Here is a 53122-nt window from a genome sequence, read left to right as displayed (position 1 = left end):
GCGATATCTCGCGCATGGAGGCGGCGATCTGCTGGCCCGCCCAGTACCTGGGGCGGCTCGTGCATCTCGTCCTGGCTGTGAATGCCGTGGCGCTGGCGCACGCCCTGGAGCGCGACGCTGGATGGGTCGCGGCCAAGCGCGGTGGCTATGCCGACACTTGGCGGCAGCGCCACGACCATGGCTGCGAGATAATCGCTCGCGCATTGCGCAACGAGCTGGTGCCAGTGTTCTGAGAGTGCGCGAATGGAATTTGAAATCCCGCACGGCGCGGCGCGCGAATATCTGATCATCTTCGGCGTGGCGGCGGTCTACATCGGCACCAGCCCGATTGGCGAGCCGTGCATCGTCGGCGCAACCCGCGATCTCAATCTGACTTTGCGCGGAATGCAGCGGAAATGGGTTCGGTCGGAAATCTCGTGCGCCTACTGGGTGAAGGACCGCGATATAGCCGACGCAATCGCTGCCGAGGTCAGCGACGCGCTACCGCACGACCAGGAAGATCGGCTCGCGGTGCGGGCCGAGACAGCCGCGCGGCAGATCGAGGCGGTCGCTCGCGACTGGCATATCTCGCTGACAAATCACGATGCAGCGATGGCGCGCGTGAAGTCGGCCGTCAGGCACGTCCAGGAGGTGATCGATGCGGCGAATGCGACCGGCGAGCTTGCCTGGTTCAACAGTGCCTATCGGGCCTGGCGTCTCGACGCGAAAAAGATTGGCACGGGGATGAGCTACGCTGAAGCGCGAGCGCGGCTGCGCAAGGCCGTCACCAAACGGCTGATTACGTTAGACGTTCTCGATTGCAGCGAAGCCCTGCTGCCTGATGTTTTCCCGCTGCTGAAGGAAAACGCTTGAATAAAATTTACGTTGACGCTGCGAAAAATCGGGTCCATTCATCGCGCGACGGCGAGCGGGCCTATCGGTTGCCCGAATGACAATCAACCAGCAGCAGAGGCGCAGAGAGTTGGAGAAGCAGGCGACTGCGCTCCTTCGCGGAGAGCGGCTTGCACCCGCTGGACCAATTGGATTGATCGGAAAGCTGAAGCGCCGCGAGGCGGATAGCAATCTCGTCAAGCGTAACCGTCGCGAGACCGTGGTCGAGCTTCGCTTCCTCTACCAGAAGCTCTCGAAAGCAGCGCGCCATAACCTGGCCAGTCGCTTCAAACAGCAGCGCATCCTCGATCCGACGCTCGACTGGAATGAATGGCTCGCCAGAAATTTACGTTGACGGCTGAGTCCGGGCCTGCGTTTGATCGCAGCACAGCTCGATGCCAGAGCCCAGCGCTCTCGGGTCGAGTCCGTGGTTTCATCTAGCACAGAGACTTGGATCAACCGGCTCCGGTTAAGGACGCCGGTTGTTTTTTCATACCGAGGATTCGACTCCCCCTGGTACTAGAGGCCGTAATGGGCCCTGCTCCGAAAGCGAGGGGCGATGATAGTGGCTGTCCCGGCTAGATGATGAAACAGGGTCACGACGTTGAGTCGGCGCGCACTCGTAAATCTTCGTCAAGGTCCGCTTCGTTCCGATACGGACCGTTTTTGTGACGAGCAGCAAATTACGCGGAGGGCCAAGGGTGGCTCTCGCCGACGTGTCCTGCGACAGGGGACGAGCGGGTCGGAACCACCGCCATTGCCTTAGCTAATGGGGGGGCTCTAACCTTGGTGCTAGAAATTTGACGCGTTCAAATCGACCTCTGAAAATCGTCTGAGCATCTCTCTTTACCTCGAACTCAAGCGTCTCTTTCTGAACTTGAAGAGCTTGAGCACGAGACTTCCACTCCGTCGCTTCGCTGGCGATGTATTTCCTGGCTTCGGCATCTGTTTTGATTGATTGACCGCCTTTTGGAGCGCCACTTCCGAGATAATCCAACGCGTCTGCTATCTTTGATCCTGCTGATGTTGCAATCTGAAGCCCATCTAGAATCATCAAAGCCTCTTGTGCACGGTTAGCGCGACTAAGTGCTGCATCTCTTTCCTCATTTATCTTGTTCATTCGCTCGAGAGCGTTCGACGCGGAGATCTGAAGCTGCCGTGCGGCGCTCCGAAGCTCATGAGTATTCGCCCGGGCCTCTGCCTCCTTAGCGAAATCCCGCAAGGCGGAGTAGTGCGTTATCTGCGCGAGCGCTGAATCCCGCATCAATTGAGCTTTGATGGCAATTCCAGTATTTACAGTCTCCAGGTAATCAACCTTTCGCTTGAACAACTCTAGCTTCTTTGCCTTTGCGAAATTGATAGATTGCTTGGGCCAGCCCCCACGTCCGGGCGAAATCCACCATAATGCGCTTTCACTGTTTGAAACTGAAACTGGTTTTCCCCAAGGTGCGACGCTGGGGTTACCCAAGGCCCACGCCTCCCCGGGCGTGCGTCCAGCTCCGACGATTCTCACACTATGAACTTCGTGTGTTGGAATGAACGAAGGCTGTTGGGCGGGTGAGGCAAGCACTAGAAGCTCAATTAACAAGCCGCGAGTTCCGAGCAATGGATAAGCTGCCTCAACGTCTGGCCAGAGCTCTTGCAGCTTCTGACTCGCGGAGGCATCGATGTTCCTGCGCATTAGTTCGATTTGTTGGGAGGTGACGCCTTCTTGGATACCTGCACCGATAGTTGATCCTCCGGCTTGTGCGTGCGCGTAGGAAACGAAGCCGAAACCAGCTTCCAAGAGGATGGCCGCTATGAGTGGTCCTGATTTCATACAGGTAATGCCGCCATCATCTTTTTCGCTTCGTTTTGTGTGGTTGCGATTAGCTCGTACACCTGCTGTAGATAGTAAATTCGAGCTGATAGATCGTTCAGACGGGCAATAAGACCCTCAGACCGAACGTCGCCGAACAGCATGGAATTGCTCTTATCAATTCGAGCTTTCATCCATGCTTTTGCCCTGACCAAGGCATCACTACCGTAGGCGTAGGGCAGAACATGGTCAATTGGTGGCTGTCCGTCCTGCTGTACCTCGGGCATTCCATCTATATTGAGGGGGTGTGAACGTACCCAGCCTACGTCGCTCCCAGGACAGCCGTCAGGCGCGGATACACCAAACCAGTCTGGTATGTTCACTGATGGAGTGGGTTTTGCGAACCCGGTCGGTTCTGCCGGCGACGCCGATTGCAGTAGATCGGCTCTCAGTCCAAGGATCGGAAACCCACCCGAGCGCAAATAGGTGAACTTCCCAATGACGGTCGACTGCACAGTTTGCTTGAAGCCGACATAGGGCGAACGTTTTGTGAAAGACCCATCAACGAAATAGCGACAGTCACTGGCTCGGAATGTCAATTCGCGCTGATCAAAGAAGGAGCTTCGCGTAAAGCCTGCGAGTTTCGGAAACTCAGCTTTCTCTATCTCGCCGAGGAGTTCTTGTCGTTCTGAAATAAGTTTCGGGATCCACCAAGCAACAGAATTTCTCTTCTCATTTGAGAGAATGGTGCTGTGCCACTCGATATGTGATTGCAGAACATCCCTAAGCTGCTCGGGCGACACGATGGCTAACATGTTCACATGCGATCCCAAAACCACTGGCGCCATCAAAGCGATTTCTGGGTTCGCAGGGTGACTGTTCAGGAAGAGTGTGTAGATATTCGCCGTTGTTTGATGCGAAATTAATTTCACCCAATCCTTGCTGGCAAGCTGGAGAAATTTCTGCCGCGTATCGATCTTGTGCTTTGACCAAGCTTCGAAATCTCCCCTGATCACGCTAAGATCGTGCCTGGCGAATGCTTCATCCATTATTTCTGGAAGCTTATATTGTATCTGAACGATCGCTTCGGCGAGCTTAGAAAGGGCATTCTCAACGTTTGCAAGTTGTTGAACTATTATGTCCAGCTTTGCATCCATTGCATTCAGCATAGTGCCAAGTCCGTTCGGTCTAGCAACAAAGAACGAAATCACTTGCAGGCTGCCCGAAGCTGCATTCAGGGCTGCAATAAAACCAGCATTCGCCTCGGATACTAGGAAAAGGGGACCCAAAGCCGCACCAATGGCAGCGGAAGCAGCAGATCCAAGTGCCCCCCTTAGCAATGATCGACGGGAAGGTGCGCCAACTGAGCTGTACTTCAAATCTTTTGCCATTGTCATGATCGCGTCGATAGCGGCACGTCATAATTCCGCGTGGCTTGTGAATGCATAATTATATCAAGTCCCGCCGGAGCTTTGAATATCCCCAAGGTCATTCGCGACTGGGGCGGGCCGCCAGCAAGCCCGGCCATGTCCGCTGTGCCCGGATGGCGACCAAATTCCGCATCGCAGCGAAATGACGGGATGGGCCAAATTGCGTCCTCCCGGTATCGGCGATCTCGAGCTTAACGAAGAGCCGGGCACGACTCTAGTTTCAAACCACTCGCGACTTCTGTGAACAGGTCGGCGCACGCATTATCCAAAGCCTTCTGCGTTAAGCCCAAGGCGCCGATAAGTTTGGCGCCACGCAGGTCGGCACCGCGCAGACTAGTCTCAGGTCCCTCCAAGTTAGCGCCTCGCAGCTTGGCGTACTGCAGGTTTGCGCCTCGCAAATTTACGCTCCACATAAAAGCGTCCGTCAGGTCGGCGCCGCTCAAGTCGGCGCCGCTCAGGTTAGCACCGCTCAAGTTGACTCCCGTCAGATTCGCGCCGCTAAGATTGGCGCCGCGCAGATCCGCACCGCTCAAGTTGCTGACGGGGAGGTAGGCGTCGCGCAGATTAGCGTATGCCAGGTTGGCTTTTCGGAGGTTTTCTTTAGCTAGCCAACGACCTGACAGATCTGCACGAACCAGATCGAAATGACGCTCCGGGCTCACGAAAAGAGTTATGACACCTACCGACACTGCCGCGCTTGCACTCAGCAAACCCTTTGATCGCCAAGAGAGCCGAGGGAACGGTAGCGCCGCATGGCTGACGATAACCGCCACGGCTACGCTCAGCAGAACCGAGCCCCAAGCAGCGAACACTGCGGCCTTCCAGGCGAAGAGCAAGATGGTCACTGGAAGCAATAAGTAAAAGATTAGACAGGCGAAGAGCCGTATCAACGGGTTCTGGAGCGGTAGCAAGGTCGGTGGACGCGCCCCCGGCAGTGGCCGCGCTAGTCGATCGAGCCTTTCGCTGTGCTCGACGTACATCTGAAGATAAATCCTGAGCATAATCAGGATCGCCGGGCCCAGCAGCATAAACCCGAAGAACGACACCGGGCCAGCAAAGGGAACTTTTATCTGTTCGTTGCCGCCCAAGAGGGCGCTGTCCGGGGTCAATAAGGAGAGAAGACAAAACGCGGTCGTACCAAGGAATGTCAGCCCAACTCGACTGACTTGCGCGGCGGTCTCGTCCATTGCTTTGCTGATGAAGTCAGGTGAAAGCTTGCGAAGACCTCTAGCGCGACTTGTCGAGCGGGGTTTGATCGAATTATTGAAAATGCGCGCCGCTACTGATCTCAGTTTGGCGCCCCTCGATAGAATGAAGTTGGGTACGCGTCGCGAGTCCATCGGTTTCGTTCCATTCGCGACGTCAGAACGGCTTGTGATCACCTAATAGGAGTTGTATCTCGCGGCTGCGAGCACAGCCCCTTCGCCCATTCGGTCAACAACGCGCTCGAACCGTATCACTTTGTTCGCACCGTGTACGAGTTTTCACGACCTTTGCCGTATTGGGAGAAAGGGAGCGCGTGACAGCGCCGCTCGTGAGAAAATCCGACATGGTCAGACAGCTCGCCAACAACGTCGTTGAGAGCCTGCGCGGCCAGCCGCTCGCCCTAGTGCTTGTCCTGGTCAACGTCATCGTGCTGGCGGGCTTCGCTTTCACGCTGCACGAGGTTGGCAAATCAATCGCACGCAAGGACGCGATGCTGCAAAGCTGCATCGAGAAGCGCTGAACAGAGAAAGGCCCCGGCTTGCACCAGGGCCTTTCGAGAACTAGGACAAGCATGAACTTGGACTGATTGGGCGCCAGAACGCCGTCGATGAATTTAATCCGAACCGAGGCGGAGGAGCTGTAGATCTCGGCTTAGCCGGCCAATGATCAAATAGATGACTGTTTCTTCATGTGCAGGTAGTCGGGGTTGAAGTCAGCTAACTCCTGCAATTCTCGCCATTTCAGAACCACCAGTTCGCCATCGCGAAAATCCATAGTCCCCGAGGCACGCAACTGTTGAAGCGTCCGATTGACCGTGGCGATTGCCATGGCGAGCGTCTCCCCGAGTTGGACCAGGGTTAGCGGGATCGAGCACCTATTTCCCTGGTTCAGCCGGGAGACGCGGGCGCGATAGAACAGTTCGCAAAAGAGGTGGGCCATTCGGGCCTGCATTGGTCGCGCGCTGTTGTTTGTGATGGCTTCCCGGAAGATCGCTGCATCCAGCAGCGTTTCCCTCCAGATCGCGATGCCTAGAGAGGGACGTCGTTGGAAGGCCCGCAATATCTGCCTGTGCGGTATAAAGGCGACGGTCGCAGGGCCGAGCGCGCAGAGCCCGTGGTCCATTCTTTCGATGAAGAGTCCCTGTGCGTCAGGAAGATCGCCGGACATATGGAACGAAAGGTATTGTCGGCGCCCGCCTTGCAGCAGGTGATAGCGGCCCACCATCCCGGATACGACCAAAACCGCAACTTCCGGACGGTCTCCCTGACGAATGAAATCCTCATCAGGCGCAAGATCTCGGGTGCTAATCGAAAACTTGCCAATTTCCGCGACGTCTTCATCCGGAAGGCGGGAGTGCTCCTTCAGATTACGTATTAGAGTTTCGTGGGGCCGGTCCAAAGGGGCTATCCGAAAAATTTCGAGGCAGCATCATTTGATACGCCGGCGAAGCTTTGCCCGAGTAAACTCGATTTGTTGCCCAAGGTTTCCAACGAGGATTGAGGCACTTCCGGGCAGAACTTGGAACATTCTAGTGGAGCGCGAGCGATCCGCTCGCACATCTGCGCCGGGAGATGATCTAAATGAAAAACACTTCTGCCCTTGCGCAAGTGCTAGATCGACTGCATTTCACGCGAAACCGTAATCGGCCGAACCCTCCAACAACAGGAGCGATGTCGGATCGCGAGTTAGGTCTTGCAATCCGTGAGGTGAAGCGCAGGGCGTTCGCTGAACGGGCAGAGTGGATGCGAGCATTAGCTGATGAGGAACTTCGGCAAATTCGGCACTCCCTGAATAAGGAAGAGGCATGCATTGCCGAACAACTCGAAATGGCAGGCAAGGCTATCAAACTGCTGCACGATCCTTTGCCGGACACATTCCTGGGCCGCAAGACCCAAGAACCCTTTTCCAGCGAGGACAAAGATTGATGCCGTCTCTGTTTGCAGATGCCAGCTCCACGAAAGGCATTTCGGTACATTTTTGCACGAGTTGCACGAGCACTGGCGAGGAACGCGCGATAAACATCCTCCGCGAATTGCATGCAGCCGAGAACGAGTTGGTCGGCAGGGCCGTTGTCATGAGCGATGGCAAGGCAGGCACAATCGATCGCATCCACCTCGACGACCTACACGGACTTCGTATATCGATCAGCGGTCATGACGGCCGATGGCCGATTTCTACCGTGAAGTCTATTCAGAGCTGATCGCCAGGCTCGCTTGATCAGTTCACGGCGCGACCATTAGAGCAGACTGACATCAAACGCTCTGTTCTGCGCGAGCGCGGCTGCCGCCTCCGGCGCGTGCCTCGTCAAATTCGAGAAGCTCGATCGTGAGCGCTGCGTCGCGATAGCCGAGGGACATCAGCGCATTATGGGCATCGGCCCGCGAGATAGTGCCCGCGACGAATTGCGCCACAGTGTTTCGATAGTGGGCGCGCCAGTGCGCGAGATACTAATCGAGCCGGTTGACCGCCTTTTCGCGCGCAATGCGCTGGATCAGCACGAGGCTAAATGACAGGCATATCGTTGCGCCAGTGTGAGTTCCTCGCAAATTTCAGAAATTGTTTCGACGCGCAGCAGAAAAGTTATCGTGCCGTGCCGCCACCGCGGCGTTGTCGTAGACCATGACTATACACAGGCTGTTAAAAAAAGCTGCGTTCGGGCCGGAGGAAATTGAACGTCTAGTGACGGCTTACGAAGAGACTTTACGGGCACTGCGTTTAAAAGATCGCAGCGACCCCATTACGCAGCTTGTCGCCGAGAAGATCATTGCAGTTGCTCGATTGGGGATTGAAGACCCGGCGGAGATTTCCAAGATGGTTCTTAAAGAGCTGGGAAGTTGATGTCACGGCGGCCCGTGCCGCACCGGCAACCCCAAGTTCTCAGAAACTTTTGTTCAGCGAGCGCATTTACCGCTGCGCGATCTCGTCAAAATTGAGCGAGCGATCGAGTGGCAAGCTCTTCGATGACAGGCACCCATCTCGTGCGGGTCTTGACCGATGACCGCGCCACCAGGCTTTGGGTCGCCGCTGGGTCTCCGGAGGAAGCGCTGAGCCTGGTTCTGAACGCCATTCCGGAGGGCTGGTCGGCTGCACTGATTCAGGAGCAGTTGACCCAGACCGAGGTGGAAGCGCTCGATCTGAGACGCGGGGAGGTGTACGAAATCACCCGCACCATCCACATGAGCTAACAGCTGCTTTTGAGCGAATTGAGACTTTTGCCTCAGTTGACTGAGGTTCTAATTCCCCGCCCCGAGCGCAAAAAAGGCCCCAGCTCTTTTAAGGTGCCAAGAGGCCGTGACCATAATCGAGAGCGGCGTGGTCAACTATTCGGCGCTGTAACCGACATAAATCTCAAGGGGCAGATGACGGGCTAGGAAGTTGCGCGCTTGGTCAGGCAAATCGACCCTGCGCTTCCCGTTGTCTATATGACTGGCGCTGCTGCCAAGGCGTGGGCGTCTGAAGGTGTGCCGCAGAGCATTCTGCTGAAAAAGCCGTTTGCTCCAGCGCAGTTGGTTACGGCAGTGTCCGAGCTTCTCAACGCTGGCTCGCGACCTAACAGGTGCGGCCGAACGCTTGCCAGTCGTTTCTACGAACGGGCAATGAACCAACGGCATACGGACCCAGAACGCCGGCTGCCAAACGGGCCTAGGTGCCCGGCAGGCGGCCCGTGGCGCGGAATGCGGCTAGGAGCAACGCCTTTTCCCCGGCGAGGCGGAAATAACGCACGGGTGGCCAAGCGCGCGGCTGGACAGAGTCGTCGGAACCGAGTGCCTGGTCGCGGTTCCTAACCGATAGACGAACATTCCCCATTCGCGCAGTACGGTTCCAAGGGAATCGGCGCGGCGGCTGATGGCACCTATCGCGAACGCCCTGGTTCGGAAAACGAGTACCGTTACAGCAGCGCGTTTCGGGCTAATCCATTGAAGTCTGCGGGGAATATCCTTCTCCGGGCCGGGGGGCGGTACTGAAAATCGGAAGGTTCCCCATTTCCGAGCGCGGCGGCGCTTCGACTTTAGCGCCCGCACTTTCAAAATTTCGGAAAAGAAAAACATTTTCTTTTGCCAAAAAGCTTCGACTTCTCAATGGCATGGCCGCAGTTTGGGAATTGCCTGGAACCCACTTAGCGGGTTCCCAGTCCGGCTAAGTGGGTTCCCGTAAGTCGGAATTTCCAGCGGTAAAAAGCTGCCTTTTTCGGACTTGGAATGCGCATCCCCTTTGCAGTCCGGAATACCGGCGCTGGGGAATGTTCGTCTAGGGCTTAATCGCCCGGAAAATCAACGGTTTGCCTGGGGCCGCGCCCTGGCGGTTCCCAAGGGTTCCGATGCTGCAAAATACCGACGCCGCGCCAGGCGCGGATTGGGCTGCCTGGGCGACCGAAAGGCGTCCGCTTGCAGCGCTGGTGCCGTATGCCCGCAACGCCAGGACGCATTCCGATGCGCAGGTGCGCGAGATCGCGGCCTCGATCCGCGAGTGGGGTTGGACCGTGCCGGTCCTGGTCGATGAAGCCGGGATGATCATCGCTGGGCACGGGAGGCTGTTGGCTGCCGAGAGTTTAGGGATACGAGAGGTCCCGGTTATCGTCGCTCGCGGTTGGACGGAAGCGCAGAAGCGCGCCTACGTCATCGCCGATAACAAGCTCGCCGAGAACGCCGGATGGGACAAGGAGCTGCTGCGGCTTGAAGCTGCGGACCTTGCCGAGCTTGGTTTCAATCTGCCGCTGCTCGGCTTTACCGAGCGCGAGCTGCAGGCGCTCTCGGGCGGCAAGACCGGCCTGACCGATCCCGACGCGACGCCGCCGCTCGCGCTCGATCCGGTCGCGCAAACCGGAGATCTGTTCCAGCTTGGCAACCATCGCCTGATGTGCGGCGACTCGACCAACGCGAACGATGTCGCGCGGCTGCTGGGCGGCGCGAAGCCGCAGCTGATGGTCACCGACCCGCCTTATGGCGTGGAATACGACCCGGCCTGGCGCAATCGCGTTCGCCGCAAGAACGGCTCGGTCGTCGGCGCTCGCGCGCTCGGCGTGGTGACGAACGACGAGATCGCCGACTGGCGCGAGGCCTACGCGCTTTTCCCTGGCGATGTCGCCTACGTCTGGAACGGCGCGCTCAAGAGCGCGGAGGTGGCTGCGTCGCTGGTCGCGGTCGGCTTCGCGATGCGGGCCCAGATCGTCTGGGCCAAGAAGCACTTCGTGATCGGGCGCGGCGACTATCATTGGCAGCACGAGCTGTGCTGGTACGCGGTGCGCAAGGGCAAGCCGGGTCGCTGGGCCGCAGGCCGCGATCAAGGCACGGTCTGGGATATCGACGCGCCGAACGGCTGGGCGCAGATACACGATGGGCCCGACGCGCACCAGGGCATCCATTCGACGCAGAAGCCGGTCGAGTGCATGCGGCGTCCGATCATCAACAATTCGGAGATTGGCGAGGCGGTCTACGAGCCCTTTGCCGGGTCCGGCTCCACCATCATCGCCGCTGAGATGATGGAGCGCGCGGTGTTCGCGATGGAAATCAGTCCGCTTTACGTCGATGTCGCGGTCAAGCGCTGGGAGAACTTCACCGGCAAGCAAGCGAGGAAAGTATGAGCGGCCCGCGTCCCACCCCGACGCATCTGAAAGTTTTGCGTGGCAATCCAGGCAAGCGACCGCTGCGCACCGACGAGCCCCAGCCCGAGGTCGCGGCCAGCGTCCCCGAGCCGCCTCCGTTCATCACCGGCTACGCAGCCGACGAATGGTGGACGATTGCTGGCGAGCTGCATCGGCTCGGCCTCCTGACCATCATCGATGTCGCGCCGCTCGCCGCCTACTGCCACGCCTATGGCCAGTGGCGGATGGCAGCCGAGTCGCTGGCGCGCATGCAGAACAACGACCCGCTGATGAACGGCATGATCATCAAGACCAAGTACGGCGATGCCGCGCAGAACCCGCTGGTCTATGTCGTGCGCAAGGCGGCAGCGGACATGGTGCGTTACGCAGCCGAGTTCGGCCTGACCCCTGCCGCCAGGACGCGCATCAACGCTGGCGTCCAGGGCGAACAGTCGCAGAGCAAGTTTGCTGGACTGCTCGCAGGTTAAGCGCACGCCCCAGGGCAAAGCCCGCGCTAAGGCGGTCATCGACTTCATCGAGCGGCTGACGGTGCCCAGCGGCACCGGCCAGGGCAAACCGTTCAAGCTCGACGCGTTCCAGAAGCTGTTTATCCGCGCGATCTACGAGCCGCATCTCGGCGCAAACCGCGCGGTGCGGCGGGCGATCCTGTCGATTGCACGCAAGAACGGCAAGACCGCGCTGATCGCTGCCATCGTGCTCGCTCACCTGGTCGGGCCCGAGGCTATCGTCCACGGCGAGATTTACTCGGCCGCGAATGATCGCGACCAGGCGGGCATCGTCTTCAAGTTTGCGCGCCAGATCGTGGACCTGGAGCCCGAGCTGGCGGCCGAGATCGAGGTTATCCCCTCGACCAAAACGATGATCGGCAGGCGCACTGGCTCGGTCTATCGCGCGGTCAGCGCCGAGGCCGGGACGAAGCACGGCTATCTGCCCAGCGTCGTCATTTACGACGAGCTGGCGCAGGCCAAGAACCGCGAGCTGTACGACGTGCTGGATACCTCGTTCGGCGCGCGGCAGGAGCCGCTGTTCATCGTCATCTCGACGCAGAGCAACGACCCCGAGCACGTCCTGTCCAAGCTGATCGATGACGGCTTGTCGGGCGTCGATCCCTCCATCGTCTGCCATCTCTATGCTGCGGACGAGGATTGCGACCTGGACGACGAGAGCCAATGGGAAAAAGCCAACCCGGCGCTCGGCAAATTCCGCGACCGCGAGGACCTGGCGACGGCGATCCGCAAGGCGATGCGCCTGCCCGCCGAGGAGCCGAAGGTCCGCAACCTGTTCTTGAACCAGCGCGTCGCGCCGGTCGCTTCGCTGATCAGCCGCGCCGAATGGATGGCCTGCAACGGCGACGCGGCGCTGCAAGACGGCGAAGAGGTTTACCTGGCGCTCGATCTTTCCAGCGTCGTCGATTTGACCGCGCTGCTGGTTGGCTCAGCGAGCGATCCATGCCGCATCGCGCCGTACTTCTGGAAGCCGCGCGAGCATCTGAACGAGCATTCCAATCGCGATTTCGGCGCATCGAGCCGCCGCTACCAGGAATGGGCCGAAGCCGGTCACCTGCTGCTCAGCCCCGGAAGGACCATCGACCCCGAGGCTATCGCTCTTTTCATCGCCGGGCTGACGCAGCGCTATCGCGTGAAGGGCCTGGCATATGACCGCTGGCGCATCAACGATCTGCTGCGCGAGTTCGACCGCATCGGCCTGCAAGCTTACCAGGATGGCGACAAAGGCGACGGCCTGCGCCTGGTGCCCTGGGGCCAGGGCTTCAAGGACATGGGGCCTGCCATCGACGCCGTCGAGCTGGCGATCATCGAACGCAAGCTGCTGCACCCGAACAATCCGATCCTGAACTGGAACATGGCGAATGCCGTGGCCACGATGGACCCGGCAGGCAATCGCAAGCTCGACAAGGACAAGGCTCGGTTTCGCATCGACGGTGCGGTGGCGCTCGCGATGCTGCTGGGGCTGCGCTCGCGCGACCGCGCCGCCACCAAGCCGGTCGATATCGAGGCGCTGATCGGCTGAGAGGACAACATCCACCATCGATGCGAGCGACACCGCCACCTAAAATGACCAACCGCCTTGGTTGACGAGGCCGAGTACGCGCCCATAATCAGATCTTGGAACGAAAGGAGGAGAAGTTGAGCAGTATGGTCCTCCTCGATCTCATGGGCGGCGTGGCGCTGCTGCTATGGGGCCTGCACATGGTCCACAGCGGCATCGTTCGGGCATTCGGATCTGATCTGAGGCGCTTCCTCGGGACCGCGCTACGGAACCGATTCCTTGCGTTCCTTGCTGGCCTCGGCGTGACAGCACTCCTGCAAAGCAGCACTGCAACCGGGCTGATGACCGCCTCCTTTGTCACTGGCGGCTCTGTCGATCTGGTCCCCGCGCTCGCCATCATGCTGGGAGCCAACGTCGGCACGACGCTGATTGTTCAGGTTCTCTCGTTCAACGTCACCGCGGTGGCACCCCTGCTGTTTGTGGTCGGCGTCGTCGCGTTCAAACAAGGTGGCCAGACGCGTACGCGAGATCTTGGTCGGGTGGCGATCGGGATCGGGCTGATGCTGTTGTCGCTGCATATCCTGCTCGACACGCTGGCACCGGCAGAGCAAGCGCCGGCGGTTCGAACGCTTCTCTCCGCGATCACGGGCGACCCCTTGCTCTGTGTCTTGATGGCGGCTGTCGTGACCTGGATCGCCCATTCGAGCGTCACAGTCGTGTTGCTGATCATGTCGCTGGCCTACTCGGGCTTTATCACGCCTGTGGCGGCACTGGCTTTGACGCTCGGTGCAAATATCGGAAGTGCCATCAACCCGGTCCTCGAAGGCAGCAACAGCAGCAACCCGGCCAGCCGCCGGCTGCCGTTGGGCAATCTCTTTAACCGTGTAGTCGGCTGTGCTCTGGTTTTGCCGTTCCTGCATCCGATCGCGGAGATGCTCGGCCGGTTCGAACCAAATCCTTCGCGTATGACCGCTGACTTCCACACTGCATTCAACCTGGCACTGGCGATCCTCTTCATTCTCCCGCTGGACTGGTTGGCCTCGCTTCTGACCCGGTTTCTTCCCGAGCGCGCGAAACCCAACAATCCTGCGGCGCCGCTCTATCTTGATGAGTCGGCACTGGGCGCGCCGCCGGTGGGGCTTGCTTGCGCGGCACGCGAAGTCCTTCACCTAGGCGATATTGTCGAGACCATGCTGCTGCAGTCGATGACGGCGCTGATGACCGACGATCGCCGGCTCGTCGCCGAGGTCAGCCGGATGGACAATGCCGTCGACAAGCTCGACGAGGCGATAAAGCTTTACGTGACCCGGCTCACACGGGAGAGCCTAGACGAGCGGGACGGTCACCGAGCCATGGAGATCATCGCGTTCTCCATCAACCTCGAGCACATCGGCGACATCATCGACAAGAACCTGATGGAGCTTGCCCAGAAAAAGATCAAGCGCAAGCTCGCGTTCTCGAAGCAGGGCGCTGCAGAGCTCGAGGCCTTCCACCAGGAAGTCGTGGGCAACCTCAAGCTCGCGTTCAGCGTCTTCATGTCCGGCGATGTCAAGATCGCACGCCAACTCATTGCCGAGAAGGCGACATTGCGTGCGGCAGAGCTCGCCGCTGCCGAGAGCCACTTTGGGCGACTGCGCGAGGGCCGGCCGGAGAGCATCGAGTCGAGCTCGCTGCATCTCGACGTGCTGCGTGACCTGAAGCGCATCCACTCGCACATCTGCTCGGTTGCCTATCCGGTGCTGGAGCGCGCGGGCGCGTTGCAGCCGAGCCGTCTCAGGGTCGTCGAGTCCGATGAGAGTCCAACCGACGACAGGGACGCCGCTTCGGCAGGATAGCCAATCATCAAAACTCATGCCGGCGAAGATCGGGTGCTGAACGCCCCTATCCCCGCTCAGGAAAGATCTTGTCCCTGATGTAGCGCGACGTCGGCGTAAGCCGCAGGCCCCGAGGCTTGCGCCAGGCGGCTTTATCGATCTCCTTTTTGTCACCAATCGCCAGTCTGCCAGACGCCTTCTTCGCAACAAAGATCGCGTCACTCATCTTCCTTCCGGAGAAGCGGTTCTTGGCTTTGACTTCCTTCCAAAGCTCGAGCTTGCCAAGCTTGAGTTTTGGGAGCTCTTCACCGATCTCCCTGCGCAAACAGTCCTTATCACTCTCCCGTGCGCGCTTTCGTCCGCCCGGGAACATCCATAGCCGGTCGCGCTTGCGCCTGACCAAAAGTACCTTTCCGCGCTTAACCGCCAAGAGTTTTGAAGACTTCGCCATGCTTATGAGGCACCTCGCAGAATGCCGGCTCCCGGTTACCAAGCCTGCTCTAACCTACTGCGATTGTTCCAGATATTTTGATTCTTGGCACTGCCAAAATTGGGCAGCGTGCAAACGGCTTCTCGAGAGGATGGGCGACGCCGATCATCGCCTAAATTGAGCAGGCGCGGCCACGGTTGCCGGCGTCCCAATCGTTCTTCACGGACTCTGCGCCAATCCGACCGCTCACGCGTGTCACGGTGAAATGCATCGTGCGCCGGACATTGCTGAGAGCGGCAATCAGCAGCGTCCATCGCGGCGCCCATCCAATAAGCCCAACCGAGCGTTCCAAACAGCATGCCAATAATGCCTAGTGCCGAACCGAATGCCGCCGCGAGAAATCCTTAATGGTCTCAATCATAAATGCCCCGCGTTGCCACCAGACCATAAAGGCGCAACGCTTCCCGCCGGCGTCGTCTGGGCCGCCGCCATGGTTGTGATGCCCACGCGCCGCCGCAGGCGGCTCCTGATCCCGCGCCGGACTGATCGATCGCGGTGATGGACACGCCGCAAAGCGAGTGGAAGCGGTTCTACGACACCGGGTTCTGGCAGCGCCGCCGAAAGCTGCAGCTGCGCGCCCATCCGCTGTGCAAGTTCTGCCTTGACCGTGGCGTGCTGACGCTCGCGACCGTTGCCGACCACGTCGAGCCGCACAAGGGCGACTGGAACAGGTTTGCGCTCGGTGAGCTGCAGTCGCTTTGTGCCCAGTGTCATAACCAATCCAAGCGCGTCATCGAGCTGCGCGGTTACAGCTCTGAGATCGATGACGATGGTCTCCCAACGGATCCAAATCACCCCTTCAATCGACCCCGATGACAACTTGCGAAATTGATGGATGCGAGTTGACGGCTAGGAGCCGCATTAGCGGCATCTGTGCCTGCAACAAGCATTATCTGCGCTTGTATAATCATGGGTCAGTTGACCTGTTGCCACCGCGTCCGAAACCTCCACTCCCGAAGTGCTCAATAGTTGGGTGTGAAAATCTCTCTCGCGGCGGGAAGGCGCGCCTTTGTGAAAAGCATTACACGAGGCGTCGCCGTGGCAGGCCGATGGATGATCCTGTCTACGGCAAGTTGTGGATTACTACACAGGGGTATGCGGCCCTAGCTCAAATCTCACATCCTACAGCCGGATCAAATGGCCATACCTACCTGCATCGCAAGGTTCTCTATGATGCGATTGGTCCGGGAGATCACCCCTGCAATTGGTGTGGGACCATCGTTGAATGGTTCGCGAAAGGTGAACGTAAGCTAGTCGTTGACCATCTCGATAACGACAAGCTCAACAACGGGCGATCCAACCTCGTGGCTTCATGCCATAGGTGTAACGCCACGCGCGGCCTGTTTATGAGCTGGGTTCTGAAGCACCAGGATGATCCTTTCTTTCTGACCCTGCTTAAGGCCAACGCGAACAGGAAATGACATGCCGCTTCTGCGATGGCGTGCGGAGCACGGTGAAGCTCCAATTGTCACGCTGGCTTGCGCGCGGACCGTCGATCTCTCGCCAGCGAACGGCAGCGTCGGATCAAACACCGTCTACATCAAGGGCGAAGGCACCATCGAGTCCTTCGGCGACGGGCCTTCCGGCGACATCGACCCGCAAGGTCGAAAGTGGGGCCTCGCCATCACCAAGACGGTGTTCTTCGACGCCGGGATCACTCTGAAGGCGTCGCATCGCCTCGCCACGCTGAGCGAGCGAGATCGCGTGATGCTGACGCCATGTGTCGGCGTCTATCGCTGCAACGGCGGCAGCAACTGGGGCGAAGTCATGTTCGCCGCGACCGGCGCTGCGGAAGTCTCGCGCCGCCTGGACGACATCGATGAGCGGCTCGCCGAGATCGAGCGACGCTTAGCGAAATAAACCCCGAGATGGGCGGCGATTGACTGCTCTGGCGTGATCGCACGCCGGACGCCGCCCGCGCGGGCTTCCTTCTCCGAAAGGGAAAGACCCCGATGAAGCACGAGAGCCAGAGCGCGTTCCGCCGCGAACCGCGCGAGCCGGTCGTGGGCGGCAATCTGTTCACGCGTTCGCTCACTGCGAGGACGCTTGCGAGCCTGCGCCGCAGCAAGGCTGCCGAGGTGGCCGCCGAGATGTGGCCGAACGACCGCTCGCTGGAGCATTTGCTGACGCGCGCTGCGTCCAACCCCGCAATGACCAGCGTTCCAGGCTGGGCCGCTGAACTGTCGCAGCGTTACGTTAGCGACGCGATCGAGGCGCTGGGCCCTGCATCGTCTGCCGCGCAGATTTTGCGCAAGTGCCTGGTTCTCACTTTCGACGGCTATGGCAGCATCAGCGCACCGGGCTTCGTTGCCGAATACGGTAACAGCGGCTTTGTCGCGGAGGGCCAGCCGATCCCGGTCCGCCAGTTGGCGACGACGCCTGCCGTGATGGACCCGCACAAGCTCGCCGCCATTGCCGTGCTGACGCGGGAGATGCTGGAGTCGTCCAACGCCGAAGCCCTGATCTCCGACGCGCTCGTGAAAGCAGCGGGCCGCATGATGGACGAGGTGCTGTTCGACGCCAATCCGGCTGCGGCCAATCGGCCTGCCGGTTTGCGCTACGGCGTCGCCGCGCTTCCCCCCAGCGCCGCCACCGATGGGTTCGAAGCCGTCTTTGAAGACGTTGCGTCGCTGATCAATTCGCTGGCGCCTGTCGGCGGCAACGGGCCCTACATCCTCGTCGGGGCTCCAGGCCGCGCCGTGATGATGGGCGCGCGGTTCGCCGAGCGGAGCGACGTGGACCTTTCCATTTTCGGTTCGAGCGCGGTGGTCAACGACCTTCTGGCGATTGCGCCAGCCGCCCTGGTCGCCGCGATCAGCCCCGAGCCCGAGATCGAGACCGTCAACGCGTCAACGCTGGTGATGGATACCGCGCCCGGAGCCGCTGGCACCATGGGGCCGGAAAAGGAGATGTGGCAGACCGATAGCATCGCCATCAAGGTGCGATGGCCGGTGTCCTGGGTCTTGCGCGATCCGCGCGGCTTCGCCTGGACGACGCCGACGTGGAAGTGACGTTGCAGCCGTTCGTCGACGATCTGCCCGACCTCGACCCGGTCATTTTCCACGAGCCGACCGAATATGGCTGGCGCGGGTTGACGGCGCAGGGCGAGGTGCTGGAAGTCAGGAGCGGCAACGGCAGCGTGCCGGACTCGATCATCGTCGCGCATGCGGGCAAGCCCATCGGCCGGCGCGCGGTCACCAACGAGGTGACGGTCGACATCGACGGCTATCTCGCGCATTTCAATCGCGTGGTCGCGCTCTATCGCGACAACCAGGTCGATGAGGCTCTGAAAGAGTCGGACGCGACCTTGAAAGCCGCCCCGACCCTGCGCGCTAGGTTCAATCGCGCGATGGTGCTGCTTGCGGCGGGCCGCTGGGCCGAGGGCCTGGACGAATTCTGGCAGTGTGAGCAGGCAGCGCCGTTCATGCGGCCCCAGGTCCGCAACGCGCTCGACCGGGGCATGCGGCCCTGGCGCGGTGAAGATTTGCGCGGCAAGCGGCTGCTACTGCTGCACGCCCACGGTTTCGGCGACACCATCATGATGCTTCGCTACCTGCCGAAGCTGGTCGCGATGGGCGCGCATGTCGAGCTGGATATGCCGCCCGAGCTGCAGCGGTTGACGCAGCGCTGGCCCCGCGAGACGGACGGCGACTACTTCTGCCCGATCCTGCATCTGCTGCACTTCCTGGGCGTCACGCCCGAGAGCGTCGATGGCAGCCCGTACATGGCGGTCGAGGCCGAGCTGATCAGGCGCGTGCTCCTCCCGCGAAGTGGCCGCTACCGGATCGGCATCGCCTGGTCGGTCGGCAAACCGAGCGACGGCGACTATCCGCGCGAAGTCCCGCTCGACCAGCTGGTCGCGGCCCTGGGCGACGCCGAGCTGCACAGCGTCCAGGTCCAGAACGCGGATGAAGCGCGGGCCCTGGGCGTCCAGGTGCACGACTTCAAAGACTTCACCGATTGCGCCGCGCTGATGATGCGGATGGACGAGATCGTCAGCGTCGATACCGCGGCGCTGCATTTGGCCGGAGCCATCGGGCATCCGCGCGTGACCGCGCTGCTGTCGCATTGGGCGAGCTGGCGCTGGCTCGCGCCCTGGTACGCCGACATGCGGCTATGCCGTCAGGCATCCGCAGGTGATTGGGCGAGCGCGCTCGCCGAGCTGCGCCGCTAACTCTTCGAAAGGATCGTCATGCCGAAGCTAACAGCCTCGCGGCTGCGGGCATTGCTGCACTACGACCCGTCCACGGGCGTGTTCACCTGGCTCGTTGACGGTCGAGGGTACCAGCGCAAGAGGCGCAAGGGCCGGAACGATCAACGGCAAAGGCTATCGGCAAATCTGCATTGATGGAGCGATCTATCTCTGCGGTCGGCTCGCCGTGCTTTGGATGACGGGCCGCTGGCCCGGCGAACTTGTCGATCACCACAACCGCGTCAAGGACGATGATCGCTGGAGCAATCTGCGTGACGCCGACTATTCGCGAAATGGCGCGAACAGCCTAGCGCGAAAGGGCTGCAAGGGCGTCGTCCGCACGCGGGGCAAGTACGAAGCGCGCATCAAGGTCAATTACAGAACGATCTATCTCGGCCGCTTCAATCGGCCAGAGGATGCGCATGCCGCCTATTTCGCCGCCGCCGAAAAGCACTTCGGTCAATTCGCGAGGAGGGCCTGATGGACGAGCGCATCAAGCAGGACATCGAGCCGGATGACGGTGAAACTTATGAAGAGTGGATGGATAGGTGCCTCGACGAACTCGGCGACGAGGACGCCTGTCAGCTGATCTGAGACAACGATGGCGATGACGATGAAGACCGCGCCGCCACCGGCATCAAGCACAAGACGCATGCGGGCCAGCTCACTGGCCTCGAGTTCGTCCTCTCGGACGAGACGCCCGACCGCATGGACGATGTCATTCTCAGCGACGGCTGGGACCTGAAGAACTTCAAGCGCAACCCGATTGCGCTGTTCAATCACAAGAGCGACTTCCCGATTGGGAAGTGGAGCAACCTGCGCGTCGAGAACAAGCAGCTCCGGGGCCAGCTTGAGATGGCCCCGTTCGGCACGTCCGAGCGCATCGATGAAATCAGGAAGCTGATCGACGCGGGCATCCTGCGCGCCGTCAGCGTCGGCTTCAGACCGCTCGAAAGCAAGCAGCGCGAAGGCAGCGATTGGGGCGTGACCTTCGTTCGAAGCGAGCTGGTCGAGACCTCGCTGGTCTCAGTGCCAGCCAATCCAAACGCCTTGGCCGTGGCCAAGTCGCTGAACATCTCCCCGCAAACGATGGACCTCCTGTTCGCCAAGCACGGCAGCATGGACGCGAGGACCAGGCGTCGCGGGATCACTGGCGAGCAAGCCAATACATCTCGTAATCGAAAGGGCAGCGCCATGTCTGGCCTGGCTCAACGTATTACCGACTTGGAGGCGCAGATCGTCGCCAAGCGGGACCTCCTCGAAGCCCATCTCGCCAAGATGGACGACAGTAACGTCAGCGACGCCGACCTGGAGACGACCAGCAGGCTCAATTCCGACATCGCCCAGCTCGAAAAGACCCGCTCAGCGCTGGTCGACTCCGAGAAGCTGCTGGCGAAGTCCTCGGCCGATGGCAACGGCGCAAGCCGCAGCCGTTCGCTTTCGACGACCGTGATCACGGGCGCGGATCGCGAGCGCGTTGCCGCCCCCGCGATCATCGTCAATCGCAAGAAGGACCTCGATCTGCTCGACTACATCGTGCGCGGGGCCACCGTGGCGGTTATCGCCAGGGTGACCAACAAGTCGGTCGAGGAGACGCGGCAGCGCATCTACGGCGACGACGAAGGCACCAAGGCCATCGTCGAGATCGTGACCCGCGCGGCTTCGGCCCCGGCGATGACCACCGTCACCGGCTGGGCGCAGGAACTGGCGCAGACGACCTATGCCGATCTGATGCCGCTCCTGATGCCGAAGGCGATCCTGACCCGCCTTGCGCCGAAAGGTCTGACGCTGAGCTTCGGCACCGCTGGCCGCATCGTCATCCCGACCCGCTCGCGCACGCCCTCGTTGGCTGGCTCGTTCGTCGGCGAAGGCATGGCGATCCCCGTTCGGCAGGGAGCGTTCACCTCGCAGACGCTCACGCCGAAGAAGATGGCCGTGATCTCGACCTGGACGCGGGAGATGGGCGACCATTCCGTTCCCGCGATTGAGGGCCTGATCCGCCAGGCGATCCAGGAGGACACCAGCGTCGCGGTCGACTCGGTCCTGATCGACGCCAACCCGGCGACCACCATCAGGCCCGCTGGCCTGCTCAACGGCGTGGCGGCGACTGCCGCGACGGCGGGCGGCGGCATCGCGGCGCTTGTCGGCGACATTACCGCGCTGATCAACTCCATCAGCACGGCGACCTACGGCAACGTGCGCAATCTGGTTTGGCTCGCCAACCAGACCGACTTGCTGCGTGCCTCGCTGCTCTCGGCGGCTAACACCGGCATCTTCCCCTTCAAGGCGGAGATCGCCGCCGGTTCGCTGAACGGCGTCCCGATCATCGACTCGGCCACGGTGCCGGCAAAGACCCTGATGCTGGTCGATGCTGCCGACTTCGCCGTGGTCGGCGGCGAGGCTCCGCGCATGGAGATGAGCGATCAGGCGACGCTGCACATGGAGGATACCAGCCCGACCGATCTGGTCGCTGGGTCGCCTGGTACGGTGGCTTCGCCGCAGCGCTCGCTGTTCCAGACGGACTCGCTCGCGCTGCGGATGGTGATGCCGCTCAACTGGGTCCAGCGCCGGGCAGGCACCGTCGCCTGGACGCAGAACGTCACCTGGTGACCAGCGCTGACCGTGCGCTGTCTTGAGCAGCGCACGGCCATCCCCAACGAGGAGGACATTCCGATGACGACCAAACTTGCAGACGATCCGCAGACCGAGGCCGCCAAGAAGGCGGTCGCAGAAGAGAAGAAGGCCAGCGACAAGTCGCGCGCCGAGTTTGCCGAGCGCACCAAGGGCAAGCCGACGCCGACGCAGGAGGAGAATGACCTCTCGATGTGCGGCGCGCATATCCTTGAGCACGAGGACGATGGGAGCGGACCCGACCCGCACCAGACCAAGGTCCTTGAGGCCGAGAAGCCGAGCGCGAGGCCTGGAGCGAACTACCAGACCAGGGCACATCGCAGCGAGTGACCGGGTGTGGGAAACTGGCTGTCGCGCGTTGCCAATCGGCTGATCGGAAAGGCCGAGGGCGAATACCATCCCGGCCCATGGTATTTGCCGATCACGGGCGGCTGGCTTCCCGCTGGCGTGGGCGATTATCTGAACTGGTGGCAGAAGGGCTACGACCCTATCGGGCTGTCAGCGCAATCGGCCATGGTCGAGGCCTGCGTCTCGGCATATGCGCAAACCGTCGCCATGTGTCCCGGCGATCACTGGCGGCTCAACAGCAAAGGCGGGCGCGACCGGGTCAAGAACTCGGCGCTCGCCCGTTTGCTGCGTCATCCGAACGACTATCAGTCGATCAGCGATTTCCTGCTGAACGCGACGCGCTCGCTCTATCTCGACGGCAATTGCTATGCGCTGGCGTTGAGGAATGACCGGTACGAGGTCAACGAGCTGCATCTGATGAAGCCGGAGCAGTCGTTTCCGCGCATCGCGGTTGGCGGCGAAATCTTCTACCAGCTGCACGGTAACGACGTGATCTCGGCGCGGCTCGGCGAGTCCACGATATTGGCGCCGATGCGCGATGTGCTGCATATCCGGCTGCACACGTTGAAGCACCGTTACCCGGTCCCGCTGATCGGCGAGAGCCCTATCGTTGCCGCCTATGGTGACATCGGCGTCGGCAACGCCATCGCGCGGCAGCAGCAGTCCTTTTACATGAACGAGGCGCGGCCCTCGGCGGTACTGTCCACCGACCTGGTGCTCGACAAGGATCAGGTCCAGGCGCTGCGCGACCGCTGGAACGATCAGGCCAAGGGCCTGCATCAGGGCGGCACGCCGATCCTGACGGCGGGCCTGAAGGTGCAGCCCTGGTCGGTCGGCGGCAGGGACGCGGCAACGGCCGACATGCTCAAGCTGTCGAACGAGCACATCGCGCTCGCCTTCCGTATTCCGCTGCAAATCCTTGGTCTCGGTGGCGCGGCCTACGGCTCGACCGAGCTGCTGATGCAAAGCTGGATCGCGTCGGGCCTGGGCTTCTGCCTCAACCACATCGAGGAAGCCTTCGGCGTGCTGTTCGGGCTGAAAGGCCAGCCCGACGAATATGTCGAGTTCGATACGGCGGCATTGCTGCGGTCGGCAATGAAGGACCGCATCGAAGCGCTGGCGCGCGGCGTCCAAGGCGGCATCTTCGCGCCCAACGAGGCTCGTCAGCAAGAGGGCCTCGACGCCGTCGCGTTCGGCGACGAGCCGCGCGTGCAGCAGCAAGTCGTCCCGTTGAGCGCAGCGGGCAAAATCCCGGCATCGCCTGCGCCGCCATCGGCACCACCGGCACCGCTCCCGCCCGAAAAAGGCAATCGCGATGACATTCAACGGGAAGTCAGAAACCTATTTAGGCTCACCGAGCACATCGGACGGCGGCGACTTGCTCCTTGATGCCTGGCGCGAGGCGCTCGCCCAGGTGTTGGAGACCCAGCAGCGGGAATGGCAGCGCGAGCGCGCCCTGATCGAGGCGCAGGCCGCAGCGACCGTTTCAGAATTCAAGGCCCACGTCACCGAGCTGAAGGCCCAGCTCGCGACGCTGCGCGGCGAGTTCGCTGAGCTGATCAATGCGCGCCTGGCCGAGCTGAAGAACGGTGCGGACGGCACGCCAGGCGAGCCAGGCTCTCCAGGGCCCGCTGGTGAGAAGGGCGATCCAGGCGAGCGCGGCGAGCCCGGAGAACGTGGCGAGCCCGGAGAGTGTGGCCCGCAAGGCGAGCCGGGTCCTCCTGGTCCCGCTGGTGAGAAGGGCGATCCAGGCGAGCGCGGTGAGCTCGGTGCTCGCGGCATTCCTGGCGAACGCGGACTGCACGGTGAGCCAGGCCCTCCTGGTCCTCCCGGTGAGAAAGGCGAGCCGGGCGAGCGCGGCGAGCCCGGTGAACGCGGGCCGCAAGGCGAGCGCGGGCTTGAGGGTGGCCCCGGTCAGCGCGGAGAGAAAGGCGATCCCGGCTTGGATGGTGCGCCCGGAGAGCCAGGTGAACCTGGCCCCGCAGGCGAGAGAGGCGAGCGCGGCGAGCCTGGTCCAAAGGGTGACGCTGGAGAGAAAGGCGTGCCTGGAGATAAGGGCGAGCCTGGTGCGAGGGGCGAACAAGGAGAACATGGCGAAAAAGGCGACCAGGGTGAGCAAGGTAATGAAGGGCCGACGGGCGAACCTGGTCCTCGCGGTGAGCAAGGCGAGCGCGGTGAAAAGGGCGAGCCTGGGCAGAGCGGCAAGGACGGCGCGCCGGGGCAGTTGAAGGCCGCGAGCCCGTTTGCCGAGGGCTCCGTCCACTATGAGGGCGATATCGTCACGCACCAGGGCTCGACCTATCAAGCCCGGTGCGACACCGCACGCCCGCCGCCGCACAGCGACTGGGCCTGCATCGCGGCTGCGGGGCGCAACGCCAGCATGCCGTTGGTCTGCGGCACCTATCGCGAAGGCGAAGCGTACAAGTTCTTGAACATCGTCGCGCTCAACGGCTCCGCGTTCGCCGCGCGCTGCGATGATCCGGGGCCCTGCCCAGGCGACGGCTGGCAGCTGATCGCGTCGGCGGGCCGCGCAGGCAAGCCCGGGCCGAAAGGCGAGCGCGGCGAGCCGGGGCCGCGCGGACTGCCCGGAGCGAATGCTGCGGCCATCGTCCGGTGGGAAGTCAACCGCGCGGCCTACACCATCACGCCGATCATGTCGGATGGCAGCCAGGCCGCCTCGATCAACGTCCGCGCGCTGTTCGAACAGTATCACGAGGAGAGCGATGGCTGACATCAGCATCAAGGTGCTTGAGCCAGCGGACAGCTACGACCTGGCGTCGCTCGACGAGATCAAGGCGCTGATCGGCATCGCCTCGACCGACACCAGCGAAGATGAACTGTTGCAGATGTGGATCACGACCTATTCCGACATTATCGCAACGACCTGTCGCCGCGTCTTCGCCAAGGAAACCGTCGTCGAAACCTGGCGCGGCGACACAAAGCCGTTCGATACCGACAATGGGCGGGTTTTTCTCACGCATTATCCGGTTGCTGATGGCGACATCCAGTCCGTCACCGGACCTGATGGCGCGGACCTTAGCGGCACCTATGAGCTGGAAAACGCCAGCGGCAAGCTGCAGTTTTTCAATACGTCCTGGAGCGAGCCGATCCGCATCACGTACACGGGCGGTTATGAGCTACCCGACGAAGCGCCGCCAGCCCTCAAGCAGGCACTGGCATTGCTGGTTCAGAGCGCGCGGGTGTGGCAATCGCGCTCGATGACGGCGGGCGTGCGCTCGATCTCGCATCGCGAGTCGCGCGTGCAGTTTTTCGACGTGAACCAGGCCCTGGAGAAGATGAGCGGCCCAGGGCCGCTCGGCATGGCGGCCGGAATGGTTGAGCCGCTGCTCTCTGCGTACATGCGCTACTATGTTTGAGATCAAGGTCGAAGGCGCGGACCAACTCCTCAAGAAGTTCGACACCTTCGGCAAGCAGCTCGACGATCTGCACAAGCAGATGCCCGAGGAGCTGGTCGATTGGCAGCGCACCGACATGCGCCGCAAATATCCGAACATCGAAGTCAGCGGCGACAAGGACGAGACGACGGCCGAGACCGATATCTGGCCACGCTCGCGCAACGAGCAACCCGGAAACGGCTTCACCAGGTCGAAGCGGCCAGCGGTCGCTGCGCCGAAGCGGTATCGCGCGACAGGCGCAGGCCGCCAGCCGCCATCGACGCGACCCATCCTGCGCACCGAGCTGTTCACCAAGCTGGTTGACCGGATGACCAAGCTGCTCGCCGAGGCGATGAAATGGCCATAAACCTGGACGTGCTGCTGCAATCGCCGATCTTCGATTTCTGGGCGATTGACTGCACGTTCGTTCCGCTGAAATCGCAGCCCTCTGCAGGCAGCTATCCGGGGCGCGGCATCCTCAACACCTATTCGACCGACGTGACCGCGCTCGACGGGTCGCTCTATTCCGATCAGCGCACCATCCTCGACATTCGCGAGAGCGAGTTCGCCGTGCTGCCGATGCAGAACGATCACGTCATCATCCCGGTCGACTGCAACAACGTGCCCAAGGGCGAGTACCAGATCGTCGATGCGGTCAGCGACGGCGGCGGCCAGACCATGCTGACCATCCGCAAGTACGAAACGGTCATGTGATGGGCGTTACCGACACGCAGAGCTATTCGCACGTCATCCGGAACGTGCTTTTCGATGCGTTGTCGGCCGACACGTTCTTTGCGAGCTACACCTGCCGCAAGAACAAGATGCTCGTCGCTCGGCCCGAGTACCTGCCTTATCTCGGCGTCTACATCATCGACGAGACGATGCTGCCCGATGGCGACGGCAACGCGGGCGAAGTCCGCTTCATTCACGCCACCCGCATCGGCTTCTCGGTCCTAGCGGCGAACAATGACCAGGACGCGCTTGAGACGCAGCTCGATGCGGCCTTTTGGCGGATCATGAACCGGCTGTGGCCGGACGAGTACATCATGAACCTGCTGGACACTACGAACCCGAATACTGGGCAGCAGAACCCCGATAACACCCGGATCGAGAGCATCGAGCGCGGCGTGCGCCGCTATGTCTGGGGTAACGCAGCGTTCAACAACGAAACGCCGGTCGGCGAGGTGCAATACGACATCACCTGCCGTCACCGCACCTATTGGTCGCCAGTCATCCCCGACGACCTGCTGACCATCGATCTCAAGACCGGCATCAAACCTGGCGACACGCAGGACGAGATGGACCAGCGCCAGCAGCTGCACGCCACCTATCAGTTCGACCCGTCGAGCTTCAGCGCGAAACGGGACTTCAAGCAAAGGAGCAAGGGCAATGGCCGTTAGCAAAGCATCGCTGCGCGGGCTGCGCATGAACGAGCGTATGGAGAAGATGCGGGAAGCCAACAAGGCGGCTCAGAAAACGGTCCGCGTTACTCCCGCGAACGACACCATGCGACGGTTGCTGAAGCATCCGCACGCTGGCGGCTTCCAGGCAAGCGGCAGCGCCGAGTGGCCCGATGACCGCTTCACGAAGCGCCGGATCGCGGATGGCGACATCACGCGCGACGAGGACGGACACCGCGACAAGGGTCGATCCCACCGCAAGCACGAAGACACCGCCGCCTAACCAGGGCGGCGTTTTTATTTTGAGGAGAGCCAGTCATGCCGATCAGCTTTGCCAACATTCCTGCCAACATCAAGGTGCCGCTCTATTGGGTCGAGGTCGATCCCAGCATGGCAGGGCGGCCGACGATCAATCTGCGCGCTCTGCTGGTCGGCGTGATGAAGGGCGGCACCGCCGAGGCCGACATTGCGGTCCCCATCGGCAGCCAGGCCCAGGCCGACGCCCAATTCGGCGAAGGCTCCGAGCTGTCGCGGATGTTCAAGTCGTTCTTCGCGAACAACTTCGCCAACGAGGTCTGGGGCCTGCCCCTCGTCGAGCCGACCGGTGCATCGGCAGCGACGGGTGATGTCGTTATCACGACCCCGCCGACCGAAGCTGGCACGATCCATCTGTACGTCGCGGGCGACTATGTCCCGGTCAACGTGCTGACCACCGACACGCCGACCACCATCGCGGCTGCCATCGCGGACGCAATCAACGCCGACACCGCGCTGCCGGTCACGGCGACGGCGGCAACCGGCACTGTGACGCTGACTTCGACCTTCAAGAGCGTCAACGCCAACGAGATCAACGTCTCGCTGAACTATTACGGTTCGACGGGCGGCCAGCAGACGCCGGTCGGGCTCGGCATCACCTTGCCCGCGAGCGGCTTCCTGACGGGCGGCACCGGCACGCCAGTGTTCACCACCGCGATCACCAACCTGGGCGACGAGCCGTTCGAATACGTCGCCGTGCCCTATACCGACAGCAATTCGCTGTTCGAGTGGGACCAGGAATACGGCTTCACCGATCAGGGCCGCTGGGGCTGGCAGCGCGAGCTGTTCGGCCATGTGATCTCGGCCAAGCGTGGCACCTATAGCGGGCTGCTCACCTTCGGCGACACCATGAACAGCGGCGTCGAGTCGATCATGGGGTTCGAGGTCGCGAGCCCGTCGGCGTCCTTCGAATGGGCTGCGGCCTATACGGCCAAGACGCAGCGCGCCTTCATCAACGATCCCGCGCGGCCGCTCCAGGCGCTGACGCTGAACCAGATCAAGGCGGCCCCGATCCATCAGCGGTTCGACTTCATCGAGTTGAACTCGCTGGCCTCGAACGGCATCGCCATCCAGAAAATCGGGTCGGACGGTCAACCGATGATCGCCCGCGAGCAGACGACCTACCAGCTCAACCTCTACGGCCAGCCCGACGACGCCTATGAGCTGATGACCACGCTGGCGACGCTCGCCAAGCTGCTGCGCAATCAGAAGCAGGCGATCACCTCGAAATTCCCGAGGCACAAGCTGGCCAACGACGGCACCAAGTTCGGGCCCGGCCAGGCCATCGTCACCCCCGGCATCATCAAGGCCGAGCTGATCAACCAGTACCAGCAGGATATGTACGACGGCCTGGTCGAGGACCTGGTCAACTTCAAGCGCAACCTGCAAGTCGAGCGCGACCCGAACGACCCGAACCGGGTCAACGTGCTGTACCCGCCTGATCTCATCAACCAGCTCCGCATCTTCGCCGTGCTCGCGCAGTTCCGGCTGCAATACGACCGCGGAATTGACACGCAGATCGTCGGCCAGCCCCAGCCGCCGTTCAACGCCGCGTCGGGCGCTTCCTAACCACCATCACATCACCGGCCTGCACAACCGCGCCAACCGGCGCGGCAGTCGGTGCTGGCAGATCGAAAGGAGACTGATCAATGGCACAGAGGATTGCAGGCATTGCGTTCCTCACTGTCGATGGGACGCAATTGGCGCTGCGCGGCAACTTCACCGTCAGCCCGTCGCCGGTCGAGCGCACCATGATCGCAGGCCAGGATGGCGTGCACGGCTACCAGGAGCTGCCGCGCGTGCCGTACATCGAGGGCGATCTCTCGACGCTTCCGGGCTTTTACCTGGAGGACCTGCTCGCCGAGACCGACGTGACCGTCGTCGCGCAGCTCGCCAACAACATGCAGTACATCCTCACTGGCGGCACCTGCAAAGGCGGGTTCGAGAACAACACGCGCGATGGCCAGGTGCGTGTGCGCTGGGAGGGCGTCACTTGCCAGGAGGTTAGCCTCGCATGAACGTAGCGCCGAAACGAGAAGGCTTCATCGACGAGAGGCCCACGCCGAAGATCATCGACGCCGAGCCGCTGCCCCAGGCAGAAGCCAAGCCCTCGCGCACGATGCCGCCGCCCGAGGTCGAGCCGTCGCCAGCAGAGCTGCCGCCGATGTGGCAGGACGAATGGCCGATGGTGGTGAAGCTGCTCAACAAGCCGATCCACAACAACAAGGGCGAGCAGATTACGGAGATCACGCTGCGCGAGCCTCGCGCTGGCGACATCAACCGCTACGGCAATCCGGTCCGCATCAACCAGGAAGGCGACGTGGTCTGGGACGAGCGCAAGATGACCTACATGATTGCGGCGCTCTCGGACATCCTCGCGCCTTTCATCGAGGACATGCATCCGCGCGACTGGAATACCGTGGCGATGAAGCTCCGAAATTTTTTTCTGCCCGATCCACGGGCCTGGTAGGCGACGAGGACGAGATCATCCTCGACTGCTATCGCCTGGCGCGCTGGTACCACGTCAGCCCAGAAACCTTCTTGTCGATGCCGTTCAGCGAGGTGCGCGTTCACCTTGAGCGCACCGCGACGCTGGACCGCAGACAGCAGCCCCCGAAAGACGACGACTGATGCCCACCGAACAGGAGGAGCTGAAGCTTATCGTCTCGCTGGTCGACAATGCGTCGGCTGGCCTCGACAAGATCGTCGAGAAGACCAAGGAGATGGGCGGGCCGCAGGTCAAGGAAGCCCACGAGAAGATGCGTCGTGGGACCGAGGAGCTGAACAAGGCCTTCAAGGAAATCAGTGGCGGCTTCGGGGACGCCTTCAAGGCGCTGGGCGCTTTCCGGGGCGGCCTGGTCGCTGGCGCGGGCGGACTGGCGCTGTTCGGCGTCGAGATGACCAGGCAGGTCAACGAGCTGAAAAAGTGGGCCGAGGAGCTGCGCGGCATCAGCCAGGCGGCAAAATCCATCGGCGTCGATCCGGCCTCGATGAAAAATATCATCAGCCAGTTCGAGGCCGTTGGCGTCAGCGCGGACCAGACGAAAGCCAACCTGGGCAAGATGGCCGAGGCGGTTGCCGACCTCAATCGCCAGGGCAGCGCGCTGCGTCGCGAGATGCTCCACATGGCGGGACCGACGCCCGAGGCGCAGGCGAATATGCGCGAATTTCTCGACAAGGTCGTGCGCGCGAGGACGGAAGAAGAGCGGTACAACGCTGTCGCCGAGGCGCGCAATAACGTCCTGAAGAACGCGCTGGCCAACGGCTACACGCTGCAGGAGGCGACCAACCGTGCGAACGCATTCGCCTCGCACTTTTGGGACAAGACGATGGAGGCGAAGGAACGCCTCAACCGGCTTTCGGCGGAAGAGCAGCGCATCCAGAACGAGCGGATCGCCAAGGCGCGCGAGTTCGCCAACATCACGGGTGACATCAGTTCGGAATGGGCTGACATCATCGAAGATCTGAAAGCGCCGTTCCTCGACCCCGCCATCAAGGCCGCGAAGGTCTTCCTGGAGGTCAGCAAGGAAATCCACGAGTGGCTGAAGAAGAATTACGAGCTGGCCAAGCCTGACGAGGCCAAAAAGTCGATCCAGGACACGTTCGGCAAATTCCGGGGCCCGCTGCAGCTCGGCACGCCGCAGGCCGAGGAGCAGAAGAAGACCACCGAGGATAATACCGAGGCCCAGAAGAAGCTGAAGGAGTCGAACGACCAGCTGATCGATGCCCTCAAGCAGCAGGGCTATTCGCCGATGAGCTACACGGGTGGCGGCGTCGGCCGCAATCCGATGCTGCAGAATGCCAGCTTCACCACGGGAGGCCCGCAAGGCTTCAGCTACGGCGGCGGCGGTGGTGGTGGTGGTTATGGGCCATTCGGCGGCGGAAGCGCATTCAGCGGTGCGCCTTACGGCTCAAGTGTCGGTCCCGGCTCGGGCGCTGGCGCAGGCAGCACACCTGCACACGGTGGCGGCGGTGGAGGTGCCGGACCGGGTGAGCCGGTGATCCCCGGCACGCCTGGTGGTCGCTCCGATAGCGGCTACAACTATTTCCAGAAGCGCGGGCAAGGCCCGCTGGACCGTAGCCAGTTGCAGGCGGTGCAAACTCCCTACGGCAAGATCATGGCGAACCCGGCAGCAGCCGCCGATCTGTCGGGGTTCATGACCGATCTCGCGGCAAGCGGTGCTCCGGTCAAGCGGTTCGGCGACTACAACAAGCGGCAGAAGCGCTGGGGCGGCGGCTGGTCCTCGCACGCCTACGGCACTGCCTGGGATGTGAACGACCAGCAGTTCTTTTCGCCCGAGATGCGCGACTGGTTGACGAAAAATCCCGACAAGTGGAAGGAGCTGCAGAACAAGTACAACATCGGCCAGCCTCTCGCGAATGCGGACCGTCCGTGGGAGGGCAAAGACCCAGCACATCTGGAATGGCGCGGCCCGCACGGCACCAAGTTTGCAGACAGCCACGTCGGCCCCGGCACTGGTGCTGGCGCTGGCGAAACCCCCGCAACGGCAGACGGTGCGCATGGTGCTGGCGGCGCGGCTAACCAGCGCGCGGCGATGATGGCGGAAGTCAACAAGGACCCCGCCACCAAAGAGCTGCTGTACAGGATGATGAAGTCGGAGGGCGGTGGCACCCCGACTGTCGAAGCGCTGATGAACCGCGTGCAGATGGTGCGCCAGAAAGTGCCTGGCTATTCCATCGGCAAGGAATTGCGCAGCGGCTTCTATGGCCCGATCAACAAAGGGATCACTCGGCCGGTCAGCGAAAACGAGCGGGCCCAGTTCGACAAGAACCTGGCCGAGGCGGTCGGCGGCAGCGATTACATCCAGGGCCGAACCAACCAGGGCATGGCGTCCGATCCCGGCGCAAGGCTGCCTGGTCGCGTGCCAGGCTACAAAGAAGTTTACAACTATTGGGAAGGTCGACGTGGCGGCGTCGATTTCTCCGTCGCCGACAGCGCGCGGTTTGCGCGCGAGCAGCTCGACCGCAAGATGGCCGCTGCCAACAAGGTCGAGGGCTCCGGCAAGATCAGCGTCGATGTGAACGCGCCGAAGGGCACGAAGGTCGATGCTCAGGGCGGCGGCATCTTCAAGGACGTTGAGATCAATCGGCAAACGCAGATGGAGCGCGCGAGAAGCGGGCCCGAGACGATATCGATATGAGCACCATTTTCGAGATCACGCCGAACAAGCCGAGCTGGCGCGATGACTGGGTGCGGGCGACCTATAACAACGCGCCGTTCCATTGCGAGGCGAACAGCCGCGAAGGCGGGCGGCGTATCGTCGAGCACCAGTTTCCGAAGAAAGAATATCCTTATGCGGAGGACATGGGGCGCATGGCGCGCGAGTTCACCATCCGCGCCTACTGCATCGTCTATTCCCGCGACGACGACGATCTGTTCCGGACCGACTATCGCAAGGTCCGCGACCGGCTGATCGATGCGCTGGAGAGCGAAGGCCCCGGCATCCTGCAGCTTTCGACGCAGCCGCCGCAAACCGTGGTGGTGACCAAATATCGGATGACGGAGGAAGAGCGCTTCGGCGGCTTCTGCACCTTCGACATCACCTTCGTGGAATACGGCATCGACCCGCTGTTCCATCCCGGTCAAGAGGACACCCAGGCGACTTTGGCGAACGCCTCGCAGCAGTTGCGCGACCAGGTGCAGCGCTCGCTCGCGCCGCCTTCGCCGTCCATCGGCACAGGTTCGGTTGAAGCATGAAGCGCACAGACGCGAACGAGGCCGCTCCGCTCGTTGATCGGATGCTGGCCCTCCTGCTGTCGTTCGTCCCGGCAAAGGGCCACGCGGGCATCAACGCCAGGACGGCTATCGGCGACACAAGGGTGAATGCTTACAAGCTCCTGATTGACGACGCGATGGGGCCGCCGCTCGACAACTGCTTCGACCAGGCTCGCCAGGCGGGCATCACCTGGCAGCAGCTCGAAACCGTGCGCAGGCAGATCGAGCAGGAGAAACCCGTCTCGCTCGGCGCGGTGCTGCTTCAGAACGCGGGCATCCGGCTTTGCCTGGCGACCGAGGGCTACATCCTCGCAGGCATGACGTTCGTCAGTCGCCAGCAGGTCGATGCGATCAAGGCCGCGCTGTTTCAGCCGTTCCAGGACGCCGAGGAGATCGCCGCCGACGACATGGATCAGATGACGTTCCAGGCGCTGATCACGCTGCATGGGGCGATCACCAATCATCTGGTGCAGACTGCGCTGCCGCTGCCGCGCATGCTGAACTATCAATTCTTCAAGCCGCTGCCCAGCCTGGTGATGGCGTACAAGCTGTATAGCGACGCCTCCCGCGCCGACGAGCTGCGTGCCGAGAACAAGGTCGTGCATCCAGCCTTCTGCCCGATGCTCGGCGAAGCCTTGTCGGCGTGATCGATGCCAAAGCCGCAAGAGACTGCCGTCCTCGTCGTCAACGGGCTCAAGTTCGAGGACTGGGAGTTCGTCATGGTCCGGCGCAACTGGGGCGACTCCTACGCCTATTTCCAGTTCAGCGCGGCCGAGCGCGACCCAGTGTTCAAGCAAGGCGGCCCGTTCCCTGATTGGAAGAAGCTGCAGTTCAAGCCTGGCGATCATTGCAGCGTCTACCTCGCGGGCTTCCTGGCGATCACCGGCTTTATCGAAATCCGCCAGGTTGCCTATGACGCCTTCAGCCACGGCGTCATGCTGGTCGGCAAGAGCTATACCGCGAACGGCGGCAAAAGCAGCGTCGATACCAAGACCGGCAGCTTCGACAACAAGAACATTGCCCAGATCGCGCAGGAGGTCTGGGCTCCCTACGGCGTCGGCATCAAGACCATCGGCCAGCTCAATCTTACGCCATTCGACAAGCTGCAGAACAACAAGGGCGAGCCGGTCTGGGACTTCATGGAGCGCATCGCGCGGGATCGCGGGGCTCGCCTGGCATGCGACGCATTCGGCAACTTCCTGCTGATCGGCCAGCACACCTCGCCCATCGTTGCCGGACTGATCGAGGGAAAGAACATCCTGTCGTGCCAGTGCGTCATCGATAGCACGATGGTGTTCGAGCAGTACGACGTGCACGGCAGCTCGCAAGGCAGCGACGATCACAACGGCACCGATGCCAGCGAGCAGAAGGCGACGGCCGCCACGGGCGTCGGCAACGTCCTCTACAGCAAGCTGATCACGCCGATAGAGGAGTCCGTGAAGTCGCAGGGCGAGATGCAGGCGCGGGCCAATTACGAAAAGATGTGGCACGACGGCACGCACATCCAGGCGACCATCACCGTGCAAGGCTGGCTGCGCGAAGGCGTCGCGCTCTGGCAGGAGGGCGACCACGTCCACGTCTATTCGCCGATGGCGATGCTCGACACCGAGCTGGCCATCCAGCAGGTGGTTTTCACCCAGGACGACAAGAAGGGCAGCATTACCGTGCTCAACTGCGTCGATCCCGAGTGGCTGAACGGGCAGCCGAGCTACAACGTCGGCGGAAACAGCGGGAGCGTCTGAAATGCATCGAGCCACACCGTTGAACAGCTCGCTGCGGGGTTATTCCGCTGGCGGTGCGCGCGGCGTCGTAGATCAGGTCGATGACAGCAAGCTGATGCAGGAGATGGGCGGAAACTTCATGGCCAACGAGTCGCGCAGCGGCGTCGAGGCCCCGCAGAACTATGGCTTCACCTCCGTCGTGTTCGACGCCGAGAAGGACGCCATGGGCAAGATCAAGGCGAGCGCGGAGCACTTCTCGGCCTTCATCGGCGGCAGCCGGTCGTTTCCGGTCGCGGGCTCGATGGATGATCGCCGCCACCGCCTCTACAAGCTGGAAAAAGGCGACACCGCGATGTTTCGCGGGCGCGGCGACAAGCAGCAGTTTCATCTGACGAAGGACGGCGGCTTTTGGACCGCGCCGCAGGACAAGACCGTCCGCATGCATCTCGTCCAGCAGGACAGCGAGAGCAACGCGACCGTTGACCAGGGCGGCGGCGGCTCATCGGGGGGCGGCTCGGCAGGCGGCCAAGTAGCGGCGCGCGACGCGAGCGGCGGTTCGAGCGGCGGCAACGGCCAGCAAGGCGGCCAGCAGCAGCAGAAGCGCGGTCAGCAGTCGCTCTACAAGGACGGCCAGAAATCGCCGCTGTTCGTCGAGGTCACCAAGGACAAGACCCGGATGGGCGGCAACCAGTGCCACCTCGCGCTCGCCGATGGCAACACGTACCTGCATTGCCACACCGACAAGCAGGTTTATGTCGGCGCGGAGGCAGGCAAGGCCTCGTTCGATTACCTGGTGACGCTGTCGGGCCCGTGCGTCAACTCGCTCGGTAAGATCGGCTGACCGATGCCAGCGGGATACAACGTCCCTGACATCCGGCTGGTCCAAAACAACGTCTTTCCTGCGTATTCAGTCACGGTCGACTGGTCGCTGCTGCCGGATGGCACGCTCGACGACACCCAGGCGCTCGCCACCGCGATCATCGTCGCGCTCGGCACCAACGCGCTCGCTGGGCCGAACGACATCATGCCCGACCCGGACTCCAATGACCGGATGGGCTGGTGGGGCGACATGGATGCCCAGGCCATCTGGGGCGGCTGGGACATCGGCTCCAAGCTCTGGCTGCTGCGCCGCTCCAAGATCACACCGGCCCAGGCGCGCCAAGGTTCGACGCTGGTGATGGTTGAGAACTACATTCGCGCGGCGATCCAGCCGTTCGTCGACCGCAAGATGTGCTCGGGCTTCGATGTGTGGGTGACGCGCGTCGACACGCAGCGCATCGACGCTCTGCTGCGCATCTATCGCGGGCCCCTTCCTGAAATCGAGCTTCGCTACGCCGTCCTCTGGGACGCAATGCAAACCTCCTAACTGCGAAACAGCGACATGCCATGGTCAACGCCGACATTGCGCGCGGTGCGCGAACTCGTGCGCGATGCGGTCAACGCTTCTTTGCCTGGGGCGGATGCCAACGTCCCGAACAGCGTTCTGCGGGTTCTCTCGGATAACCAGGGCGCGCTGTGCCATCTGACGCTGCAATATGTCGACTGGCTGTCGCTGCAGCTTCTGCCCGACACTGCCGAGACCGAATGGCTCGACCGGCACGGGCAAATCTGGCTGGTCAACGCGGACGGCTCGACCGGCCGCAAGATGGCGACGCTCTCGACCGGCACGGCCCAATTCCAGGGCCTGATCGATGGCACGGTGATCCCGACCGGGACGCAGTTGCTGAGCGCGGTCGGCTTGCCCGTTGACTTCGGCTCGCCGAACACCGTGGTGACCTTCGAGACGCTGGAGGACATCACCACCTCGGCCAGCGCACCAGTGACCGGCAACATCCGCGCGGTCGATGCGGGCTCATTCGGCAACCTTCCGGACGGCACCTCGCTCGCGATGTCGCCGACGATCCCTGGCGTCAGCGGCACGGCTTTCGCCTACAATGTGACGGGCGGCACCGACACCGAGACCGACGACGAGCTGCGGGCTCGCATCCTGCAGCGCATCCGCAACCCGCCGATGGGCGGCGCGCAAGCCGACTATGTCTCCTGGGCCCTGGCGGTCCCTGGCGTCACGCGGGCCTGGGCCAATGTCGAGCAAGGCATCGGCACCACGACCGTCCGCTTCATGATGGACGATCTGCGCGCCGACAATGACGGCTTCCCGCTGCCGCCCGACATTGCGACGGTCGGGGCCTATATCGACAAGATGCGGCCCGTCACCGTGAAGGACTGCTTCGTCGCCGCGCCGATCAAGTCGTTCGTCGACCTGACGATAGCGGACCTCAACCCGAACACCGACGAGTGCAAGGCCGAGATCGAGGCGCAGCTCAAGGACATGCTGTTCCGGATGGCTGCGCCTGGCCAGACGATCTATTCGGCCTGGATCAGCGCGGCGATCATGCAGGCCCCGAGCGTGATCTCGTTCGATCTCGTCACCAATAACGACTTCGTCATGCCCAACATCGGCAGCATGGCGGTGCTCGGGACCATTCTCTATGAGTAACCGGCATATCCGCAGGGCGGGCGGCGACTATCGCGACGCCTTCCTGGAGCTGCTGCCGCAAGGCCAGGCCTGGCCGAAGCATTCCATCGACAGCGTGCTGTGGCAGGCCTGCGATGGGCTGAACAACTATTGGGGCTACGTCGACGGGCGCGCCGCTGATCTCCTGGAGATCGAGAGCGACCCGCGCAAGACGGTTGAGCTGCTTCCCGACTGGGAGCGCAACTGGGGTCTGCCCGATCCCTGCTACACCGCGCCGCAGACCATAGCCGAGCGGCAGATCGCGCTCGTCGCGCGCATGACGCTGTACGGCTCGCAGTCGCGTGAGTTCTACATCAACTTCGCTGCCTTCCTTGGCTACACGATCACCATCACCGAATATCGGCCGTTCATGGTCGGCATCGACTGCTGCGGTGATGGTCGCGTCTACGGCGACGGCACCTTCATGCAGGACCAGTGGGGCCGCCCGATCATGGACCCCAACGGCGAGCCCGTCGCCGATGGCGAGCTGAGCGAGTGGCCGAACTACGGTCTCGGCCCGCCCGAGAACCGCTACTACTGGACGGTGCATGTGCACGAGGCCGACCTGCAATGGTTTCGCTGCGCCTCGGGCCAGTGCGGCGTCGATCCGCATCTGCGCATCGGCCACGCGCAGGACCTTGAATGCATTCTCGCGCGCTGGAAGCCAGCGCACACCCAGATTGTCTACGACTATTCCGGCCTGACGCCAGGCGACCCGATGGCGGGCACGCCTTAGCCGATCCGATCACCTTTCCGACCTGAAACACGGTGCGCCCCTTCCGCGAGCGCGCCGTCAGAGGACGCGCGCATGCAGTACAACCAGCCCTACGGCGTGAGCGATACGAACGCGCCCTACATCAACGGCAACCCGGCGACCGGCACGCAAGGCTCGATCCCGCCAGCAGCGTCGATTGAGTATCCGCAGCGCGAGATCGTCAATCTCATCACCGACGTGGGTCTGGTCACGCCAAGCAATAGCGACCTGCATCAGCTCGCGAGGAGCATCCAGAGCAATCTGCTCTACTCCGACGACGACGCGGGCACCGCCAACCAGTATCAGGTGACGCAGACGCCAGCACCGACCGCGTACTTCAAGTACATGACGGTGGTGATGAAGGTCGGCAACACCAACACCGGACCATCGACGCTCAACGTCAACGCGCTTGGCGCGAAGCCGATCAAAAAGATCGACGGCACCGACATCGTGCCCGGTGGTCTCATTTCCAATTCGATTGTCTGCCTCATGTACGACGGCACCAACTTTCAAACCGTGTGGTCGTCCAACATCGGCTCTAATCAAGGCGGCGTGCTCACCGCTCCGCTCACCTACTACGTCAACCACAACACCGGCAGCGACAGCGCCTATGATGGCACCACCGCGACCGTCGTCGCTGGCACCACGCACGGCCCGTTCCAGACGATCATGCGAGCGGTGAACCAAGCCTATAAGTTCCAACCGAGTGCGGCCTACGTCATCACCATTCAAATCGCGGACGCCACCTACCTTGAACAACTCTCGACGCCGTCGATCCCCGGCCCGGTCCTGCTCGTCAACGGCAATGCGAGCACGCCGGTCAACGTGCTGGTCAACAGCACCGGCATCGGCAACACCTTTAGCGTCAGCGGCCCGAATGCCGTGACCGTGCAAAATCTGATGATCAAAAATCAGACGACCAACATGGCCGGGTTTGCGGCCAATGGCGCGGGCGCGACGATCAACACGTCGAACACCATCTCTGATCTCATTTCGACGTGGGTATTCCTCGCGAACGGTCTTGGCGCGGTGAATATGGGCAAGCACACCTTCAATGCCACGTTCGGCTATGGGCTCGCGTCCTATCGCAACGGCGCGCTCAACATGGCTGGCAGCTCAGTCAACCACATCATCGCCGGTTCGCTCTCGTGCAACACGTTCGCCTATGCGGTGTCGGGCGGACAAATCGAGGTGCCCGCGACCGGCACGCCGACCTTCACGGGTGCGCCGACTGCCGGTGCAAAATACTTTGCGACGCTCAACGGCGTCATTAACACCCAGGGGCAAGGCGCGAGCTACTTCCCCGGCCCGACAGCGGGCTCGCTCGCGCAAGGCGGTCAGTACGCATGAGAGATAGGTGCCCGCACGCAGTCAACGACAAGCCGTGCGTCCTGATCGGAGGACCGGAGTGCTACGCGATGGACCTAGAGGGCCGGGCCGTCTGCATCAACTGCACGCTTGGCTCTGGCGCTCTCGCCGTCAAGCCGCCGTGGGACTGGAACGAGCGCGTTGCGAAGGCGAGAGAGGACCGGCAACGCTGGGACAGGTGCATGCGGGAGATGTTCACCACGCCCGCCAATCAGGCCCGCCTCTGTTGGGCGTGCGGTCACGTCAACATGAGACGCGGCAAGCTGTATGTCCCGCAGGGACGGTGCGAACGATGCAACTCCGTCTTGGCAGAAGCCGCTGTCGAGCGAGGGACCGAGGCATAGGAAGGCGAACACATGATGCTCTACGATCCTTATCATTGGTTCTGGAAGGCGGAAGATGGCCGCATCTATTCGAGCGCGGTGCAGGCGCTCGTGCCCGAGAGCGATCCGGACTTCGTCGCGTTCATGGAGGCATCCGGCGAGACCACCCCGCCAAATTGGCCGCGCGACGACGCGGGCACGCAGAGCGACGCAGCGCTGCAAGCGGTGCTCGATCCCTATGGCCTGTTCGTCAACGACGAATACTACGCCGCGAGCGTGCGGTGGCAGACCGAGAGCAGCGGTCTCACCATCACCGGGATCGCGTCGGCCCCCAACGGCATGCCGATCAAGACCGACGATCGTTCGAAGAACCTGATCGATCTCCAGGTGAACGCAGCGCAGAGCGCGCAGACCTACACCACGAAGTGGGTTGCGGCGGATGGCAACTTCTATGCGCTAACCAACAACGAAATCCAAGAGATGGGCAAGCAACTCGCGGAGCACGTCAACTGGTGCTTCGAGACCTACGTCGATGCGATCGGCCAGGTGCGCGCCAAGAAGATCACGAGCCGCCAGCAGATCGTCGAGGCATTCAAGGCGAAGCCTGCTGCGTCAGCCCCGAAAAAGCCGCCGCCACCTCCGTCGAAGAAGTGAGCCATGGCCATCTGCAACATCACCTGCTGGAACGATGCCGATTTCTATCGCGGCTTCGTCTATCAGACGACCGACACGCCGCCTGTGCCGATCGATCTCACCGGCAACAAGCTGCGGATGGAAATTCGGCACCGCGCGCAAGACGTGACAGCGGAATTGCTGCTCACGACCGAGAACGGCGGCCTGATCATCACCGCCGCGCCGCTGGGCAAGTTCACCGTCTGGATCACGCAGGCGCAACTGCTTGAGCTGCCGGTCGGCGACTACGAGCATTCGCTGATCCGCATTCAACCCAGCGGGCTTCACTCGCGCATCTGGTCCGGCACGCTGGCTAACAATGCCGGACCGAGCCGGGGCACCAACACATGAGCTTCGACGTAACCGTTACGGCCGACGCCGATGTCATCGTCTCGGCTGAGCCGAACGACGACGTAACGGTTGCGCTCGATTTCGACGTCGAGACCATCGACGTGCCTGAGCAAGGGCCGCCTGGCCCGGCCGGTGCGCCGGGTGCTCCTGGCGCGGACGGCAACACCGTGATGTACGGCGCTGGCCCGCCATCGGCTGCGATGGGCAGAGACGGCGACTGGTACATCGACACGACGGCGCACGCGATGTACGGCCCGAAAGAGTCGGGCCTCTGGCCAACCACAGGAACGTCGCTGATCGGCCCACAGGGGCCGCAGGGCATTCCGGGCCCGCAGGGCATCCAGGGGCCGGTTGGTCCGCAAGGCCCGAGCGGCAACACCGTGCTGTATGGCGCTGGGCCGCCCGCAGCAGGCACTGGCGTCAACGGCGACTTCTACATCGACACCGCAGCCCATTTCATTTACGGCCCGAAGGCCGGTGGCGCGTGGCCAGCGGGCACCTCGCTGATCGGCCCGCAAGGCCCCCAGGGCGCGCAGGGCATTCCGGGCAACACGGGCGCGACCGGCGCGACGGGACCGCAAGGCACGCGCGGCTCGCTCTGGTACGAGGGCGCGGGCGCGCCGGGCACCATCGCGGGCGTGCTGGCGGGTGACAACTATCTCAACGTCACCAACGGCGATGTCTACACCTACGCCAGCGGCTCGTGGGGCTCGCCGGTCGGCAACATCAAGGGTCCGCCCGGCGCGGTGCCCGAGACGCCAAGCACAAGTGATGGCGTGTACTACACGCGGCGCAACGGCGCGTGGGTCGATGCTGGCAACGCCTTCGTGCGCTATGACGCCGCTACTGCCATCGGCACGCTGGCTCAAGTGCAAGCGCGCCAGAACATCTACGCCGCGCCGCTCGACGCGCTCGCCTACAACGGGATGCAGATCAACGGCAACTTTGAGGTCGCGCAAGAGTTGGGCGCGGGCGGTCTCAACATCCCGCTTGGCGCGATCAAGTACATCGTCGATATGTTTCAGTGTGGCGCGAGCCATGCGAGCGCGGTGTTTTCGTCGGCGCAAGCCGCGCCCACGGCATTCGGCTCGACACCATTCGGCGTTTGCTTCCCGACGTGCCTGTACCTCAAAGCGACCACGGGGTCGGCATCGTGGACGGGGACCAACTATGCGATGGTCAGCACCTTCATCGAAGGTTATCGGTTCTCGCGCGTCGGGTCGGGCTCGTCGACGAGCAACATGCCCTTCACCATCGGGTTCTGGGTATGGTCGACGATTGCAGGCACGTTCGGATTCAGCATCCGCAACAACAACGGCACGCGCTCCTATGTGCACAACGTCGTCATCAACAATGCGGCAACGTGGGAATACAAGACGTTCACCATCGTCGCTGACAACACCGGCACGTGGCAGACGACAAACCAAGCTATTTTGGTCGGCTTCTGCTTTGCGTCCGGGTCGAACTGGAATGCTCCCGCTGCCGATGCGTGGCAAGGTGGCAACTATCTCACGACCGCTGCATGCAACAACTTCTTCGCCACGAACAACAATCAAGTCGCAATCACCGGCTTCGGCATGTGGCCGGGACGCGATGCGCCGTCGCCAACCTTCAGCATGTTGCAATCGCGTCCGTTCGATGAAGAGTTGGCGTTGTGCCAACGCTATTGGGAGACGACTTATGACTACGGTCTCGGCGCGCGTCCGCTCGCGGCTGGGCTCGCGAACAACCTCTTATTCTATGGTCTCACGCTGTCGAGCGCTACAATCGACAACGTATCGCAGTCGGGCATCGGCTTTCAGTGCAAGGTGCCGAAACGCGCGTCGGCCAATTTCATACCCTATTCCGGCAACACTGGCGCACAGAACAAGTGCGCAGACTTTTCCGCTGGCGTGGACGTGGCGTGCTCGATCAACCAACCGAGTAGCAAAGGGTGCCGTTGGTTGTTCACACCGAGCGGCGCCAGCCGCGTTATGTCAATAGGTGTGATGTTCGATATCGATGCGAGGTTCTGATGGCCGACTATAAATTGCAGTGGGATGGATGCGTGATCCGCGCGAGCGACGGGGTGACTATCCCGCCCGACGAGGCGAACCGCGATTGGGCCGAATATCAGGCGTGGCTCAAGGCGGGCGGCAAGCCTGACCCGGCCGATCCGCTCTCGATCGAGACGAAGGCGTTGCTTGGTCTGCCGCTGACCGAGGAGGAGCGTGCTGCGCTCCGCGAGCCGCGCTGAACCGAAGTCCGATCCTCCCGGCCTGGCCCCGCTTCGGCGGGGCTTTTTTTTATGCCCGCTATTTGACCACCCGCAGGTGCCCACGGCGCACGCGATCGACCGCGTCGGCGTGCATCGCCTCGGCCTCGTCCCAAGTGGAGCAGCGGTTCTGGAACTCATCGAGCACGCCGCCGAAGATCATGGTCTCGAACAGCAGCGGCGGCCCATTGCCGAAGTGGCGGTGGTCAATCCCGAGAAAGACGGTGCTGATGTGCACGTCGCCGATGAAGGTTGCAGCGACGCGCCAGGGATCGAGACCGGTCAGCTTGTACGTCGAGTGCCGCGCAGCGGATGCGGCGGCCCAATCGTTGAGCGATACCTTTGCCGTCTCCCGGTTGACCAGCACATAGCAGCGGAAGTCGTACCCCTCTGGCTGCTGCTCGCCTTCAACCCGGATGAAGGTCGGGAAGCGGAGGATGTTGTCGTCGTCGTCCTTCGTCATGGGCGCAGCAGCTTCTCCAACTCGTCGATGGCGCGGTGCAGCCGCTTCCTCGATTGCTGAAACTGCACGAACGCGACCGCATTCGCGACCGCTAGCACCAAAAGGACCGCGAGCACCCACTTCTCGCTACCCGGCATCGCGGACCTCCCGCTGCTCGCGCTCCAGGTCCTGCGCGGTCTTGAGCGTTTCCCGCAGAAGCAGCAGCGTGTCGTCGTACCTGCCGTGGCGATAGGCCGCGAGCGCATCGTCAAGCAGCTTCAACATCCGGTCTTCGGGCTTCTGGTCAGTGCTCATCATCCGATCCCTCCCGCTTCACGACGTTGCACAGCATGGACAGGATATCTTCGGCCTTGCGCCTGGCGATCTTCTGCCGCTTGATCATGCCCTCGTGCGTCTGATGGCGGCCGAAGGCGTTGAGATCGATGATACGCGCGGCTTGCTCGATGATCTCGTCCTTGCTGGTCATGACGGCTCCAGCTCAACGAAGTTGATGGCGACGCGACCGGGCTCGTAATGCTCGACCCACACGCGATAGGGGCGGCTCGGCGGATATCCGGAGAAGCCGAACGCCTCCAGGATCATCTTTGCAGCGTGCTCGTTCGGGGCCTTGCCCGGGGCGCGCGACGAGATCGAGATATGGCGGAACAGGCCTTGCGGTTGTTCCTCGAATGAGATCGCGGCGACGTAGGACCCAAGCTGCACAGGATAGGTCGGATATTCCCTGCGGAGCGCTTCGATGCGGTCGGGGTCCGGCCGCTCGTCGAGCTTAAGCGTATTGGTCGGGCTGTCCCTGTCGTCGACAATGAGCTGCCGCATCTTTTCCCAGGGCATCGGCTTGATCAGCGCCAACCGAATGGCTTCAGCGATGGCCGCCCTCTCGGTGTCTCCGATGATGAGTACCCCGCTCATTGCATTGTCTCCCCGCCGGGCCCGATGTCCATGATGTCCTCACGGTGGGACAGCTTGACCAGCTTGATGGTCTTACCGCTCATCGCCGCGATCTTGCGCGCCCAGGGGAGGCAGAGCTTCAGCCGCTCTTCGTCGGCCGCGATCAGCGGGATGAGCGTGCCGGGCCCCATCAGCGGCGCGGCGCAGATGCCTTCGCCGGTCTCGTCGCTGGAGACGAACGCCCACACCGCATCGATCCGCCTCAATTCGTTCGGCGGTGAGTGCATTTCGGTATCGTCGTCCATGAGCATTTCCCCATTTTCGCATTGCTTTATCGTTGGGATCGACCGGCTCGCTTTGAGCGAGCCGGTCCGCTTCAGACGATGTAGTCGCAGACCTCGCCGAGTGTATGGAGCAACACGATAAGCCCCACCGCGACCTCGCCGAGTGTGCGGGTCAGCGCGATGATGCTGCGGCGCACCTGCGAACTCTGGAGCTTCGAAAAGGCCTCGATCAGATCGATGCCATCCTTGCTCGCCACAAACTCACTAACCAAACTGTTCTGCTGCTTGTCCCATGGCAGGTCACCACCGATGAGCGCCGCCATGCTGGTCTTGAGGAAAGCAGCGATCTCGGCCAGCCGCGCCGCTGCGACACGGTTGGTGCCCTTCTCGTACTTCTGGATTTGCTGGAAGGTGATGCCCACGGCCTCACCCAGTTCGGCCTGGCTGACGTGCAGCTCCAGCCTTCGCGACCGGATGCGCTTGCCCACCTCCCGGTCCTGATCGTTCACCGCTCGCGGCGATGCCTTTTGTCTACGGCGCATCTTTGCGCTCCTTTCATTCCCATGCCCAGGTTTTGCTGCGCGCGGCCTTACGGGCTTTGCGCTGCTCTCGCAGTTCCTCCGAGTCGTAGTTGTCCTTGATGAATTCTCCTTCTCTCTCGCGCCCAAGACGCTATGCAGCGTGCTCCGCAGGGAGTGCCCTTAGCTGCTGAGCGCGTTTCCTCCGCACGGGCGGCTTCGTTTTCGCGGCCTTCTTCGCCGCCTTCTTCGCGGGCGGCTTGGTCTCCGCTGGCTTCAGCCTGACCTCGCCACGGTAAATCTCGATCTGGTCGTGTGTCTTGAGGTAGTGCAGCTTCAATTTGATCTGCGTCGGCGTCAGCCCGGTATCGCGCACCAGGGCCGAGATCGTGGTCCACCTGTCGAGCGACAGATATTCGACCAGCTTGATGCTGCGGGACGACGGCTTCACCACCGGGGCGGCCGGTTGCGGCTTCGGAACGTGTGTTGTCAGAACCTCGCGCATGCCGGTCGCGATCTTGGTGAGTCGCAGCACCAGCTCGGTCAGGTCGGCGACCTCGCCGCGCAGTGCCTTGACCTGGTCCGGCATCGGGATGACGGCGTCGGGTTGTGGCAACTCCAGCGCCTTTGTTAACGGCTTCGGCTTCAGCGGTTTCTCGTTCTGGGCCTTCAGCGTCACGTTGTCGGCGCGCAGAAGCTTGCGCACCTCGGCGCGCGTGTTCATGCGGGCCCGCCAGTCGCTGGCCGTCTTGGCGACGAAGACGCGGCGGACCTCCTTTTCCGGTACCACCTGCCAGGCGATCTCGATGTGCCCGCCATTGGTGTCTCGGGTCTGCCCCTTCACACCGTGCAGCTTCAGCTCGTTGAGCGCGATCTCGGTCAGTTCATTGCTGTACGCCATTCTCTAAACCTATCCCTTGCCGTCCGGCTCGATGGTCGCCGACGCTCGACCACCGAGCGCCTTCGCGATTTCCGTGAATGAGTGGGTGCGGCCCACAGAGACGCCGCTGGCGATCTCGCGCCATTGGCCAGCCGAGTCGAACGGTGGCGCGAAGACGGCGAGAGCTTCCCTGGAATTGAAACGGATCAGCGCGGCGATGCCCTTCTCGGCGCGGCGGATCAACCAGCGGCGCAGGGCGGGATCGCGATGGGCATCGCGGTGAGCGGGATCGACCCATATCTGGACGACCTGAATGTTCTGGCCTTCGCCGGTCGCGTCATCGCGCACCGTGACGAAGTCGGGCATCAAATCGAGCACGTAGTGCGATCTATCGGGTCCCGATAGATCGTCGGCATCATCATTGACCAGCCAACGGCAATTCCAGAGGCCGCACTCAGGCGGCATCGGCGCCGTGTGATAGACGGCGCAGCCCTTGTGGAATTTCTGAAAGCGGCAGCGCTCGCCTGCAGCCTTCTGTAAAGGCGGCACCGGCAAAAGCTTGCAGCACAACGAGCAGTCACCGCAGCGTCTCATCGGTGCCCGTATCCATCTTGCACATTTTAACCGCGCGGCTTTTGCCGCTGCTTTGCGTCGAGTGAGTCCCGACCTGTTCCACGATTAGGATGATGATTGTGGCGAAATAAATCTCACGCAACTTCTTTTCAGGAAAATTCGGCAGCGCGCGCACTGCTGAAGTTGAAATGCGAGTTGAGTGATTTTTCAGTTGTCGCCCGAGTTGACTATGGCCAACCCGAACGACAACCTTTAGGACATAGTGACCGGTGAGGAAGACTTGCACATGCCCGACTGCTCTAGCAGCTCGGGTCCCCTTACCGAGACTTAGCCCGTCCTTCGTCATCCGAAGGGCGGGCTTTTTTCATCGACACGCGAGTCCGGTCAACCTGGACAATTTGGCCATGCGACCACGTAGGGAGCAGTATAAAAATCGCATAAAAAAGCAGTGGCGCGGCATTAAGTGATCGTAACTTGGCGCGGGGCTGGCGCTTCGTTAAACGCGCGGTGCATCACCAGGAAAACTCTGCAACGATCATGCACGGCGTGCTCCCTGGCCTGTGGCAGCACCAGGCCGCGATTGTCTACCACATGGTGCTCACCATCTGCGATGTGCTTCATCGTGAATGGGGGCGCGGAAAGCACGCGGCTGCGGTCGCCGATGCAATCCTTGTGATCATGACGGTCCGGGTCAACGACGGCGCTGGCCGTCCGCCGCTCTCGATCAGTGCGATATCCAAGCGGCTCGGCATGTCACGAACCAGCGTGCGGCGCGTGATCAATGAGATCATCGAGCACAACGGCGCGGTGACAAAATGCTGCGACGGCTACATCGGCAATCCGAACTATGTGGCGAAGCGGTCCGATGTCGGTGACTACGTTCCGGAAATCCAGGAAGCGATCATTACTGCTGCCACCCAACTTGCGACATTGCGGGAAAAGGCCAGCGGTGCCGAACCGGCGCGGAAGCCCAAGGCGAAGCCCAAGACGCCAAGGAAACCCGGATGATGCTCCCTGCGAACCTCTCGCATGTTAATGCGATCCAGCGAGATGCTGGTCTAGCGTCGGTTGAGACGAAACAGGATCAGCCAATGGGAAAGTTCGGCAAAGAGCAGTTCGGTCGAGAGCTGCGGGCATTGATCGCCAAATACATCAAGCCGACGAGCACGTTCGAGGACTATTGCTCCGTCACCGATGAGTTGGCGAAGGAAGAGCGACGGCTAGGCAGCGAGGCCGAGAGGTTCTCGGAAGAAGAAGTCAACGCCGCCGTGACCGGCTCTCAGCCGGTCGCTATAAAAGGCGGATGATCACCGAAATCCTCGCGCAGATACGCGGACCCAATTTCACGGCAGGCATCGTCCTGTTCGACGACAAGGTGGTTGAGACCGCGCCGATCCTTCGCCGATTTCGCGGACGTTCGCGGGATCATGTGCGCGCCGAATGCAAGCGCCTGGGTTGGGACATTTCCGTCGTCTGGCAGATGCAGCGCGCGGATGTCAGCGCGGGCGCAATCAGCTAAATCGCCAGCAGGTCTTTGCCTTGGGCCAGGAGCCGCACATAGGTGCCGCTCTCGTGCAATTCGAACCAGCCCTGCTCAACAGCGTGAGCGAGACCCGCGCCGAACTCGGGGCCGCTGGCTTTAAGCTTGTAGAGAAACGGCGCGTTGATCTTCTCGATATGAATGCGCCCATCTTGGACAGGCTCGATGCTCGCGGCCAGCTCGACCAGCTTGCGGGCAGCGAGCTCCGGGTCGGCGTAGGGGCGATCCTCGACGTGCTTCATGCGCCTATGTCTCGGTGAGTAGTATGGACGTGGGCTTCAACGGAGATTGTCGAGATCGAGTCGCCGCAGAAGCACTTCGACATGCCGCTCTCGTTCTGCGTCGGCATCCTGCAGCCGCTGGCTTGCATGCGATACTTCCAAGCATGGAAGTCGCGGTCTCGCCGCCAGCGCTCGAAATCGTCTTCAGTCAAGGTGGGCTCCAGCTCCCGCCACACGCGCTCGAAAGCGGCGCGGGCGTCATCGAATGTTGCGGCTGAGCCCTACGCTGCGCGCCTGGTTCCATGCCGGGATAGAAGCCGACGCTCCACCCCCATTGATCGGCGCTGGTCGGGACACCCACGCGCATGCCAATCGTGCCGATCCGAACGTCGCCGGAATAAATGTCGCAGGTTTCCTGGTGCTCGTTGTTGCTGCGGCGTCGAGCGAGTGGCGTCATGGTGCTGTCCTAGCACAAGGCTCAGCGAGGTAGGACCTTTCTTCGGCCGAAATCGGTGTGCTAAGGCCCGGCCTATTCCCAGCATCATCGAATGGAACTGCAAGGTTGAAACAGGCTGATATCGTGAAGGGCGGCTTCTACATCGGCGGAAAGTCGCACCGCATCCGGGAAGTGACTGCGGCGACGGACTGGTCGGTAGCTTGGCGCGACACCGATCCGGAAACCCTGCACTACTTCTGGCTGGCGCAGGAAAAGGGCGACTGCGAGCGCAAGACGTTCGCCAAGTGGGCGAAGCGCAAGGTCGAGCCCGAGGAGCTTCAGGCGAGGCTGGCGCTGCCCAAGGAGGAGCGATACCGGCTCAGCACCGACTGGGACTGGACGCGGTCATAACTTTGGTGCTCCGGGGTCTAACGGGTTCTGGCGCTGCGGCGAATCACATAAACTGTGGCCGCTCACAAACTGATGGGGGCTCGCTCGCTTCGTGAAGGCAGTTTATGAAGCCCAGCTCCACGACGACCATCGTCATCCGCGTCAATGTCGCGGCCTGCCTATTCGGCATCGCCGCGATCATCAAGGCGCTGATGTAGCGGAATGAGAGCGGAGGCCGGAAATGGACCTCCGCTCTTTTTCCCCCAGGGATTGCCATGCCGAAGAAGCCGAAGCTGATCCCGGTCGTCCCTTTCGACGCCCTCATTAAGGGCCACGAAGGCATCATCGAGGACAGGGATAGACTGGGCCCCGGCGATCCGACCATGTCGCTGATAAGGGCCCTGGCCAAAGAGCAAAAACCGGACGTTATTATCGCTATCGATTACCGCCTTCGCGCCCTCGCCAAGTTCATCAGCGAGGGCCAGGGGAAGCCCTGGACGTTTGCCATGACCGAAGAAGGCGGCCACATGGTCAACGAAGCGCTTTTCAAGGCTGCAGCACGCGCCCCGCTGGCCCAGGCCAAAACGGTCGGCGACGTCGCGTTCAGCCACGATGAGTTCATGAAGATCGCTCTTGAGGAGAGCGAGGCGGACGGCCGCGCCTAAAGTATGACCCGGATCACTGATGTGATTCGCGCTGAGTCAACGCAGCTGTGAATAGGTCGAATAAGTCGCGCAGACTCATGCGTCGCGGCGAATCTCTTGTAGGTTAGTCGCGTCGGGCGAGCTTGATTCGCCTGATGACGAAAAAACCGGGCTCACCCCTTCCCCAAGGAATGCCCGGCTTTCGTGATTTGTTGTCAACTCCCATGCGGCCTCTTGGCCGTCTCTCTTGTGACGTTCAGTAATACTGAACGGATGAGTCCGGTCAAGGGGTCCAACACAAGGACCTTTAGATTGAACAAGACGAAGTTTACCGACGACGAGGCTGTTGATGTTTGGTTGCGTTCGTGGAGTGGTCAGTATCAGCACCAAATTGCCGCCGCATATGAAATCAACGTGCGAGCGGTGAACCACGTGCTGAAAGAGAAAACTCACATCGGAAGCAAGCAGGTCGCAGCCTCTAAGCGTTCTGCGTAAACTCACTACGGCGGGCGGCGCAATGCCGCCCGCTTTTTCAATGGGGCAATGAGCCGAAATCAGGCGATCAGGCAGCTTGTCCGGCGCACCAAGCATTCCTTCCAACTTGCAACAAGGCCATCAGGGGCGCGATGAGAGCGATTAGGAGTATAGCCGCGAGGATATCCCAAATCGCGCTGTGGCCGCTGGCCAAGTTGGATGCGGTCGTGAAGAGGGCAAACCGCAAAACCATACGACGCGCGATCCGCGACCGCAGTCGCCCGCTACTTCTTTTCGCACTCTTGAGGTTTCCGGCAGTTTCAGGTGGCGCTCTCACATGGGCGATCTTCTCGATCCACGAAAAGCCTGACTATCCTTGGCCGATTTTGGGAGTAGCCTTGATCGCCGTGAAAAAGGTGCTGGCGCTGGTCTATTACGCCCTTGATGAAGGATTTCGGGTCAGACGGGCGCTTCGTATGTATCGCAGATTTGCTGGGGGTCTCCCGTGATTCAACGGGCTCGGCTACTGGAAGTAGATATCTTAGCGTGAACTAAATGACTGTGCGAGCTGAGCGCGTCTGGTCTGCCATTGCAGGCGTGGCGGTGGTCGCAGCCGTGCTCGGCGCTGCGGTGCAGAACTAACGACTTTCGTTCGGCCCTCTTACCCCGCAAAGTGTCGCAGCTAGAAAACGCGCAAGACCTCTTTCACTCGCTTTCCCATAACACTTGACGGTGTTTTCTGCATTGGCGGAACCGGCACAAAGATCGATAGCAATTCCACGGGGTATGGCAGTATAAACACGAGAAACCTGTGCGTAGCATTTGACCGGCTCAGCAGTCCAAGCGCCCGAGCAGAGCTTCGTTGCCAATCCAGCAATAATGTCCTTATCAACTTTGGATGCGTCATTAAGACAGTCCAGAGGATCATAAGCAAAGGCTGAAAAACTAGGTGTAAAGCCCAAAAGCACTACGTAGATGATGATGGGTTTCAGTTTCACGTTCTCGGTCTCCCCCGTTGGCCCGGCGTCTTTTTACACGCCGATAACGTATTCGACGCTTGCTATTTCGCGCCAATCACTTGTGAAAGGTGGCCCCAGCACCAAAGAGCGGGAAGACTTTGGTCAGGCCGGGGGGATGCTCCCAAGGCGAGAGAAAAAATGACCGCTGTTTCCTTGCTCAGAGGTCCAGCGGGGCGTCAAAGCTGAGGATAGCTCGCGAACAAGTCCGTCCAGAAGGTACGGACCGATTGGAGAAGATGAGTCACGGATACGATGCGACCGCCATCAAGAACCACGAATAGGCCGTCGTCGCCGTAGCCAAGAACCCCTGTGTTATACGCGTACAGAGGGCTTCCGTATCCGGCTGTAAGCGTGGCCTGCACTTGGTCCCCCTTCTTCTTCTCGAAGTGCTTTGAGCCGTTGCATAGTTCACCGATCAGGATGAAGTCGGCAAATCGGCTCCTAAGAAATCTATACCACGCCCTATCATTTCCGGCGGCTCCCATGATCGCAGCTCGCAGCGAACGGTCATTCTTCAAGCGGCCGTGCCAAATCCAATCCCCTAAGTGATAGGCATCCCGCAGAGCGTTCATCGCCGCATATCGGTTGCGTGGCTCCGCAGTGAGCAAATCGATTTCGTGCGACAGCTTCGCAAGCAAATGGCGAGGCTCGGTTAATTGAAGGGCACCAGTCATGAACGATCCATTGAGCAAATCAGTGCCTGATAGATACAACGGGCAGGCCCGCCAGGGGCCGTTGCCTGGTTACAAAAGCGGAAGCTGGATATCGACCCGATGCCCGTGCCGCTCCAGGAAGCCCTCCAGGCTCGGTGGCACCTCGCCGCGTTCGGCGCAGCGCTGGCGCAGCTCGGCGGCGATCTCCGTCAAGCAACCTTGCTCAAGGCGGCTAACACCTGACGGAAGCTGGTTAGGCCCGCTTCAAGATTCTCGATTATCTCCTCAGCGAGCTCATCCGGTTCTGGCAGGTTGTCTAAGTCAGTGAGGCTTTTATCCTTTAGCCAAAACACATCGAGGCTGGTCTTGTCACGGGCAATCAGCTCTTCGTAAGTAAACCTGCGCCAACGTCCTTCAGGGCTCTTGTCGGGGTGCCAAGTAGCCTTGCGCTTGTGCCGGTTCTTCGGATTGTAGCAATCGATGAAGTCGGCCAGATTCTCAAAGCGCAATGGCTTCTTCTTCAGTGTGTGGTGGATGTTTGTGCGGTAGTCGTAGTACCAGACTTCCTTCGTCCAGGGAGTTTTGCTGGCTTCCCGATTATCGAAGAAGAGTACGTTCGCTTTCACGCCATTGGCATAGAAGATGCCGGTTGGTAGGCGCAGGATGGTGTGCAAGTCGGCGGTCTTGAGAAGGTTCTGACGAACGGTCTCGCCAGCTCCGCCTTCAAACAAGACATTGTCGGGTACGACAACGGCGGCACGGCCCGTTGTTTTGAGCATCGTGCGGATATGCTGCACGAAATTGAGCTGCTTGTTTGATGTAAGCGGCGTGTCTCCCGCACCTTGTTGCTGATGAGCTGATCGGCAAAATGAGTTCCGTCTTGAAGAGGACGGTTTGCATAGATGATCGGGCGTGTTGTCGACGCATCGCAGCTACGAGTCCGGCG

At 61.7% G+C, this 53122-nt stretch carries 72 protein-coding genes (1 of these 72 cut by a window edge); 50 read left to right on the top strand and 22 right to left on the bottom strand.

The window, feature by feature from the left end:
* The 3 genes from ACV1FX_RS24155 to ACV1FX_RS24145 all read left to right on the top strand — a co-directional run.
* Positions 1-233, top strand: the end of a protein-coding gene (locus ACV1FX_RS24155; protein ID WP_473120067.1) for a hypothetical protein. 292 nt of this gene lie to the left of the window's left edge; the window shows 233 of its 525 coding nt (coding positions 293-525); the start codon falls outside the window, past its left edge; the stop codon is at positions 231-233.
* Between the two features lie 10 nt (positions 234-243).
* Entirely contained in the window at positions 244-852 is a 609-nt protein-coding gene (locus ACV1FX_RS24150) for a hypothetical protein (protein WP_473120066.1), read from the top strand.
* 172 nt (positions 853-1024) lie between these two features.
* Positions 1025-1225: a hypothetical protein gene (locus ACV1FX_RS24145; RefSeq protein WP_473120065.1), complete on the top strand. Its 201-nt coding sequence runs from the start codon at positions 1025-1027 to the stop codon at positions 1223-1225.
* 411 nt (positions 1226-1636) lie between these two features.
* Here ACV1FX_RS24145 and ACV1FX_RS24140 read toward each other — a convergent pair whose 3' ends face one another.
* The 3 genes from ACV1FX_RS24140 to ACV1FX_RS24130 all read right to left on the bottom strand — a co-directional run bounded on the left by ACV1FX_RS24140 (position 1637) and on the right by ACV1FX_RS24130 (position 5285).
* Positions 1637-2689 (bottom strand): hypothetical protein, encoded by a 1053-nt coding sequence (locus ACV1FX_RS24140; RefSeq protein ID WP_473120064.1) that lies wholly within the window; start codon positions 2687-2689, stop codon positions 1637-1639.
* Positions 2686-4059: a hypothetical protein gene (locus ACV1FX_RS24135; protein WP_473120063.1), complete on the bottom strand. Its 1374-nt coding sequence runs from the start codon at positions 4057-4059 to the stop codon at positions 2686-2688. The genes ACV1FX_RS24140 and ACV1FX_RS24135 overlap by 4 nt, the downstream gene beginning before the upstream one ends.
* Before the next feature lie 230 nt (positions 4060-4289).
* Complete coding sequence (locus ACV1FX_RS24130) at positions 4290-5285, bottom strand: pentapeptide repeat-containing protein (RefSeq protein WP_473120062.1); 996 nt, start codon at positions 5283-5285, stop codon at positions 4290-4292.
* A 362-nt stretch (positions 5286-5647) separates the two neighbouring features.
* On the opposite strand from ACV1FX_RS24130, the gene ACV1FX_RS24125 reads away from it, so the two are divergent.
* Positions 5648-5824, top strand: a complete 177-nt coding sequence (locus ACV1FX_RS24125; protein ID WP_473120061.1) for a hypothetical protein — start codon at positions 5648-5650, stop codon at positions 5822-5824.
* Positions 5825-5970: 146 nt separating this feature from the next.
* Here ACV1FX_RS24125 and ACV1FX_RS24120 read toward each other — a convergent pair whose 3' ends face one another.
* Positions 5971-6702 carry a Crp/Fnr family transcriptional regulator gene (locus tag ACV1FX_RS24120; protein ID WP_473120060.1) on the bottom strand — a complete coding sequence of 244 codons (732 nt, stop codon included), beginning with the start codon at positions 6700-6702 and terminating at the stop codon, positions 5971-5973.
* 182 nt (positions 6703-6884) lie between these two features.
* Between ACV1FX_RS24120 and ACV1FX_RS24115 the strand changes: the two genes are divergently transcribed.
* Positions 6885-7229, top strand: a complete 345-nt coding sequence (locus ACV1FX_RS24115; RefSeq protein ID WP_473120059.1) for a hypothetical protein — start codon at positions 6885-6887, stop codon at positions 7227-7229.
* A gap of 38 nt (positions 7230-7267) precedes the next feature.
* Positions 7268-7504, top strand: coding sequence for a PRC-barrel domain containing protein (locus tag ACV1FX_RS24110; protein WP_473120162.1), 237 nt, complete (start codon positions 7268-7270; stop codon positions 7502-7504).
* A gap of 52 nt (positions 7505-7556) precedes the next feature.
* On the opposite strand, the gene ACV1FX_RS24105 is transcribed toward ACV1FX_RS24110, so the two are convergent.
* The gene (locus ACV1FX_RS24105; RefSeq protein WP_473120058.1) at positions 7557-7715 is read right to left on the bottom strand and encodes a hypothetical protein; all 159 of its coding nucleotides are present in this window, start codon (positions 7713-7715) and stop codon (positions 7557-7559) included.
* A 208-nt stretch (positions 7716-7923) separates the two neighbouring features.
* Here ACV1FX_RS24105 and ACV1FX_RS24100 point away from each other — a divergent pair, with 208 nt between their 5' ends.
* The 6 genes from ACV1FX_RS24100 to ACV1FX_RS24075 all read left to right on the top strand — a co-directional run bounded on the left by ACV1FX_RS24100 (position 7924) and on the right by ACV1FX_RS24075 (position 14748).
* Positions 7924-8142: a hypothetical protein gene (locus tag ACV1FX_RS24100; RefSeq protein WP_473120057.1), complete on the top strand. Its 219-nt coding sequence runs from the start codon at positions 7924-7926 to the stop codon at positions 8140-8142.
* Between the two features lie 107 nt (positions 8143-8249).
* Entirely contained in the window at positions 8250-8489 is a 240-nt protein-coding gene (locus tag ACV1FX_RS24095) for a hypothetical protein (protein WP_473120056.1), read from the top strand.
* Positions 8490-9622: 1133 nt separating this feature from the next.
* The gene (locus ACV1FX_RS24090) at positions 9623-10885 is read left to right on the top strand and encodes a site-specific DNA-methyltransferase (protein WP_473120055.1); all 1263 of its coding nucleotides are present in this window, start codon (positions 9623-9625) and stop codon (positions 10883-10885) included.
* Positions 10882-11373 (top strand): phage terminase small subunit P27 family, encoded by a 492-nt coding sequence (locus ACV1FX_RS24085; protein WP_473120054.1) that lies wholly within the window; start codon positions 10882-10884, stop codon positions 11371-11373. Before ACV1FX_RS24090 ends, ACV1FX_RS24085 begins: the two co-directional genes overlap by 4 nt.
* On the top strand, positions 11351-12934 hold the full coding sequence (locus ACV1FX_RS24080) for a terminase large subunit (RefSeq protein WP_473120053.1): 1584 nt from the start codon (positions 11351-11353) through the stop codon (positions 12932-12934). The genes ACV1FX_RS24085 and ACV1FX_RS24080 overlap by 23 nt, the downstream gene beginning before the upstream one ends.
* Positions 12935-13059: 125 nt before the next feature.
* Entirely contained in the window at positions 13060-14748 is a 1689-nt protein-coding gene (locus ACV1FX_RS24075) for a Na/Pi cotransporter family protein (RefSeq protein ID WP_473120052.1), read from the top strand.
* 46 nt (positions 14749-14794) lie between these two features.
* Here the strand turns inward: ACV1FX_RS24075 and ACV1FX_RS24070 are convergent, their stop codons facing one another.
* Positions 14795-15178, bottom strand: a complete 384-nt coding sequence (locus tag ACV1FX_RS24070; RefSeq protein WP_473120051.1) for an NUDIX hydrolase — start codon at positions 15176-15178, stop codon at positions 14795-14797.
* Positions 15179-15715: 537 nt separating this feature from the next.
* Here ACV1FX_RS24070 and ACV1FX_RS24065 point away from each other — a divergent pair.
* The 9 genes from ACV1FX_RS24065 to ACV1FX_RS24025 all read left to right on the top strand — a co-directional run bounded on the left by ACV1FX_RS24065 (position 15716) and on the right by ACV1FX_RS24025 (position 23777).
* Positions 15716-16033 (top strand): HNH endonuclease, encoded by a 318-nt coding sequence (locus ACV1FX_RS24065; RefSeq protein WP_473120050.1) that lies wholly within the window; start codon positions 15716-15718, stop codon positions 16031-16033.
* A gap of 233 nt (positions 16034-16266) precedes the next feature.
* Positions 16267-16638 carry a hypothetical protein gene (locus tag ACV1FX_RS24060; protein WP_473120049.1) on the top strand — a complete coding sequence of 124 codons (372 nt, stop codon included), beginning with the start codon at positions 16267-16269 and terminating at the stop codon, positions 16636-16638.
* Between the two features lies 1 nt (position 16639).
* The gene (locus ACV1FX_RS24055) at positions 16640-17077 is read left to right on the top strand and encodes a hypothetical protein (protein ID WP_473120048.1); all 438 of its coding nucleotides are present in this window, start codon (positions 16640-16642) and stop codon (positions 17075-17077) included.
* Between the two features lie 92 nt (positions 17078-17169).
* Positions 17170-18228, top strand: coding sequence for a phage major capsid family protein (locus ACV1FX_RS24050; RefSeq protein ID WP_473120047.1), 1059 nt, complete (start codon positions 17170-17172; stop codon positions 18226-18228).
* Positions 18162-19391: a glycosyltransferase family 9 protein gene (locus tag ACV1FX_RS24045; RefSeq protein WP_473120046.1), complete on the top strand. Its 1230-nt coding sequence runs from the start codon at positions 18162-18164 to the stop codon at positions 19389-19391. Before ACV1FX_RS24050 ends, ACV1FX_RS24045 begins: the two co-directional genes overlap by 67 nt.
* 205 nt (positions 19392-19596) lie before the next feature.
* Positions 19597-19890, top strand: a complete 294-nt coding sequence (locus ACV1FX_RS24040; protein WP_473120045.1) for an HNH endonuclease — start codon at positions 19597-19599, stop codon at positions 19888-19890.
* Between the two features lie 227 nt (positions 19891-20117).
* Positions 20118-22019, top strand: a complete 1902-nt coding sequence (locus ACV1FX_RS24035) for a phage major capsid protein (RefSeq protein WP_473120044.1) — start codon at positions 20118-20120, stop codon at positions 22017-22019.
* Positions 22020-22082: 63 nt separating this feature from the next.
* Entirely contained in the window at positions 22083-22370 is a 288-nt protein-coding gene (locus tag ACV1FX_RS24030) for a hypothetical protein (protein WP_473120043.1), read from the top strand.
* 6 nt (positions 22371-22376) lie between these two features.
* A complete protein-coding gene (locus tag ACV1FX_RS24025) occupies positions 22377-23777 on the top strand; it encodes a phage portal protein (RefSeq protein ID WP_473120042.1) in 1401 nt (466 codons plus the stop codon).
* Between the two features lie 97 nt (positions 23778-23874).
* Here the strand turns inward: ACV1FX_RS24025 and ACV1FX_RS24020 are convergent, their stop codons facing one another.
* Positions 23875-24507 (bottom strand): hypothetical protein, encoded by a 633-nt coding sequence (locus ACV1FX_RS24020; RefSeq protein ID WP_473120041.1) that lies wholly within the window; start codon positions 24505-24507, stop codon positions 23875-23877.
* Positions 24508-24612: 105 nt separating this feature from the next.
* Between ACV1FX_RS24020 and ACV1FX_RS24015 the strand changes: the two genes are divergently transcribed.
* The 22 genes from ACV1FX_RS24015 to ACV1FX_RS23910 all read left to right on the top strand — a co-directional run bounded on the left by ACV1FX_RS24015 (position 24613) and on the right by ACV1FX_RS23910 (position 43175).
* On the top strand, positions 24613-25119 hold the full coding sequence (locus tag ACV1FX_RS24015; protein ID WP_473120040.1) for a hypothetical protein: 507 nt from the start codon (positions 24613-24615) through the stop codon (positions 25117-25119).
* A complete protein-coding gene (locus tag ACV1FX_RS24010) occupies positions 25112-25765 on the top strand; it encodes a head-tail connector protein (RefSeq protein WP_473120039.1) in 654 nt (217 codons plus the stop codon). The genes ACV1FX_RS24015 and ACV1FX_RS24010 overlap by 8 nt, the downstream gene beginning before the upstream one ends.
* Positions 25758-26150 (top strand): hypothetical protein, encoded by a 393-nt coding sequence (locus ACV1FX_RS24005; RefSeq protein WP_473120038.1) that lies wholly within the window; start codon positions 25758-25760, stop codon positions 26148-26150. The genes ACV1FX_RS24010 and ACV1FX_RS24005 overlap by 8 nt, the downstream gene beginning before the upstream one ends.
* Positions 26141-26497, top strand: coding sequence for a hypothetical protein (locus tag ACV1FX_RS24000; RefSeq protein WP_473120037.1), 357 nt, complete (start codon positions 26141-26143; stop codon positions 26495-26497). The genes ACV1FX_RS24005 and ACV1FX_RS24000 overlap by 10 nt, the downstream gene beginning before the upstream one ends.
* Complete coding sequence (locus tag ACV1FX_RS23995) at positions 26497-27183, top strand: hypothetical protein (protein WP_473120036.1); 687 nt, start codon at positions 26497-26499, stop codon at positions 27181-27183. The genes ACV1FX_RS24000 and ACV1FX_RS23995 overlap by 1 nt, the downstream gene beginning before the upstream one ends.
* On the top strand, positions 27173-27466 hold the full coding sequence (locus tag ACV1FX_RS23990) for a hypothetical protein (RefSeq protein WP_473120035.1): 294 nt from the start codon (positions 27173-27175) through the stop codon (positions 27464-27466). Before ACV1FX_RS23995 ends, ACV1FX_RS23990 begins: the two co-directional genes overlap by 11 nt.
* A gap of 35 nt (positions 27467-27501) precedes the next feature.
* Positions 27502-29067: a phage tail sheath C-terminal domain-containing protein gene (locus ACV1FX_RS23985; RefSeq protein ID WP_473120034.1), complete on the top strand. Its 1566-nt coding sequence runs from the start codon at positions 27502-27504 to the stop codon at positions 29065-29067.
* A gap of 80 nt (positions 29068-29147) precedes the next feature.
* Positions 29148-29516 carry a phage tail tube protein gene (locus tag ACV1FX_RS23980; protein ID WP_063685533.1) on the top strand — a complete coding sequence of 123 codons (369 nt, stop codon included), beginning with the start codon at positions 29148-29150 and terminating at the stop codon, positions 29514-29516.
* A complete protein-coding gene (locus ACV1FX_RS23975) occupies positions 29513-29968 on the top strand; it encodes a phage tail assembly protein (protein ID WP_473120033.1) in 456 nt (151 codons plus the stop codon). The genes ACV1FX_RS23980 and ACV1FX_RS23975 overlap by 4 nt, the downstream gene beginning before the upstream one ends.
* A 160-nt stretch (positions 29969-30128) precedes the next feature.
* Positions 30129-32660 carry a hypothetical protein gene (locus ACV1FX_RS23970; protein ID WP_473120032.1) on the top strand — a complete coding sequence of 844 codons (2532 nt, stop codon included), beginning with the start codon at positions 30129-30131 and terminating at the stop codon, positions 32658-32660.
* On the top strand, positions 32657-33217 hold the full coding sequence (locus ACV1FX_RS23965; RefSeq protein ID WP_473120031.1) for a DNA circularization N-terminal domain-containing protein: 561 nt from the start codon (positions 32657-32659) through the stop codon (positions 33215-33217). Before ACV1FX_RS23970 ends, ACV1FX_RS23965 begins: the two co-directional genes overlap by 4 nt.
* Positions 33214-33882, top strand: coding sequence for a hypothetical protein (locus ACV1FX_RS23960; protein ID WP_473120030.1), 669 nt, complete (start codon positions 33214-33216; stop codon positions 33880-33882). Before ACV1FX_RS23965 ends, ACV1FX_RS23960 begins: the two co-directional genes overlap by 4 nt.
* 3 nt (positions 33883-33885) lie before the next feature.
* The gene (locus ACV1FX_RS23955; RefSeq protein WP_473120029.1) at positions 33886-34977 is read left to right on the top strand and encodes a phage baseplate assembly protein; all 1092 of its coding nucleotides are present in this window, start codon (positions 33886-33888) and stop codon (positions 34975-34977) included.
* 1 nt (position 34978) lies between these two features.
* Entirely contained in the window at positions 34979-35797 is an 819-nt protein-coding gene (locus ACV1FX_RS23950; RefSeq protein ID WP_473120028.1) for a phage baseplate assembly protein domain-containing protein, read from the top strand.
* 3 nt (positions 35798-35800) lie between these two features.
* On the top strand, positions 35801-36322 hold the full coding sequence (locus ACV1FX_RS23945) for a phage GP46 family protein (protein ID WP_473120027.1): 522 nt from the start codon (positions 35801-35803) through the stop codon (positions 36320-36322).
* Positions 36323-36337: 15 nt separating this feature from the next.
* On the top strand, positions 36338-37453 hold the full coding sequence (locus ACV1FX_RS23940) for a baseplate J/gp47 family protein (protein ID WP_473120026.1): 1116 nt from the start codon (positions 36338-36340) through the stop codon (positions 37451-37453).
* Entirely contained in the window at positions 37446-38207 is a 762-nt protein-coding gene (locus ACV1FX_RS23935; protein ID WP_473120025.1) for a YmfQ family protein, read from the top strand. Before ACV1FX_RS23940 ends, ACV1FX_RS23935 begins: the two co-directional genes overlap by 8 nt.
* A 72-nt stretch (positions 38208-38279) precedes the next feature.
* Positions 38280-39575, top strand: a complete 1296-nt coding sequence (locus ACV1FX_RS23930) for a hypothetical protein (RefSeq protein ID WP_473120024.1) — start codon at positions 38280-38282, stop codon at positions 39573-39575.
* A 374-nt stretch (positions 39576-39949) separates the two neighbouring features.
* Complete coding sequence (locus tag ACV1FX_RS23925) at positions 39950-40570, top strand: DUF4376 domain-containing protein (protein ID WP_473120023.1); 621 nt, start codon at positions 39950-39952, stop codon at positions 40568-40570.
* 3 nt (positions 40571-40573) lie between these two features.
* The gene (locus ACV1FX_RS23920) at positions 40574-40939 is read left to right on the top strand and encodes a hypothetical protein (protein WP_473120022.1); all 366 of its coding nucleotides are present in this window, start codon (positions 40574-40576) and stop codon (positions 40937-40939) included.
* Entirely contained in the window at positions 40936-42954 is a 2019-nt protein-coding gene (locus ACV1FX_RS23915) for a hypothetical protein (protein WP_473120021.1), read from the top strand. The genes ACV1FX_RS23920 and ACV1FX_RS23915 overlap by 4 nt, the downstream gene beginning before the upstream one ends.
* Entirely contained in the window at positions 42954-43175 is a 222-nt protein-coding gene (locus tag ACV1FX_RS23910; RefSeq protein WP_473120020.1) for a hypothetical protein, read from the top strand. The genes ACV1FX_RS23915 and ACV1FX_RS23910 overlap by 1 nt, the downstream gene beginning before the upstream one ends.
* A gap of 58 nt (positions 43176-43233) precedes the next feature.
* On the opposite strand, the gene ACV1FX_RS23905 is transcribed toward ACV1FX_RS23910, so the two are convergent.
* From ACV1FX_RS23905 to ACV1FX_RS23860, 10 genes are all read right to left on the bottom strand, one after another.
* Positions 43234-43656, bottom strand: coding sequence for a hypothetical protein (locus ACV1FX_RS23905; protein WP_473120019.1), 423 nt, complete (start codon positions 43654-43656; stop codon positions 43234-43236).
* Positions 43653-43793: a hypothetical protein gene (locus ACV1FX_RS23900; RefSeq protein WP_473120018.1), complete on the bottom strand. Its 141-nt coding sequence runs from the start codon at positions 43791-43793 to the stop codon at positions 43653-43655. Before ACV1FX_RS23900 ends, ACV1FX_RS23905 begins: the two co-directional genes overlap by 4 nt.
* Positions 43783-43953 carry a hypothetical protein gene (locus ACV1FX_RS23895; RefSeq protein WP_473120017.1) on the bottom strand — a complete coding sequence of 57 codons (171 nt, stop codon included), beginning with the start codon at positions 43951-43953 and terminating at the stop codon, positions 43783-43785. Before ACV1FX_RS23895 ends, ACV1FX_RS23900 begins: the two co-directional genes overlap by 11 nt.
* Positions 43940-44122 (bottom strand): hypothetical protein, encoded by a 183-nt coding sequence (locus tag ACV1FX_RS23890; RefSeq protein WP_473120016.1) that lies wholly within the window; start codon positions 44120-44122, stop codon positions 43940-43942. The genes ACV1FX_RS23895 and ACV1FX_RS23890 overlap by 14 nt, the downstream gene beginning before the upstream one ends.
* The gene (locus ACV1FX_RS23885; protein ID WP_473120015.1) at positions 44119-44565 is read right to left on the bottom strand and encodes a hypothetical protein; all 447 of its coding nucleotides are present in this window, start codon (positions 44563-44565) and stop codon (positions 44119-44121) included. Before ACV1FX_RS23885 ends, ACV1FX_RS23890 begins: the two co-directional genes overlap by 4 nt.
* Entirely contained in the window at positions 44562-44849 is a 288-nt protein-coding gene (locus ACV1FX_RS23880; RefSeq protein ID WP_473120014.1) for a hypothetical protein, read from the bottom strand. Before ACV1FX_RS23880 ends, ACV1FX_RS23885 begins: the two co-directional genes overlap by 4 nt.
* A gap of 71 nt (positions 44850-44920) precedes the next feature.
* Positions 44921-45370 carry a helix-turn-helix domain-containing protein gene (locus tag ACV1FX_RS23875; RefSeq protein ID WP_473120013.1) on the bottom strand — a complete coding sequence of 150 codons (450 nt, stop codon included), beginning with the start codon at positions 45368-45370 and terminating at the stop codon, positions 44921-44923.
* 130 nt (positions 45371-45500) lie between these two features.
* The gene (locus ACV1FX_RS23870) at positions 45501-46247 is read right to left on the bottom strand and encodes a hypothetical protein (protein WP_473120012.1); all 747 of its coding nucleotides are present in this window, start codon (positions 46245-46247) and stop codon (positions 45501-45503) included.
* 9 nt (positions 46248-46256) lie between these two features.
* Entirely contained in the window at positions 46257-46820 is a 564-nt protein-coding gene (locus tag ACV1FX_RS23865; protein ID WP_473120011.1) for a hypothetical protein, read from the bottom strand.
* Positions 46804-47085, bottom strand: coding sequence for a hypothetical protein (locus ACV1FX_RS23860; RefSeq protein ID WP_473120010.1), 282 nt, complete (start codon positions 47083-47085; stop codon positions 46804-46806). Before ACV1FX_RS23860 ends, ACV1FX_RS23865 begins: the two co-directional genes overlap by 17 nt.
* Positions 47086-47273: 188 nt before the next feature.
* Here ACV1FX_RS23860 and ACV1FX_RS23855 point away from each other — a divergent pair, with 188 nt between their 5' ends.
* The 3 genes from ACV1FX_RS23855 (at position 47274) to ACV1FX_RS23845 (ending at position 48318) form a co-directional block, all read left to right on the top strand.
* Positions 47274-47807, top strand: a complete 534-nt coding sequence (locus tag ACV1FX_RS23855; protein WP_473120009.1) for a hypothetical protein — start codon at positions 47274-47276, stop codon at positions 47805-47807.
* Between the two features lie 83 nt (positions 47808-47890).
* The gene (locus ACV1FX_RS23850) at positions 47891-48106 is read left to right on the top strand and encodes a hypothetical protein (RefSeq protein WP_473120008.1); all 216 of its coding nucleotides are present in this window, start codon (positions 47891-47893) and stop codon (positions 48104-48106) included.
* Positions 48103-48318, top strand: a complete 216-nt coding sequence (locus ACV1FX_RS23845) for a hypothetical protein (RefSeq protein ID WP_473120007.1) — start codon at positions 48103-48105, stop codon at positions 48316-48318. The genes ACV1FX_RS23850 and ACV1FX_RS23845 overlap by 4 nt, the downstream gene beginning before the upstream one ends.
* Here ACV1FX_RS23845 and ACV1FX_RS23840 read toward each other — a convergent pair.
* Complete coding sequence (locus ACV1FX_RS23840; protein ID WP_473120006.1) at positions 48315-48581, bottom strand: hypothetical protein; 267 nt, start codon at positions 48579-48581, stop codon at positions 48315-48317. The genes ACV1FX_RS23845 and ACV1FX_RS23840 overlap by 4 nt on opposite strands.
* 541 nt (positions 48582-49122) lie before the next feature.
* On the opposite strand from ACV1FX_RS23840, the gene ACV1FX_RS23835 reads away from it, so the two are divergent.
* From ACV1FX_RS23835 to ACV1FX_RS23820, 4 genes are all read left to right on the top strand, one after another.
* The gene (locus tag ACV1FX_RS23835) at positions 49123-49407 is read left to right on the top strand and encodes a hypothetical protein (RefSeq protein WP_473120005.1); all 285 of its coding nucleotides are present in this window, start codon (positions 49123-49125) and stop codon (positions 49405-49407) included.
* Positions 49408-49661: 254 nt separating this feature from the next.
* Positions 49662-50051, top strand: a complete 390-nt coding sequence (locus ACV1FX_RS23830; protein ID WP_473120004.1) for a hypothetical protein — start codon at positions 49662-49664, stop codon at positions 50049-50051.
* 291 nt (positions 50052-50342) lie between these two features.
* The gene (locus tag ACV1FX_RS23825) at positions 50343-50525 is read left to right on the top strand and encodes a hypothetical protein (RefSeq protein ID WP_473120003.1); all 183 of its coding nucleotides are present in this window, start codon (positions 50343-50345) and stop codon (positions 50523-50525) included.
* 206 nt (positions 50526-50731) lie between these two features.
* Positions 50732-51013 (top strand): hypothetical protein, encoded by a 282-nt coding sequence (locus tag ACV1FX_RS23820; RefSeq protein WP_473120002.1) that lies wholly within the window; start codon positions 50732-50734, stop codon positions 51011-51013.
* Positions 51014-51142: 129 nt separating this feature from the next.
* Here ACV1FX_RS23820 and ACV1FX_RS23815 read toward each other — a convergent pair whose 3' ends face one another.
* The 4 genes from ACV1FX_RS23815 to ACV1FX_RS23800 all read right to left on the bottom strand — a co-directional run bounded on the left by ACV1FX_RS23815 (position 51143) and on the right by ACV1FX_RS23800 (position 52973).
* The gene (locus ACV1FX_RS23815; RefSeq protein ID WP_473120001.1) at positions 51143-51502 is read right to left on the bottom strand and encodes a hypothetical protein; all 360 of its coding nucleotides are present in this window, start codon (positions 51500-51502) and stop codon (positions 51143-51145) included.
* A 197-nt stretch (positions 51503-51699) separates the two neighbouring features.
* The gene (locus ACV1FX_RS23810) at positions 51700-52197 is read right to left on the bottom strand and encodes a hypothetical protein (RefSeq protein WP_473120000.1); all 498 of its coding nucleotides are present in this window, start codon (positions 52195-52197) and stop codon (positions 51700-51702) included.
* A 69-nt stretch (positions 52198-52266) separates the two neighbouring features.
* Positions 52267-52389, bottom strand: coding sequence for a hypothetical protein (locus tag ACV1FX_RS23805; RefSeq protein ID WP_473119999.1), 123 nt, complete (start codon positions 52387-52389; stop codon positions 52267-52269).
* A complete protein-coding gene (locus ACV1FX_RS23800; protein WP_473119998.1) occupies positions 52386-52973 on the bottom strand; it encodes an HsdM family class I SAM-dependent methyltransferase in 588 nt (195 codons plus the stop codon). The genes ACV1FX_RS23805 and ACV1FX_RS23800 overlap by 4 nt, the downstream gene beginning before the upstream one ends.
* Positions 52974-53122 lie beyond the last annotated feature (149 nt).

It is taken from the genome of Bradyrhizobium ingae, from assembly GCF_055791185.1.
Note: the sequence above shows the minus strand (reverse complement) of the source record. Positions and strands in the feature narration are given on the sequence as shown.

Bases quoted from the DNA above. Each gene is read 5' to 3' on its own strand.
- ACV1FX_RS24150 (WP_473120066.1), top strand. From the start codon at position 244: ATGGAATTTGAAATCCCGCACGGCGCGGCGCGCGAATATCTGATCATC.
- ACV1FX_RS24140 (WP_473120064.1), bottom strand. From the start codon at position 2,689: ATGAAATCAGGACCACTCATAGCGGCCATCCTCTTGGAAGCTGGTTTC.
- ACV1FX_RS24135 (WP_473120063.1), bottom strand. From the start codon at position 4,059: ATGGCAAAAGATTTGAAGTACAGCTCAGTTGGCGCACCTTCCCGTCGA.
- ACV1FX_RS24130 (WP_473120062.1), bottom strand. From the start codon at position 5,285: ATGGACGAGACCGCCGCGCAAGTCAGTCGAGTTGGGCTGACATTCCTT.
- ACV1FX_RS24125 (WP_473120061.1), top strand. From the start codon at position 5,648: ATGGTCAGACAGCTCGCCAACAACGTCGTTGAGAGCCTGCGCGGCCAG.
- ACV1FX_RS24115 (WP_473120059.1), top strand. From the start codon at position 6,885: ATGAAAAACACTTCTGCCCTTGCGCAAGTGCTAGATCGACTGCATTTC.
- ACV1FX_RS24100 (WP_473120057.1), top strand. From the start codon at position 7,924: ATGACTATACACAGGCTGTTAAAAAAAGCTGCGTTCGGGCCGGAGGAA.
- ACV1FX_RS24090 (WP_473120055.1), top strand. From the start codon at position 9,623: ATGCTGCAAAATACCGACGCCGCGCCAGGCGCGGATTGGGCTGCCTGG.
- ACV1FX_RS24085 (WP_473120054.1), top strand. From the start codon at position 10,882: ATGAGCGGCCCGCGTCCCACCCCGACGCATCTGAAAGTTTTGCGTGGC.
- ACV1FX_RS24075 (WP_473120052.1), top strand. From the start codon at position 13,060: ATGGTCCTCCTCGATCTCATGGGCGGCGTGGCGCTGCTGCTATGGGGC.
- ACV1FX_RS24070 (WP_473120051.1), bottom strand. From the start codon at position 15,178: ATGGCGAAGTCTTCAAAACTCTTGGCGGTTAAGCGCGGAAAGGTACTT.
- ACV1FX_RS24065 (WP_473120050.1), top strand. From the start codon at position 15,716: ATGGACACGCCGCAAAGCGAGTGGAAGCGGTTCTACGACACCGGGTTC.
- ACV1FX_RS24060 (WP_473120049.1), top strand. From the start codon at position 16,267: ATGGATGATCCTGTCTACGGCAAGTTGTGGATTACTACACAGGGGTAT.
- ACV1FX_RS24055 (WP_473120048.1), top strand. From the start codon at position 16,640: ATGCCGCTTCTGCGATGGCGTGCGGAGCACGGTGAAGCTCCAATTGTC.
- ACV1FX_RS24050 (WP_473120047.1), top strand. From the start codon at position 17,170: ATGAAGCACGAGAGCCAGAGCGCGTTCCGCCGCGAACCGCGCGAGCCG.
- ACV1FX_RS24045 (WP_473120046.1), top strand. From the start codon at position 18,162: ATGGCCGGTGTCCTGGGTCTTGCGCGATCCGCGCGGCTTCGCCTGGAC.
- ACV1FX_RS24035 (WP_473120044.1), top strand. From the start codon at position 20,118: ATGGACGATGTCATTCTCAGCGACGGCTGGGACCTGAAGAACTTCAAG.
- ACV1FX_RS24030 (WP_473120043.1), top strand. From the start codon at position 22,083: ATGACGACCAAACTTGCAGACGATCCGCAGACCGAGGCCGCCAAGAAG.
- ACV1FX_RS24010 (WP_473120039.1), top strand. From the start codon at position 25,112: ATGGCTGACATCAGCATCAAGGTGCTTGAGCCAGCGGACAGCTACGAC.
- ACV1FX_RS24005 (WP_473120038.1), top strand. From the start codon at position 25,758: ATGTTTGAGATCAAGGTCGAAGGCGCGGACCAACTCCTCAAGAAGTTC.
- ACV1FX_RS24000 (WP_473120037.1), top strand. From the start codon at position 26,141: ATGGCCATAAACCTGGACGTGCTGCTGCAATCGCCGATCTTCGATTTC.
- ACV1FX_RS23995 (WP_473120036.1), top strand. From the start codon at position 26,497: ATGGGCGTTACCGACACGCAGAGCTATTCGCACGTCATCCGGAACGTG.
- ACV1FX_RS23990 (WP_473120035.1), top strand. From the start codon at position 27,173: ATGGCCGTTAGCAAAGCATCGCTGCGCGGGCTGCGCATGAACGAGCGT.
- ACV1FX_RS23985 (WP_473120034.1), top strand. From the start codon at position 27,502: ATGCCGATCAGCTTTGCCAACATTCCTGCCAACATCAAGGTGCCGCTC.
- ACV1FX_RS23980 (WP_063685533.1), top strand. From the start codon at position 29,148: ATGGCACAGAGGATTGCAGGCATTGCGTTCCTCACTGTCGATGGGACG.
- ACV1FX_RS23975 (WP_473120033.1), top strand. From the start codon at position 29,513: ATGAACGTAGCGCCGAAACGAGAAGGCTTCATCGACGAGAGGCCCACG.
- ACV1FX_RS23970 (WP_473120032.1), top strand. From the start codon at position 30,129: ATGCCCACCGAACAGGAGGAGCTGAAGCTTATCGTCTCGCTGGTCGAC.
- ACV1FX_RS23965 (WP_473120031.1), top strand. From the start codon at position 32,657: ATGAGCACCATTTTCGAGATCACGCCGAACAAGCCGAGCTGGCGCGAT.
- ACV1FX_RS23960 (WP_473120030.1), top strand. From the start codon at position 33,214: ATGAAGCGCACAGACGCGAACGAGGCCGCTCCGCTCGTTGATCGGATG.
- ACV1FX_RS23955 (WP_473120029.1), top strand. From the start codon at position 33,886: ATGCCAAAGCCGCAAGAGACTGCCGTCCTCGTCGTCAACGGGCTCAAG.
- ACV1FX_RS23950 (WP_473120028.1), top strand. From the start codon at position 34,979: ATGCATCGAGCCACACCGTTGAACAGCTCGCTGCGGGGTTATTCCGCT.
- ACV1FX_RS23945 (WP_473120027.1), top strand. From the start codon at position 35,801: ATGCCAGCGGGATACAACGTCCCTGACATCCGGCTGGTCCAAAACAAC.
- ACV1FX_RS23940 (WP_473120026.1), top strand. From the start codon at position 36,338: ATGCCATGGTCAACGCCGACATTGCGCGCGGTGCGCGAACTCGTGCGC.
- ACV1FX_RS23935 (WP_473120025.1), top strand. From the start codon at position 37,446: ATGAGTAACCGGCATATCCGCAGGGCGGGCGGCGACTATCGCGACGCC.
- ACV1FX_RS23930 (WP_473120024.1), top strand. From the start codon at position 38,280: ATGCAGTACAACCAGCCCTACGGCGTGAGCGATACGAACGCGCCCTAC.
- ACV1FX_RS23925 (WP_473120023.1), top strand. From the start codon at position 39,950: ATGATGCTCTACGATCCTTATCATTGGTTCTGGAAGGCGGAAGATGGC.
- ACV1FX_RS23920 (WP_473120022.1), top strand. From the start codon at position 40,574: ATGGCCATCTGCAACATCACCTGCTGGAACGATGCCGATTTCTATCGC.
- ACV1FX_RS23915 (WP_473120021.1), top strand. From the start codon at position 40,936: ATGAGCTTCGACGTAACCGTTACGGCCGACGCCGATGTCATCGTCTCG.
- ACV1FX_RS23910 (WP_473120020.1), top strand. From the start codon at position 42,954: ATGGCCGACTATAAATTGCAGTGGGATGGATGCGTGATCCGCGCGAGC.
- ACV1FX_RS23905 (WP_473120019.1), bottom strand. From the start codon at position 43,656: ATGACGAAGGACGACGACGACAACATCCTCCGCTTCCCGACCTTCATC.
- ACV1FX_RS23900 (WP_473120018.1), bottom strand. From the start codon at position 43,793: ATGCCGGGTAGCGAGAAGTGGGTGCTCGCGGTCCTTTTGGTGCTAGCG.
- ACV1FX_RS23895 (WP_473120017.1), bottom strand. From the start codon at position 43,953: ATGATGAGCACTGACCAGAAGCCCGAAGACCGGATGTTGAAGCTGCTT.
- ACV1FX_RS23890 (WP_473120016.1), bottom strand. From the start codon at position 44,122: ATGACCAGCAAGGACGAGATCATCGAGCAAGCCGCGCGTATCATCGAT.
- ACV1FX_RS23885 (WP_473120015.1), bottom strand. From the start codon at position 44,565: ATGAGCGGGGTACTCATCATCGGAGACACCGAGAGGGCGGCCATCGCT.
- ACV1FX_RS23880 (WP_473120014.1), bottom strand. From the start codon at position 44,849: ATGGACGACGATACCGAAATGCACTCACCGCCGAACGAATTGAGGCGG.
- ACV1FX_RS23875 (WP_473120013.1), bottom strand. From the start codon at position 45,370: ATGCGCCGTAGACAAAAGGCATCGCCGCGAGCGGTGAACGATCAGGAC.
- ACV1FX_RS23870 (WP_473120012.1), bottom strand. From the start codon at position 46,247: ATGGCGTACAGCAATGAACTGACCGAGATCGCGCTCAACGAGCTGAAG.
- ACV1FX_RS23865 (WP_473120011.1), bottom strand. From the start codon at position 46,820: ATGAGACGCTGCGGTGACTGCTCGTTGTGCTGCAAGCTTTTGCCGGTG.
- ACV1FX_RS23850 (WP_473120008.1), top strand. From the start codon at position 47,891: ATGGGAAAGTTCGGCAAAGAGCAGTTCGGTCGAGAGCTGCGGGCATTG.
- ACV1FX_RS23845 (WP_473120007.1), top strand. From the start codon at position 48,103: ATGATCACCGAAATCCTCGCGCAGATACGCGGACCCAATTTCACGGCA.
- ACV1FX_RS23840 (WP_473120006.1), bottom strand. From the start codon at position 48,581: ATGAAGCACGTCGAGGATCGCCCCTACGCCGACCCGGAGCTCGCTGCC.
- ACV1FX_RS23830 (WP_473120004.1), top strand. From the start codon at position 49,662: ATGCCGAAGAAGCCGAAGCTGATCCCGGTCGTCCCTTTCGACGCCCTC.
- ACV1FX_RS23810 (WP_473120000.1), bottom strand. From the start codon at position 52,197: ATGACTGGTGCCCTTCAATTAACCGAGCCTCGCCATTTGCTTGCGAAG.